We start from the raw sequence: 48,674 nt of genomic DNA, 5'->3' as shown, positions 1-48,674 counted from the left end.
AGCGCCCTGGTCCAGCATCGCCGTGGAGGCATTGAGGAAGACATAGAACCCCTTCGCGGCCGCCTGCGAGACGAAGTGGTCACGCCGCGCCCAGAACGTCGCGTTCGGCGCCTGGGTCGGGTCGAGCGAGCTGGTCCCCCACGGGTAGACCCCGTCGCCGTCAGGACCGTTGTGACCACCGGCCAGGTTGGTCTGGGAGAACATCGAGACCTCGACGCCGTTGTAGCCCTGGGCCGCACGAGTGGCGAAGTAGTGGTCGTAGGAGGCGTTGTAGTCGCCGCTGCCGTCCGCAGTGCCGCCGAGCGAGAGGATGCCCCAGTCCTCGGCGGAGAAGATGAAGACCGGCTTGCCGGTGCCGCCGATGCGGTCAGCGAAGTACGGCGGGTCCGGCGCGGTCGCGGCGACCGAGCCGACCGAGGCGCTGGCGCTCCCCGCCCCCGCTCCGAGCTGGACCGAGGTCAGCAGAACGGTGGCCGCGACAAGCATGGCGACGATGACGACAGCGATCCGTGGCCGCATTGGTTCGAACCCCCAAGAGAGCTGCAAGTGCGTCGTCCCCTTGCTCAGGACGATCCGGCTGCGAGGCCCGAACCTCACCAGCAGTCTCAACACACATCGCCGGCTTTGTCACCCCTCGGGCTGGCCATCGTGCAAATGCGACCGAGAGTTTCCCTTGTTTTGATGGTGCCAACCCGACGTCGCCGTGCGTAGCGTGCCGGTCATTGCGGCTGGGAGCGGTCGCACAGCCGACAGATCGAGGCGAGCGGCGATGCAGGTGCGTAGGCGGCGCGTGTGGAGCGGGTTGATCGCCTTCGCCATCGTGGCAGTGGGCCTGGTGGTGTCGGTCGGCGCCACAGTGCTCGAAGCGTCGCCCGCCGCCGCCGACACGTTCACCGATCCGGGGTTCGCGTCCGAGACGGTCGCGACGGTGTCGCCGTACACCCTGGTCGGGCTGACGTTCGCGCCTGACGGCCGGATGTTCGTGTGGCAGAAGAACGGCGTCGTACGGATCATCAAGAACGGCGTGCTCCTGCCGACGCCGTTCATCGACCTCAGCAGCCACGTCAACACCTTCGACGACCGCGGGTTCTGGGGTCTCGCCCTCGATCCCAACTTCGCCTCGAACGGCTACGTGTACATGAGCTACACGTACGAGAACGCCGGGGATCCCAACGACACGAATGCGAAGACAGCCCGGCTCACCCGAGTGACGGCCAACCCGTCCAACCCCGACGTCGCACTGCCCGGGGAGACCGTGATCATGGGCAGTGTCGGCACACCGCCCTGCAGTGCGCAACCGGCCGGCGCGGACTGCCTGGCGGCCGATGCCGGCAGCCACTCGATCGGCAACCTGCGCTTCCTCGACGACGGCACGTTGCTCGTCGGCATGGGCGACGGGGCTGACGGAGGGGCCACCGATCCGCTGCCCCTGCGCGCCCAGGACCTCACGAGCGCCAACGGCAAGATCATGCGGATCAACAAGGACGGCACCGCGCCGACCGACAACCCGTTCTACGACGGGACCAACGACGTGCGGTCCAAGGTGTGGCTCTACGGCGTACGCAACCCGTTCCGCTTCGACGTGCAGCCAGGCACGGGCGACATCTGGTTCGGTGACGTCGGCTGGAACACGTGGGAGGAGGTCAACCACGGCACCAAGGGCTCCAACCACGGCTGGCCGTGCTGGGAGGGCAACTCCGTCAACACGACCTACAGCACCACCTCCGTCTGCGCGAACCTCGCGCAGAGCTCGGTCACGATGCCCTACGACACCTACAACCACTCGACAGGCTCGACGGCCGTGATCGGCGGACCGTTCTACGAGGGGACCGCCTATCCGCAGCAGTACCGCGACAACTGGTTCTACGCCGACTACACGGGCAACTGGATCAAGCGGGTCACCTTCGACAGCGCGCACAACCCAACGGGCATCCAGACGTTCGCCACCAACGTGCAAGCACCCGTCTCGCTGGCGGTGGGCCCCGACGGCTTGCTCTACTACTTGTCGTTCACGACCGGTCAGATCAACCGCATCCGCTCCAACGGCCCCGCTGCCTCCGCGACAGCGACGCCGACCTACGGCGCCTCGCCGCTCGCCGTCTCGTTCTCGAGCGCCGGCACGACCAACCCGGCCGGCGGCTCGCTGACCTACAGCTGGGACTTCGGCGACGGGACCACCTCGACCCAGGCCAACCCCGCGCACACCTACACGGTCAGTGGCGTCCACGCCTATACGGCGAGCCTGAAGGTCACCGACAGCGCCGGCAGCTCCTCGACGGCCACGGTGAGGGTCACGGTGAACAGCACCCCGCCGGTGCCCACCATCTCCACGCCGACGGACGGGACCTCGGTGCAACCGGGCCAGACCGTGACGTTCTCCGGCTCGGCGAACGATCCCGAGGAGGGTGCGCTGCCTGCGAGCGCGCTCAGCTGGACGGTCCTCCTGCACCACAACCAGCACGTCCACACGTTCGTCGGCGGCACGGGTTCCTCGGGCAGCTTCGTCGCCGAGAACCACGGCGCGATCGGGACCTACAGCTACGAGATCATCCTGACGGCCACCGACAGCAGCGGCCTGTCGGCCTCGCGCAGCGTCAACCTGCCGGTGATCGCCGACACGGTGCCACCCAGCGCGCCGGCGGGCCTCATCGCGGCGGCGTCCAGCGGCTTCAGCAGCATCGACCTGGGGTGGCAGGCGTCCACGGACGACAACGCCGTCGCCGGCTACCAGGTCGAGCGGTGCCAGGGGGCCGGATGCACGAACTTCGTCCAGCTGGCGACGGCGCCGACGGGCACGAGCATGACCGACACGGGTCTCCAGCCGTCGACGACCTACCAGTACCGCGTCCGTGCGGCTGACGTGATGGGCAACGTCGGCGACTACTCGAATGTTGCCACAGCGACGACGAACGCCGCCCCGCCGCCGGTGCCGGGTCTGGTAGCCGGCTACACCTTCGACGCGACGTCGGGATCCACGGTGACGGACATGTCGGGGAACGGGAACGCCGGCACGATCAACGGTGGGGCGTCCTGGTCGACGGGCAAGTACGGCGGCGCCTTGCGGTTCGACGGGGTGAGCAACCGGGTCAGCGTGCCTGCCTCGTCGTCGCTCAACGTCTCCGCGGCGATGACGCTGATGGCGTGGATCGAGCCGACGGTCAGCCAGAGCGGGTGGCGCACCATCATGCAGAAGGAGTCCGACGCCTACTTCCTCAACGCCAGCAACAGCACCGGGGCGCTGCGCCCCTCCGGCGGCGCAACCGTCGGCGGCAGCACCTCCTGGCTGAGCGGCCCCACGGCCAGCCCCGTCAATGCGTGGACCCATGTCGCCATGACCTATGACGGCACGACGATGCGCCTCTACGTCAACGGCGTCCAGGTCACCAGCATCGCCGCCTCCGGCACCATCCAGAACACCACGAACCCACTCTCGATCGGCGCCAACACCCCCTACGGCGAGTACTTCGCCGGCCTCATCGACGAAGCAAGGGTTTACAACCGCGCACTGACCGCCACCGAGATCCAATCGGCGATGAACAACCCGCTGGTGCCTCCGGCACCCGACATCACCGCGCCAACCGCCCCGAGCGCCCTCACCGCCACCGCCAGCAACGCATCCCAGGTCAACCTGTCCTGGAGCGCCTCCACCGACAACGTCGCCGTCACCGGCTATCGGGTGGAGCGCTGCCAGGGCGCCGGCTGCACCGGCTTCACCCAGGTCGGCACTGCGACCGGACTCAGCTTCAGCGACACCGGCCTGAGCGCCAACACCACTTATCTGTACCGCGTGCGGGCCGTCGACGCAGCGGGCAATGCGAGCGCGTACTCAGGGACGGCGACGGCGACCACACCCGCCCCTGATACGACCCCTCCGACGGCACCGTCGGGCCTCACCGCGACCGCGACGGGACCGACTGCGGTGTCCCTGACCTGGGCCGCCGCGACCGACGACGTCGCGGCCACGGGCTACCGGGTGGAGCGCTGCGCGGGCGCCGGCTGCACCGGGTTCACCCAGGTCGGCACCCCCACCGGCCTCGGCTACAGCGACACCGGGCTGAGCGCCAACACCACCTACGTGTACCGCGTGCGGGCCGTGGACGCCGCTGGCAACCTGAGCCCGTACTCGGCGACGGCGACGGCGACCACACCGACGGCACCTGACACCACCGCTCCAACGGCACCGACGGGTCTGACCGCGACCCCGGCCGGGACCAGCCAGATCAACCTGGCCTGGACCGCGTCGACCGACAACGTCGGCGTCACGCAGTACCGCGTCGAGCGCTGTAGCGGCACCAGCTGCACCACCTGGGCCCAGGTCGATGCGACGACGTCATTGACGTCGTCCTCCACCGGCCTCGCCGCCAACACGGTCTACCGCTTCCGCGTGCGGGCCGCCGACGCCGCCGGCAACCTCAGCGCGTACTCGGCGATCGTCTCGGCCCGGACCGCGGCCGCCGACACCACTCGACCGACCGCGCCGACCGGGCTGACCGCCGCGGCGGCCGGCCCGACGCGGGTGAACCTGGCGTGGACGGCGTCGACAGACAACGTCGGCGTGACCGGCTATCGCGTGGAGCGCTGCCAGGGCTCCGGATGCACCGGCTTCGCGGAGATCGCTCAGCCGACGACGACGTCGTACGCCGACACCACCACAGCAGCGTCGACGGTGTATCGCTACCGCGTGCGGGCGACGGATGCTGCCGGCAACCTCAGCACCTACTCCTCGGTCGTGACGGTCACGACCCCGTCGGTGCCCGACACCACCCCGCCGACGGTGCCCAGCGGGCTCACCGTCAGCGCTGGCGCCAGCACGCTGATGAACGTGGCGTGGACGGCATCGACCGACAACGTCGGCGTCACGTCGTACGTCGTGGAGCGCTGCCAGGGCACCGGGTGCACGACGTTCTCGTCCGTGGGCACACCGACCACCCCGTCGTACGCCGACGGTGCCGTCCTCCCGGCGACGAGCTACAGCTACCGGGTCAAGGCGCTCGACGCTGCGGGCAACGCCAGCGCCTACTCGACGATCGTGTCGGCGACGACCCCCGCGGGTCCCGCGGTGCCGGCGGGTCTCGTCGCCGGCTGGACCTTCGACGCTGGTTCCGGCTCGACCGTCGCCGACGTCTCCGGAAACGGCAACACCGGGACGATCACCGGCGCCACCTGGGTCGGCGGGAAGTACGGCGGCGCGCTGAGCTTCAACGGCACCAACGCGCGGGTCAACGTCCCTGCCTCTGCCTCGCTCAACCTCACCTCGGCGATGACGCTGATGGCGTGGATCGAGCCGACGCTCAGCCAGAGCGGGTGGCGCACCATCATGCAGAAGGAGTCCGACGCCTACTTCCTCAACGCCAGCAACAGCACCGGGGCCCTACGTCCCTCCGGCGGCGCGACCGTCGGCGGCAGCACCTCCTGGCTGAGCGGCCCCACGGCCAGCCCGGTCAACGCATGGACCCACGTCGCGATGACCTACGACGGCACGACGATGCGCCTCTACGTCAACGGCGTCCAGGTCACCAGCATCGCCGCCTCCGGCACCATCCAGAACACCTCGAACCCACTCTCGATCGGCGGCAACACCCCCTACGGCGAGTACTTCGCCGGCCTCATCGACGAGGCAAGGGTCTACAACCGTGTTCTGAGTCCCACTGACATCCAGGCAGCGATGAACACGCCCCTCAATTGAACCCAGGCCGGTCAGGAAGACACACGGGCCGCCCGCCCCGTCACCAGTATGTCCTCTTCAGATACCTCGTGGCCGGCAGCGCACCGCGCGACGAGGTCGACCTGCTCACCGCAACCCACATGGGTCAACTGCGGTCCACCACCAGGGATGTGCTTGGCACCCCAGCGGCCGAGCGCCAGCACCAACGGAAGCAGCTCATGGCCGGAATCGGTCAAGACGTACTCGAACCGGATCCTTTGGCCGGGCTCACGATATGGCTGCTTGGCGAGCACTCCGGCGCTCACGAGTTCCCGAAGCCGCTGGGACGCGACAGCTTCGCTGACGCCGACTCTGCGCACAAGATCGTCGAAGCTCCCAGAACTCCAACCTCGTCATGGAAACCTTTGCGCTGCCAGAGCAGCATTCGCTGGTCGTTGCCGATTGGAGTTCCTCTAGGCACGGGTGCGACGCCATCGGTTCAGCGCATGGTCGAGATCTTGGGTCACTTCCTCGAGCGCGGCGAGCAGGGCCGCCGGCTGGTCGAACATCACGTGGTGGTGTGCACATCGAATCTCGATCTCCCGGACGTGAGGACCCAAGATCTGTGCGATCGAGCGACTCATGGAGGGCGACATGGAGCCGTGCTCGGCACGGATCACGGTGACCGGAACACTGACCGGCTCGAGGCAGGCGGGATCAAACTGCGGCCGGTCGAAGACCTTGGGGTCGAACTTCCAGCTCCATCCTCCGGCGACCGCTCGAACCGACTCCTCCGCAACGTGCCGGAGCAGGTCATCGCAGACGGGCTGTGCGGGGACCGTATGGAAGGCACGAAGCGCATCGACGCGTCTCGGATAGACCTTCAGCGGGCGGAGCGATCGGTCTCGCTTCTGTTGCCAGCTTGGAACGGACATGACCCGAAGCGGCGAGTCGACGGTAGTGAGCGACACGAACAGATCGGGGAACCGCTGTAGCGTGCGCAGGGCCACTCCCCCGCCGAAGCTGTGACCGACGATCGCCGGGCGGAGCTCGAAACGCGCGTGCCTCACCACGGCGGCGACTTCGCGCGACCACATCTCGTAGCCGTAGCGGTTGCGCCGGTCGCTGTCCCCGTGGCCCGAGAGGTCGAGCGCGACGACGCGCCTCTCGATGGCGAGGATCGGGGCGAGATGGTCCCACCAGGCGGAGTTCGCCCCGCTCCCGTGGAGAAGCACCAGCGGCGTGCGTCGGCCCGTGCCCCAACTGCGATAGCTGATGGTCGTCCCACTGACCTCCACCTGGTGCCGCGCGGGCGGAAAGGTGTGAGCCCCCTCGGCCCACGATGCCGCAGGAGGGCACAGGTCAGATCGACGCATCAAGGAACTCGATCCAGTTCCCGTCCGGGTCCTCGACGATTGCCACGCGGATGCCCTGTCCGATCTCCTTGCTCGGAACGACGACGTCACGTCCGGCGGCCACACACGCCGCCACCGTCTCCTCGAGGTTGTCGATCGTGATCGTCCAGTACCGATAGCCCGTTGCGGCGTACACAGGCCCTCGCGCCGGCGACGCTGCCGGGGCCTCGGCGTACTCGATCAGCTTGATCGTCGACTCTCCGCAGCGGAGGGTGTGGACCTTGCCACCGGCGGTCGAGCGTGTCCGGGCCGACCCGAGGTCCTCGAGGCCGACGACGTCCCTGTAGAAGCAGACCAGCGCCTTGAGGTCGCGGGTGACGATGCCGAGGTCGATGCCCGCCTTGGTCACCCCGATCGTCATGACCTCGCCGAGCTCCCTACGGCGACGTTGTCGTTGTCATCCGCCGTGACGTAGTGCGCGAGGTCGGGCGTTCGGGTGATCAGCCAGTACTCGGTGTTGGAGTACGGGTTCTGGACCACGACGCGTCCCTTGGAGTTGCGGTAGTAGGTGTTAACCCCGTCGAAGGTGTAGATGAGCCCGTCGTGGATCTCGGCCGCCTTCGCGGCGTACGCCTCGTAGACATCGGGACGTACGTCGACCGATGCGGCGCCGGCCGAGACCATAGCGCGCAGGAGCTCGATGACGTAGTGCGTCTGCGCCTCGAGGTGGCCGAGGACACTGCCGCCACCGCCGTTGATGTTGGGGCCGTACATCATGAAGAAGTTCGGGAACCCGGGAACCGCAAGCCCGAGGTAGGCTCGTGCGTCGTCGCCGTCCCACGCCTCCTCCAGCGTCTGACCATCGGCACCGACGACGTCGAAGGTCGAGACGAACCTGGTCACGCCGAAGCCCGTCGCGAAGACGATCACGTCGAGGTCATACTCGGTGCCGTCCTCCGTCCGGATTCCGTTCGGCAGGATCTCTGCGATCCGTGAAACCTCGAGGGTGACGTTCTCCCTCTTGAGTGCGTCGTACCAGCCGTTGTCGAGCAGCATGCGCTTTGCGTACGGCGGGAAGCCGGGGAGGCTCTTCTCGAGGAGGTCCGGGCGGTCGCCGAGCTTGCTCTGGAGGTACTTCTCGTAGAACCTGCGGTGTGCGGCGTTCTGGGTGTTGATCGTTCGACCACCGTCGTCCCACGTCGGGTCCTTGTGGATCGACGCGAAGTTGCGGTCGCCGAAGATCCACCCGAGTCGCTCGCGGAACCACGCTCGGTACATCGGGACCGTGCGAAGCAAGTAGGCGCTGTTCTCCGGAATGGCCTGCTTGAACTTCGGGAAGGGCGCTACCCAGTGAGGTGACCGTGCGAACACTGTCAGCTGCTTCACGGCCGGAGCGATCGCCGGAACGGCCTGCATTGCGCTGGCGCCATTGCCGACAACGCCCACCTTCTTTCCGGTGAGGTCGATCTCGGCGGGCCACTCAGCGGTGTGGAAGGCCCGACCGGCGAACGTCTCGCGCCCCTTGATCTCTGGGATCGTCGGAGGGTTGAAGATGCCAACGCCGCTCACCAGGGCGTTGAAGGTCCCGCTGCCGGGCGTGCCGTCGGCGTTACAGTAGTCGACCATCCAGCGTTGCCCGTCTGGGTCGAACGCCGCACGCACCACTTCGGTCCCGAGCTGGATGTGCCTGCGAACATCGAAGCGGTCAGCGATATGGCACAGATACTCGTGGACCTCGGCGCGACCTGCGTAGTAGTGCTTCCATTCGAACGGCGCGAAAGACAGTGAATACAGGTAGCTCGGGGTGTCGACACCAGCACCCGGGTAGGTGTTCGACCACCACACGCCGCCGACGTCTTCAGCCTTCTCGAAGATGGTGAACGGGATTCCGGCCTGGCTGAGCCTCACCGCCATGCACAGCCCCGAGAATCCCGCGCCCACGATGGCCACCCGGAAGCCGGCAGGCACGTCGACCCGTGGAACCTTGTCCGCCTCAGGGTCGATGGCCGCGCGGAGCGCAGCGGAGATCCGCGCGCCGGACAGACCCTGAAGCGGCTCCCCCATGCAGACGCTGAGCATGTGGATGAGCAGGTCGTCGTCCGGCACCTTGAGTACGATGTCGCCGTCCCGCGACCACTTCACGAGTGCTTCGGCAGCGGCCGAGCGCACCTCTTCCTGAAGCTCGGGACTGAGCCCACCGTCGTCATTTTCTTCCATGCCGACGGTGCGGCTCGGGGTGTACGGCGCCTCGAGCCATCGCAGGTCGCCCGTCAGCTGCACCAGCAGCATGAGCAGGATCGGGACGTTGGCGTCGGCGACGGCCGCACGAAGCTGCTGCTCGTCGATGGCAGTGGTCGGCATGTGAGGTGCTCCTCGTGTCTTCAAACTAGGAAGTGCTGTGCAGGTGATGTATCGGGTCAGAATGCGTTCGCCGCGTCGAGCTCCTTGATGTCGACGTCGGTGAGGCCCAACTCCTGAAGTACGGCGCTCGTGTGCTGGCCAAGAGCCGGCGCAGTCGCCGGACTGGGTACGCGTCGGCTTGCGTACGTGACGGGGTGACCAACAAGCTCGACCCTCCGGCCTTCGCCTCCCCAGACGGGAACCATGGCGTCGATGGCGCGGGTTTGTTCGTGCTCCAGCACCTCGCGGACGGTGTTGACGGGTGAGACGGGTACACGCGCCGGTTCCAGGATCGCGACGACTTCTTCGACCGCGTGGCCGCTGAGGAAGGCCTGGATGGCAGAAACGATCTCGTCACGGTGATCGATCCGGCCGCGCGCTGTCGCGTATGCAGGATTCTCGGCAAGACCCCGGAGGTCTGTTGCTGCACAGAATCGCTGCCACGCGGCATCATTGGTGACGCCCACCAAGACCCAGCCGTCGGACGCCTTGAAGGCCTGGTAAGGAACGAGCGACCACAATCCGGAGCCCTGCCTGCGAGGCTCTGCTCCCCCGATCGCGAGGTTTGCGACGTGAGTGCTCATCAGAGCGAGACCGCTCTGCAGAAGCGACGACTGCACATGCTCGCCTCGCCGTGCCCCCGTTGCTCGCGCGTACAGTGCGGTCACTGCTGCTCCGAAGGCGAGCATCCCCGTCGAGAGGTCGACGACTGACACGCCAGCTCGGTTCGGAGGCCCATCAACCTCGCCCGTGATCTGCATGATGCCGGTGAAGGCCTGGAGCAGGAGGTCATAGCCGGGATGGTTGGCCATGGGGCCGCTGCTCCCGTAGGCGCTCACCGAGACGTGGATCAGATCCGGGTTCATCGCGATCAGCGCCTCGTGAGAGAGTCCGAGCGCTTCGGCATCAGCCGGCAGATAGCTCTCGATCAGGACGTCAGCGCTCGCGACCAGCTTCTGCAGAAGGCCCTGGCCGGCGTCACTCTTCAGGTTCAGGGTGATGCCGCGCTTGCCGCGATTCATGCACACGAACCCGGCGCTCGTGCCGTCGAGGGCCGGCTCCCACTTGCGATTCTCGTCTCCTCCTGGCGCCTCGACTTTGACGACGTCTGCCCCGAGCTCAGCAAAGTAGAGCCCGCAGAGGGGGCCGGCCACGACTCGGCTGAAGTCGAGAACCTTGACACCCGCCAGGGGTTCCGAATTGCCGTTCACGTTCATGACGGTCCTGCCTCTGGGCTCATCGCTGCACTCGCGCGACGTTGCGCGGAGCTGGTCTTGTAGGTGGCGATCCACTCGGACGTCTCGGGATGTGCAACGGTGACTGCGTACTCGAGAATGCTCATCCGTGCCGCATCGCGATGTGGGAGCTGCAGCCATGCCTCGAAAATGCGCTTCTGTGCCGCGAGTGTGCGCGGCGGCAACGCTCGGAACTCCTCGACGTAGGTCGACGCCTCGGTCTCCGCGCAGTCAGGTTCCGTGAGCTGGTTCAGGTAGCCCCAGTGCCACATGTCGCGAGCAGGATAGAACCGTCCTGTCAGCAGCATTTCCTTCGCACGAGTCAGTCCCATGTAGCGCTCGAAGAGCGCGGCGTCGCCGACGACGGGGAGCCCGATCTTGACCTCCGGCATCGAGAACAAGGCTGTCGTCGACGCGACACGCAAATCGCACACCGCCGTGATGTCCATGGCGATGCCGACGCAATAGCCCTCGATCGCAGCGATCGTGGGGACCTGACACGTCCGTAGCTCGGTGAGCATCTGCTGACCTACGCTCGATGCCGCGACCTCCAGCCGCCCGGCACCTGACTCACCCTGGAAGGCGGCGACATCAGCCCCGGCGGAGAAGTGACCACCGGACCCTGCGAACACGATGCAGCGGACATCTCGAGGCAGGTCAACGATCGCGCCGCGGATGGTCGCGACGTCGTCGAGCGTCAGGGCGTTGCGCTTCTCCGGACGGTTGAACCTGATCCACCGCGCTCCGTCGACATCGACGACCGTTGTCGTACTCATGCGCTGGCTCCGGCATCCGCCCTCGTCGCTCGTTCCTCGGCGAGCTTCGTCTCGACAAATCCCAGCGAGAGGCTCCGAGTGAGCGAGTTGCCTGCCCGCCAGTCAGGGACCGACTCGGTGAGGTTGAGCGCAGTCTTCATCGCCAGTAGCGCGTCTCGCCCGTGCCTGGCCAGATCCGTTGCCCACTCCAGGCTCGCCTGAGCGAAGTCCTCGTCGGGCAGGACGTGGTCAATCAGGCCCTCCCGAGCCGCGACCGCCGTGTCGATCTTGTGCCCGTTCAGGATCAGATCGCGGATGAAGCCTTCCCGAAGTCCGAGCCGCCGCATCTGAGCACCACCACCGGCGACGGAGATACCGACCGCGATCTCCGGCATCGAGAACATGCAACTCTGCGAAGCGAGCCTGATGTCGCACATGGAGGCCAGGACGAGGCCAGCGCCAACGGCGAACCCATGCATCGCGGCGACCACCGGGATCTGGATGTCGTACACCGACTCCCAGAAGCGTTGGCCGTTGCTGAGCGAGTCGCTCGTCCGGGCCGTGTCTCCACGCCGCCCCGCGAACTCCTTGAGGTCAGCGCCCGCACAAAAACCCTTGCCCTCGCCGCGCAACAGCACGACAGCGGCATCGCTGGTGACCAGCGAGTTGAACACCGCCGTGAGCCCTGCACGGAGTTGAGAGCTCATGGCATTGACGGGTGCATGGCGCAGCGTGATGACACAGACGGGTCCGTCCTGCTCAATAGTGAGCAGGGCGTTGTCGGAGGTTCGAGATGTCACTTGATTTCTCACAATCGATCGGAGAACGGTTTCTCAGCCCAGTCCGGGAGCGCTGGTGTATTCGTCGCCGGTACCGTTCTCGAGAATCAGCGGGAAGCCAGCCTCGTCGAGGCGCTTCGCGAGGTCAGGGATCACGTGCCGAGAGAACGTGTCGACGTCCTCGATGCAGTTGTAGAAGAGGAGCGTCACGGCGCTCGGCTTGTATTCAACTGCCCATTCCGCGAGTGTCTCAGCTACTGTCGCGGGGCTGCCGATCAAGGCGTCCTGCAGGAAGTACTTGTCGTAGTCGGCCTGGGTCTTCAGCAGGTCGTCGACGGTCTCCGCGGTCGCGGCGCCAGCGGCGATGTAATGTTGCCGAAGCGCGGACTTGTCCGCCTTTGCGCAGATGTCTGCGGCGATGGCGTGTGCGTGCTCGTCGGTGTCTCCTAGGATGACTCGCAAGGTGCCGATGAACCCGACTTCCCGCCCGACTTCAGCGCAGATCTGATCGAGCTTGGCTCGGTTCGCGGGGAAGGTGAACGCGTAGTCGACCTGCTCCACGGAGAACTTCATCCCCGTGTACGACTGACCGGCGTTGACCAGGAGTGGACGCGGGGACTGAACCGGACGGGGCCAGGCCGTCGCTTCCTCGATCGTGAAGTACTTGCCACGGTAGGTGAAGACGCCGTGCTCCCACAGTCCGCGGACCACGTCGAGCCACTCGCGGGTGTACGCGTAGCGCTCCTGATGATCGAGAAGCTCGATGCCCATGGGCGCGAACTCGTGGACACCCCAGCCGCTGACGATGTTCATCCCCCAGCGGCCGCGACCGATCTGGTCCATGTCGGCGCCGAACTTGGCCGCGACCACGGGGTTGAAGACGTTCGTGTGGATGGTCGTGAGGACCGAGATGCGGCTCGTCGCCTGCAGGAGGGCGGCGCTGAGTGTGATGGTGTCGAAACTTGCCCCGCGCCAGTTCAGGTCGTCGCCCTGAAGGCCCTTCCATCGACCGGCGGGCAGGCAGAACGAGAAGCCCGCCGACTCGGCGAGTAGCGCTGCTTCGCAGATGTATTCGTACGTCCACTCCGTCGAGGTCGGCGCGAGGGTGGGGAACTCCGCCCATGACTCGTTGGGAAGGAACAGCCCGAGCCGGAGGCCTTCGACCAGCGGCATCGTCCGGTCCTTGTACTGCTCGAGGGCCCGGGTGGCGGGGTCGGCGTGGGGCGGATATACGCCGTGGATATCGGTCATCTGCTGTCCAGAGCCTTTCTTTCTTTCGTACTTCGATGGAATGGCTGTGCTCACCGAGAACAGGCAGGCAACTCATTCGCGCGGAGCCGTCGCACGGTGCGCAGGCGGGTTGCGTCCTCCGACACCCATCCGCGTGACGGAGCAGCCGGCGATGGTGGGCCAGCGCACCCGGCCGGTCCGCTAGCAGTCGGATGCCAGGCGCGAATAGCGGCCTCGGTAGAACAGCAGGGGATCCGGATGCGCCGCTGGCTCGTCGGACATCCCGGATCGGGCCTCGAGGTGACGCACTTCCGCGATCACCAGCGTGTGGTCCCCTGCATCGATGACGTCCCGGATGTCGCACTCCAAATGGGCAACGACCCCGTTGATGACGGGGTGGCCGGCCACCTTGCCAGGACGCCACTCGACGCCGGCCCACTTGTCGAAGCCTGAACGGGCAAACCCGTTGCTCATCTCCTCCTGATCAGCACCGAGGATGTTGATGACAAGGGAACCGACCTCGCGGATTGCCGGGAAGGTCGTCGACGTCCGGCTGACTGAGAACGCCACGAGAGCCGGATCCAGCGAAAGGCTGAAGAACGACTGGCAGGTCAGTCCGACGGGCTCGTCACCCTGCAGAGCCGCGACAACGGTGACGCCCGAGCAGAAGTGGCCCAGGACCGATCGGAAGGTCCCGGCGTCGACGTCCGCGTTCACGACTGAGCTCCCAGTCATGACGTCGACCCCGGGAAACCGAAGGAGCTTGGAAAGTTGATCACGTCAGCCAGTGTGGTGAGCGACACATCAGCGGGCGCGGGGCAAAGTACCCCCTCATATACCCGATTGCTCTCGAGCCTCTGGGCGGCACGGTTACCCGTTCCTACGATGCAAAGCATGCACCGAGCTCCGGCTGTCGATCCCGAGTTCCTTGAGACCCTCTCAAGGGGACCCGCTCGTCTTCTCGGCGTCACCAGTGCCGATCTTCCCGGACTGCGCGACGGTCTCGTTCGCGCATCACGAAGTGCACGGCCATCCCCCAACGTCGAGCGCTTCGACGTTGAGGTGCCAGGCTGTCGGAATGAGCCGTCTGTGCTCCTCCGGGTGCACCGACCGACGAACTTGGAAGGCGCCGTGCCCTGCCTGTTCGCCATCCACGGCGGTGGCTTCATCCTGGGGACCTACGAAGTCGAGGACCAGCGCCTCGATGCGTGGTGCCAGAAGCTGGGCGTCGTCGGCCTGTCCGTGGATTATCGCCTCGCCCCCGAGTCCCCTTACCCAGCGGCTCTCGGCGACTGTCTCGCCGCCTTTCGATGGGTCACCGAAAATGCGTCATCGCTCGGGGTGCTCCGGCAAAGCGTCGGCCTGCTCGGGACGAGCGCCGGCGCAGGGCTCGCTCTGGCCATGGGCCTGTACCTGCGCGATTCCGGTGCTGCCATCTCGCCCGCGTTCCAGCTGCTCAGTTATCCGATGATCGACGACCGACAGATCACACCATCCAGTTCCTGGACAGACGTGCCAGTCTGGGACCCGGCGAGCAACGATCTCGGATGGCGAAGCTACCTGGGCGACCTCTATGGCGGCGATGACGTCCCCGAGTATGCGGCGCCAGCCCGAGGCGAAGACCTTCGCGGCCTGGCACCGACGTTCATCTCCGTCGGATCGGCGGACATCGTGCACGACGAGGCAGTGGAGCTCGCACGTCGTCTGGTCCACGCGGGCGTTCCCACGGACCTACGCGTGTACGCCGGTGCCCCCCACGGAATGGACCGCCGCGCAACCGACACCTACCTCAGCCGAAGTAGTCGCCGGGACATGTTGGCCTGGCTGACTCGATGCCTGACCAACCTGCGGTGACCCTCCATGGCTGGTAACAGCCCCCCATACCTTCAACTCCAGCCAACCAACCAGGCCGCCATTCGCTGCTCGTCAGGCATCGCGGACGCCACTTCTTCCGAACGAGGCCCATCATGACATTCGACGTTGTCCGCCACGACACCACTGTCCTTCTCACCATCAACCGTCCCGAGAAGCGCAACGCACTCACCCTCCCGCAACTCGGGGAGCTGGCCGAGGTCATCCGCGGTCTCTCCGCCGACCCAGCGATGACCGGCCTCGTCCTCACCGGTCGCGGCGCCTTCTGCGCCGGCGCCGACCTGATGAGCGTGGTGGCCCAGGGCCAAGCCGGCCCTGACGGCATCCAAGACACAATCGAAGAGGTGCCGCAGCAGATCATCCGTGCGCTGCTCGACCTCCCGGTCCCGACGGTCGCCGCTCTGGACGGGCCGGCGATCGGCCTCGGGATGGACATCGCACTTGCCTGCGACAGCCGGATGCTCGGTCCCGCGGGCTGGATGATGCAGGGCTGGGGCCGTGTCGGCCTGATCCCAGGCACTGGCGGTGAGCTGCTCCTGCACGAGCGAAACCCGGCGATCCTCTGGCATCTGCTCACCGAGCAACCGCAGATCGACGCAGCGCTCGCGGAGCGGTGGGGCCTCGGTGAGGGCAGCGGGAACCATGACACCGCTCTCGCCGCCGCCCTTGACCGGATTGGACGACTCGCGTCGATGCCGAAGCCGGCGCTGGCGACGTATGTTGCTCTGTTCCGCAGCCATCTCAAGTCGCAGCTCGACGACCACCTCGCAAGGTGCGCGCGGGCCCAGGTTGCCCTGCTGACCGACGCGCGATTCGCCAACAGGGTGGTGGGCGTCATCCGCGCCTGACCTTCCGAGGCACGCCTGAGTACCTGGCTCGATCGGGTACCCAAGGGGGTACTTTTCCCCAAGCCCGCCCCATGTGGCGCTCACCACACTGACGGCGTGATCAAGAAGAACACGGTTCCTCGGCTCGCGGTTCTGGTGGGCAACCCGAGGCGCCACTCGCGGACCCTCGCCCTGGCGCACCTTGTCGCCCAAGCGGTCTCGCACCGAACCGGCGCGCGGCACCTCGGAACGCTCGACCTCTGCGAGCACGCGGACGCAATCTTCCGGCCGTCCGACCAAGCGCTCGACGCGGCTACTAAGAACCTGGCCACTGCCGACCTACTGGTGGTGGCCAGCCCGACCTACAAGGGCTCGTACACCGGCCTCCTGAAAGCGTTCCTCGACCGCTACGCCACGAACGCCCTCAGCGATACGACGGCGCTGCCGGTCATGACCGGCGCCGGGCCCCGCCACGCCATGGCCGTCGACTACACGCTCACACCGCTCCTCTCGGAGCTCGGCGCGTCGGTCCCCATCCGGGGCCTCTTCGTGGACATCGAGAGATTCGAGTCGGTTCCCACCACCGTCACCGCATGGGCTGACGCGAACCTCCACACCCTCGAGCGCTCCATGGCGCTCCCTCACGACAAGGAACTTGCGCCATGAAGATCGCAGTTGACCTCAAGACGTGCGAGAACCACGGTCAGTGCGCGTTCGTCGCCCCCGACGTGTTCTCGCTCGACTCAAACGGGCTGCTTTCCTTCCGGTCCGAGGCTCAGGACGAGTACACCTCCAACGTCCTGCCAGCCCAGGTCCACGACGACGTCGAAGACGCGATCGGTATGTGCCCTGTACAGGCGATCCGCGCTGTGAAAGGCCCCCACCAGTGACCAGCCTGTCCGACGACACGGCGATCACCGCCCCACGTCGCGTCGTTGTCGTCGGCGCCTCCCTAGCCGGGCTGCGGGCCGCGGAATCGCTGCGAAGGGCCGGGTATGAAGGCGAGCTTGTCCTGGTCGGCGAAGAGCCCCACCTCCCCTACAACCGCCCACCTCTCTCGAAGGACATCGCGGCCGACAGGGCGATGCCGGAGTCCCTTGCTCTCGGCCGGCTAGGCGACGACGTGAAGTGGAGACTCGGCACACAAGTCGTGCAGGCGAACCTGAGTCACCGAGCCGTCGAGCTTGGCACGGGCGAGCAGATCGCGTGGAGCGGCCTCGTGATCGCGACCGGACTCCGGCCACGTGCCCTTCGACTTCCCGGCCCGGAAGCCGGCCGGCACAGGCTCCGGACGTTCTACGACTCCGTTGCCATCGCCCAAGCCCTTCGCGGTGCCCGCCGCGTCGTGGTCGTGGGAGCAGGATTCATCGGCTGCGAAATGGTCGCGGCGGCCGCCAGCATGGGCGTAGCAGTCGATCTCATCGCACCGGAGCCAACCCCCCTTGCACACGCGCTCGGCGACCAAGTGGGAACCGAGGTCAAGCGCCGCCTCATCGAGATGGGTGTCCGGTTCCATCCCAACACCTCGCCGATCGCCTACCTCGGCTCCCAACAGGTCAGTGGCGTGATGCTCGCCAACGAATCCGTGCTGCACGCCGACGTCGTCGTCGAAGCCGTGGGCAGTGAGCCAAACGTGGCGTGGCTGGTCGGCAACGATCTCGACCTCACCGACGGCGTCCTCACCGACTCGTGCCTCCGTGTCGACGGGCGGGACGACGTGGTCGCGTGCGGGGATGTCGCGCGTTTCCCGATTCTCGCGCGCGATGAGACAGCTCGTCGACTTGAACACTGGGCGGTGGCCGTCGACACCGGTCGCCTCGCGGGTTCGAACCTCGCCAGGCATCTCCTCGCAAGCGGAGAACGGCCAGACGAGTTCGACGCGATCCCTTCGTTCTGGAGCCACCTTGGCGTGCACAAGATCCAGTCCTTCGGCCTCCCCGGAATCGGACTTCACGACGTCCGGCTGCTCGAAGGCGACCTCACCGGCGACGCCGTCATGGGCTACTACCGCGCCGACGAGCTCGTTGGCGTCGTCCTTCTGGGTGCCGCCTCGCGCTATGCGCACTTCCGACAGCAGCTCACTCGCGCTAGCTCTCTCGTCCCTGGCGGCTGAGCAACATCCGCCATCCCACACGAACTCACCCAAGGAAGATCATGACGTCCAACGACCTCGACACCGTCGATGAGAGCTTCTGGGCCTACCCGGAAGAGTTCTTCCGCGCCTCACAGGCCGGGTGCCCGGTCGCGAAGCTGCCCGGCGAGTCCGGGTACATCCTCACCCGGTACGACGACGTACGCGCCGCCTCCGTCCGGGTCAAGGACTTCTCCAGCCACCGGCCGATCTTCGGCGAAGGCGACCCTGAACTTGAGGCGATCGCCGCGACCGGCTATCCCGAGGTCGCGACGATCACCAGTAGCGACCCGCCGGAGCACACGCGGTTCCGCAAACTGGTCTATCGGGCGTTCACCCCCGAAGTCGTCAATGGCCTCGCACCGAACATTCGAGCGATCGCGGACGATCTCCTCCAGACCGTCGCTACCGCGGGTCGGATGGACTTTGTGAACCAGTTCGCCGAGCTGATGCCGATGTATGTGATGGCCGACGCGCTCGGCATCTCCCGTGCTGATCGGTCCAAGTTCAAGGTGTGGTCGGACAACATCGTCCTGACGATCGCCGGCTACATGGTGCTGACGCCCGAGCTCAAGCGAGAGTGCAAGCTCAGCTACGTCGAGTTCCAGCACTACTTCGCCGAGATCATCGAAGAGCGGCGCGCGAACCCGGGCGACGACATGATCAGCCAACTGGTCCTCGCAAGCATCGACGGGGAGCGACCTCTCAGCGTTCCCGAGATCCTGGACATCATCCGGATCTTCCTGGTGGCAGGCAACGACACCACCAGCAACCTGCTCGCCGGCGGGCTCCTCGCGCTCCTCGACAATCCGTCGCAGCTCGCTGAGGTCCAAGCCAACCGCGACCTGATTCCGAACATGGTCGAGGAAGCCCTGCGGTTCGTCTCGCCGTCCCGATGGACGACCCGTACCGTTCGGAGCGAAGGCGCCGACATCGCGGGCTGTCCCGTCACCGGAGGCGAACGGCTCCGCCTCGGCTGGGGTCCGGCGAACCGTGATGCCACCCGCTTCCCGGATCCAGACACCTTCGACATCCACCGCGATGCCTCGGCGCACATGGCGTTCGGTCACGGCGTGCACTTCTGCATCGGCAAGGACCTTGCCCGCGCCGAAGCTCACATCGCTTTCAACGCACTGTTCGACACCTTCACGGACTTCGAGCTCACTGTCCCGAGGAGCGCGGTCAGGCCCCTACCCGTGCCCGCCGTCAACCGAATCAACCAGCTGCCCATCCGGTTCAGGACCAAGGACGTCGCTCGATGACGAGCTCAACGATGCGCGCGTACCGCATCCTGACTGCCGGCCATGCCGAACTGGTCGAGGTCCCGATTCCCGCACCAGGCCGAGACGAGGTCCTGGTCAAGGTCGCTGCGGTCGGCATCTGCCACAGCGACGTGATGATCCGAACCGCGCCGCCCGTGCTCGCCATGCCGCTGCCTGTCACGCTGGGCCACGAGATCATGGGAACCGTCGTCGAGGTCGGGCCTGACGTGACGCGGTGGATGTCAGGCGACCAAGTCGCCGCCTACGTGATCCGAGGCTGCGGCAACTGCCGCCGGTGCGCTCGCGGCGAGGACAACCTCTGCCAGCGAGGCGAGCCCGGCCGCAACCCCTATCTCGGTCTTGGGACTCACTTCGACGGAGGCATGGCGGACTACGTGGCACTGCGGGCCGACGCCGTTGCGGATGCCGCGGGCCTGGACCTCGTCACGTCCGCCCCTCTCACCGATGCGGGACTGACAGCACTGCACGCGATCAACTCCCTCCACCCTGCTGCCCCCACTCAGAGCTGCATCCTCGTCATCGGCGTCGGAGGTCTGGGCCACCTGGGTCTCCAGATCCTCGCTCACCGCACAGACGCGCAACTCCTCGCGGTCGACCGTAACCCGGCGAGCGTCGAGCTCGCTCTCAAGCTCGGCGCACACCAGGCCATAGCCGCCGACGGCGACGAGACCGCAGCCGTCCTGGACATGGTGGACGGGCGCAATGTCACCGCAGTGCTGGACTTCGTCGGCGTCGACTCGACTCTGAGCCTCGGCGCCGCCGTGACGAACCGAGGCGGCCAGATCGTGGTCGCCGGACTCGGCGGAGGGCAGATCCCGTTCCAAGCCACCTCCGTCTCCGCCGTGTCGCCGGAGGTCTCGCTCAAGAGGGTGTCCGCCGGCACCCGGGCCGAGCTGGTCGAGGTTCTCGACCTCGGCCGGATCGGCGCCGTCCGCGCCGAGACGAAGACCTACCCGCTCGACCAAGCCGCTGAGGCCATCGCCGCGGTCGAGGCGGGGTCACTCACCGGCCGGGCGGTGCTGATTCCGTGAGCCGCCGACCGAAACACCCCATATGCCGACCGCGGCGCCGCACAAGAAGCCCTGATGGAGGAATCATGAAGATCAATCTGCTCGACCCCGGAGCATACGACCAGGGCCAGCCGTTCGACCAGATGTTCTGGCTGCAGGAGCACGACCCAGTTCACTGGCACGCCGAACCGAACGACGGTCCGGGGTTCTGGGCGCTCACTCGCTACGCCGACGTCAAGACAGTCCACTCGAACCCGAAGCTCTTCAGCTCGCACCCGACGATCACAGTGATGGACTCGTTCGCCCCCGGCGACGAGGACCACCCACACCTGATCTGCAGTGACCCTCCGCATCACACCGCACACCGGCGGTTCCTCGGCGAGGAGCTCGCCCCCGCCGTCGTACGCGAGCAGGCCGATCACGTGCAAGAACTCGCCGAGCGCGTCATCGACGAGGTCATCGAGGCAGGCGAATGTGACTTCGTCCACGACGTTGCCGGCGAGCTCGCGTGCTTCGTCGCCGCGGATCTGCTGGGGATCTCCCGCGCTGATGGCGTGGCCCTCTACGAGATCACCGACCGCGTCGCCAACGCCGAGGACACCACCTCCGGAGACGGCCTGGCCGCATCACAGGAGCTCTACGCCTACGCCATGTCCGTGCGCGGCGACCGGATGCAGTGCCCCCGCGCCGATGCAGTCACCCGATACGCCCACGGCGAGGTCGACGGCAAGCCGAGCGACGAGATGCAGTTCTTCCTCGACTTCCTGATGCTCTTCGGCGGCGCGGTGGACACCGCGCGCAACGTTCTGGCCGGCGGGATGGACGCGTTTTTCAAGAACCCCGAGCAGTGGAACCGGCTCGTGGCGCAACCCGAGCTCGTTCCCTCGGCCGTAGAGGAGATGCTCCGCTGGGTCACGCCGATCGTCTATCAGCGCCGTACCGCGACGCAGGACACCGTGATCGGCGACCAGGAGATCAAGGCCGGCCAGAAGGTCGCGTCCTTCCTCGGCGCGGCGAACCGCGACCCTCGCGTCTTCACCGACCCGCTCACGTTCAACATCACCCGCTCACCGAACAACCACCTCGCCTTCGGCTTCGGACCCCACTTCTGCCTCGGCGTCCACCTCGCCCGCCTCGAGCTCAATGTGATGCTCGAGCAGATCGTCCGCCGGATGCCCGATCTCAAGCCCAAGGGGGCAACCCTCTGGACGCGGGCCTCCGAGGCTGACCGGGACGTCGCGTCAATCATTGTCGGCCCTCAGTCGATGCCCGTCACCTTTACCCCCAGCCGGCGCACGATCGGGGTGAGCTCATGACCATGAAGGCCGCACTGCTGCGCGACTTCAGCGGGACCTGGGACATCGAGGACGTCGAGATCGCCGACCCGATCGGCGACGAAGTCCGCATCGAAGTCCGTGCGAGTGGTCTGTGCCACTCCGACTTGCTGACCGCGACCGCTGATCGAGGACTGTCGCTGCCGATCCTGTGCGGCCACGAAGTCGCCGGCGTGGTCACGGATGTCGGCCCACTCGTGCGCGGCGTCGCGGTCGGCGACCACGTCAGCACCTGCGTGGCAGGGGCGTGCGAGGTTTGCGCACTGTGCCGCTCGGGCCGGCCGTGGCTCTGCGCGGCCCGCTCCGAGACCGATCACATCCTTGAGCGCGACCCCGCACTGGCCCCCCGCCTCACCGCTTCGGGTCAGCCCGTGACGGCGGTGGCTTCAATCGGAGGATTCGCCGAGCAGGCGCTCGTCCCGGAACGCGCCCTCGTCCGTATCAACCCCGCCGTCCCGTTCGAGGTCGGGGCCGTCTTGGGCTGTGCCGTGGTCACCGGGATGGGCGCAGCTCTGAACACGGCAGACATCCACCCGGGCCAGGCCGTTGCCGTCATCGGATGCGGCGGCGTCGGTCTCAACGTGATCCAAGGTGCCCGTCTCCGCGGCGCGGGACGCATCATCGGAATCGACCTGAGCAAGGGCCGCCTGGAGCGTGCAACTCTGTTCGGCGCAACGGACACCATCGACGCCAGTGGAGCCGATGCTCTGCAGCAGCTGGCCGCCATCATCCCGGAGGGGGTCGACCACGCGTTCGAGGTCGTCGGCGCCGAGCTGACGACGAACCAGGCGCTGCGGATGCTGGCGCCGGGCGGCAGCGCGTACGTCATCGGTGCTGCGCCGAAGCTCATTCCCTTGGCCATGATCAGCGCACAGGAACTCCTCGCCGGCGGAAAGACGATACGTGGCGTGTACGCCGGCTCGACACGATTCAAGCACGAGGTCCCCGCATACGCCGACATGTACCTCCGGGGGCTGATCCAGGTCGATCCCCTGATCTCCGAGCGCATCAGTCTCACGGACATCACCAACTCCTACCGGCAGCACGACAACTCCGACTCCGCGCGTGCGGTGCTCGTCTTCTGAGCACCTGCGCACTCCACTTCTCTTCCTTCGCACACCCCGAAATGAGGCACCGCCGATGACGGTTCTAGCCGTTTCAACGCTTCTTCACCCTGATCGGTTCTTCATCGACGGCCAGTGGACCACGCCTTCGACGGGATCGATGATCGACGTCATCGATTCGACCACGGAGGAGGTCTTCCTCCGGGTTGCCGAGGCCACTCCCGATGACATGGCCCACGCCATCTCCGCCGCGCGCAACGCGTTCGACCACGGGCCCTGGCCGCAGATGTCCCATGCGGAGCGAGCCTCCTACCTGATCGCCTTCAGTGAGGAGCTCCGGCGCCGCGCCGACGACATCAGCGCCGTCTGGCCGCGTCAGTCGGGCGTCCTTCACTCGCATGCGGCGATGATGGTCGAGGGCGCTGCAGGCGACCTCGACTCGTACGCTGCCCTCGCCGACACGTTCCCGTTCGTGGAACAGGTCGCTCCGACCAGCGGCGGCGACTACGGGCTGGTTGTCCGCGAGCCTGTCGGAGTGGTAGGGGCGATCATCCCGTGGAATGGGCCGATCGGTCTGATCGTGCACAAGGTCGCGCCGGCACTCCTCGCCGGCTGCACCGTCGTCCTCAAGTCAGCGCCCGAGGCGCCGACCGAGGGATACATCGTCGCAGAGATCGCCGAGAAGATCGGGCTTCCAGCCGGCGTACTGAATGTCGTGACAGCCGATCGCGAGGTCTCCGAGATGCTCGTAAGGGACCCGCGGATCGACAAGATCACCTTCACTGGATCGACGGCGGCCGGCCGACGCATCGCCTCAATCTGCGGCGACCGCGTCGCGCGCTACACCCTCGAGCTCGGCGGCAAGTCTGCGGCCATCGTCCTCGACGACGCCGACATCGCCTCGGCGGCTGACGTCCTCGCCAACGCCGAGTGCCTCAACAGCGGCCAGGTCTGCTCATCGTTGACTCGCATCGTCGTCACGCAGTCACGGCATGACGAGATGGTCGCCGCCCTCGCTGAGATCTTCGGCGGGATCCGCGTCGGTGACCCCTTCGACCCAGCTAGCCAGATGGGTCCATTGGTCGCAGCGCGGCAGCGCGAGCGGATTGAGGGGTTTGTCGCGGCCGCGCTCGCGGACGGCGCCGTCCTGGCAGCTGGGGGCCGCCGGCCGACCGACCTGGATCGCGGGTTCTATGTCGAGCCGACGGTCTTCGGCAACGTCGACAACGGCTCTGCCATCGCGCGTAACGAGATCTTCGGTCCGGTCCTGACAGTGATCCCGGCGAAGGACGAGAGCGATGCTGTCGCAATCGCGAACGACAGCATCTATGGCCTCAACGCCTCGGTCTTCACTGCAGATGCCGATCGTGCGCTCGCCGTCGCGCGGCAGCTCCGCACCGGCACGGTCGGCCACAACGCCTTCAGGTCTGACTTCGGCATGGGCTTCGGCGGCTTCAAACAGTCCGGCGTAGGCCGCGAAGGCGGCGCAGAAGGAGTTCGAGCCTTCACGGAGCACAAGGCCGTGATTCTCGACGGACCGCCGACGACAGCACCCTGACCTTCCCGGCTCACCGCATCACCGCACAGCAACCAACTCACCGCCATGGGTCTCGGATGGCACCAATCGAAAGGCAAGATAGTGAAGCTTCCAGTACTGCTGGTCGGCATCGTCGCCGCCACACTCGGGCTTGCAGCCTGCGGCAGCTCCGACGGAAAGGCCAGCAACTCCGCTTCAACAGCCGGCATCAAGCTCATGGTCATCGGTGACCTCGAGACCCCTGTACAAGCTCTTCCCCAACTGGTCGTCGGCGCCAAGGCCGCGGCACATGAGATCGACGCGGCCGGAGGGGTCAACGGTCACAAGATCACCATCATGTCGTGCAACACCCAGGGCGACCCGAACATCTCGGCCTCCTGCGCACGCAAGGCCGTCAGCGAGCGCGTCTCCGCGGTCGTCGGACTGCTCTCGCTCACCAGCACGAGCATCATGCCGATCCTCGAGGCAGCCAAGATTCCAGCGATCGGCACAACGGACATCAACCCTGTCGACCACACGAGCCCCGTCTCGTTTCCGCTCAACAGCTCGACAGTCCAGCTCGTCGCCGAAGTGGTCTCCATGCCCGGCTGGGACGCATGCAAGCACCCTGCCATGCTCTTCGACAGCGACCTCGACTCCGCGAGCCGGGCCGCCAAGACGTTCGAGAACCTCTACAAGTCCCTTCCCATGCCCGTCAACGCCAAGACCGTTCCGGTGACGCTGTCGATGACCGACTTCCGTGCCCAGATCGCCACTCTGCTCGACGGTGGCACCGACTGCGCATGGACGGCCTCGACCGCCGCCCCGGTTCTCGCACTCGTGAAGTCGGTCGCTTCGTCCGGTCGGAACGTCAAGCTGGCCACGAACGCCGCAACCCTGAGCGGTGACGATCTGCGCGGCCTTGGTGTGGCGGCGAAGAACCTCTATGTGGCCAGCGCGTTCAAGCTTCCCGGAACGCCGGACGGCAACAAGTTCGCCACCTCGATGGACGGGATCGACAAGTCCGCCTCCAAGGATCAGAACGCCCAAAGCGCCTACGCATCGGTGCAGATCTTCGCTGCTGTGTCGAAGGGCCTGAGCGACTTCTCAGCCGCGAAGGTGCTCGACGCGCTGAACTCCGCGAAGGACATCAACGTGGGCGTGCTCGCCCCGATCAGCGGGTTCCCTGCCAACGGTGGCGTCTCCTGGATTCCTCGGGTCTCGATCTTCCAGGAGTTCGAGTACCAGTGGGACGGCAGCGCACTCAGCCTCCTGTCCCCCACGCCCCTCGACGTCAAGCCTTTCCTTCTCAAGTACGGCGACCACTAGCAGGCGCGACAACGGCGCTGTCCCCTACTCGCACTACTTCTAAGGAGCTGATGAGCCCCGATGTCTCACTTCGTCGACTTCGCGGTCCTGGGCATTGCGACCGGCAGCTTGTACGCCCTGCTCGGCTTGGGCTTGACCGTCGTCTTCCGTGCCTCGGGAGTTGTCAACTTCTCCCACGGGGGCATCGCCGTTGTCGCGGCATACCTGTACTTCGACACAAGCACTCACGGATGGCCAACCTGGCTAGCGGTCGCCACAGCAACAGCAAGCGGAATGGCTCTCGGACAGATGATCTATCTCGTCGCAGTCCGCCCGCTCCGCTTGGCAAGCACACTCACCAAGGCGATCGCGACCCTTGCCGTCCTCGTCATGTTCCAGTCGATCGTGACGCTGAGGTACGGGTCGGCGCCCCGGACGGTCACCTCATTCCTCCCGTCCCGCCCAGTCCACATGCTGGGAACCACGGTCCCGGCCGAAGACCTCATCATCTTCGGGGCTTGTTTGGCCCTGGTCGCCGGTCTGACGGCGCTTTACCGCCTCACTTTGTTCGGCGTCACCACGACCGCGGTCGCCGAGAGCGAGTTCTCGACTGAGCTTCTGGGCAAGTCGACCACGCTCATCGCCGCCGTCAACTGGACGATCGGATGCGGCCTCGCTGCCCTCGCCGGGGTGACCATCGCACCACTGACCGCCATCGCACCCTCGCAAGCCACCGTCCTGCTCATCCCCGGACTCGCCGTCGCCCTGTGCGGCCGCTTCAACTCCTTCCCCATCATGCTGATCGGATCCCTGGTGGTCGGGATCTGCCAAGCAGAGCTCAGCTTCTACGGGTCGGAGTGGTCGACGCTGAAACACCTGACGGGGCTGAGCGAGGCGTTTCCCTTCGTCCTGATCGTCGCGATCGTGGTGTTCAGAAGCCGCGCCCTCCCGACCCGCGACTTCATCGTGCCGGCGCTGCCACGGGTGGGGTCAGGGACGATCAGCCGTGGATGGATCGCGTTCTGGATCGCGGTCGCCGCGGTGCTGGTCGCCACCCTCGCCGGCACCTGGGTCACCGCGCTGACCGCGGGCCTCATCTCCTCGGTGCTGTTGATGTCGCTGGTCGTTGTCACGGGCTACGCGGGTCAGCTCTCCCTCGCACAGGTCTCAATCGCCGGCGTCGGCGTGCTCGTCGCGTCCTACCTGGTGCACGCCCATGACTGGTCCATGCCGCTCGCAGCCGTCGTGGGCATCACGGCGACCATCCCGATCTCGCTGATGGTCGGGCTGCCGGCCCTTCGGACCCGTGGGGTAATGCTCGGCGTCGTGACGCTCGGCCTGGCCCATGCGATGAATGCCATGGTCTTCCAGAGGGACGACGTCAATGGCCTCGGAGCGGGCATCGACGTCGGCTCCGCAAGGTTCGTCGGGATCTCACTCGACCCGATCCTGCACCCCCGCGCGTATGCGGTCTTCAGCCTGCTCGTGCTTGCCGTGGTGGTGCTGGCGGTGTCCAACCTGCGTCGATCCCAGATCGGCAAGATCTTGCTCGCTGTCCGCTCCAACGAGCGGGCCGCTGCTGCACTCGGCATTCGGGTCGCCGCAGCGAAGCTGTATGCATTCTCGTTCTCGGGGGTGATCGCCGGAATCGCAGGCATCCTCGCCGCGTGGCAGGTCCCGAATGTCCTCCTCAACCGCGGCTATGACCCTCTCCAATCGGTCAACGCGGCGGTCTCGGTAACGCTCGCAGGCGTTGGCTACATCTCCGGTGCGGTCCTCGGCGGTGCTGCAACGAGCCCTGGCGGCATCGGAGGCCAACTCATCACCAACATCGGTTTCGGTGAGTACCTGGCGCTGCTCAGCGGAGGGCTTCTCCTCGTCAACATCATCTTCAACCCGCATGGCCTCGTTGCCAACGCCCTCGCGTTCGCCGAACATCCCCGTCGATGGTTGGCGCAGCGTGCGCCGTTCCGGCACAGCCGCCAGCCGACAACGTCTCGAGAGGCCCGCGCATTCACCGAGGCTCCCCGGGACGCGACGGTGACGGGAGGGCGCGGCAACCGAGACGACCGAGAGCTGGAAGGCACCGAATTGGTCGTGACGGATCTGAGAGTGGTGTTCGGCGCGATCAAGGCTGTCGACGGGATCAGTTTTGACCTCCACGGCGGCGAGGTGGTGAGTATCATCGGGCCGAATGGTTCGGGCAAGACGACCATGATCGACGCGATCTCCGGCTTCGTACCTGCCTCAGGAACCGTCTCTCTCAACGGGACAAACCTCACCTCTCAGCCACCGTTCGCGCGCAACCGGGAAGGCATCTCCCGCTCCTTCCAGTCTCTTGAGCTGTTCGAAGAGCTCTCCGTCGGGGACAACCTGCTCGTGGCCGCCGGCCGCGTCACATGGCTCAGCTGGCTCCGCTGCGTCATCTGGCCTGGGCGCGCCAAAGCGAGCGACGCGGTGCGAGAGGGTGTGACCGAGTTCGGCTTGACGGACTGCCTCGACGCCAGGCCCAGCGAGTTGCCCTATGGCAAGCGCCGACTTCTCGCGATCTGCAGGGCTCTCAGCACTGAGCGACCACCCAAGGTACTTCTCCTCGACGAGCCCGCCGCCGGCCTCGGCGACATCGATCGAGCAGAGCTGCGCCGTCTGATCCGCGACGCCGCAGACAAGCGCGGCATGGCCGTGCTACTCGTCGAGCACGACGTCGAGCTCGTGATGGACATTTCCGACCGGGTCATCGTGCTCGAGTTCGGCAAGAAGATCGCCGAGGGCCTGCCGAGCGACGTCCGGCGTGATCCGGAGGTCGTTCGTTCCTACCTCGGCTCGTTCGAAGAGTCCGACCCCGCCGGTGACAAGCCGATGGAGGACGAGGACCCGAGACTGGTGGTGGAAGCACAATGACGACAACGCTGATCAAGTCTCACGCGGTCAACGCCGGATATGGTGCACTACCCGCGATCACCGGAATTGACCTCCATGTCGACGGCGGCGAGATCGTCGCGCTCATCGGCGCGAACGGAGCCGGGAAGACGACCACTCTGCTCACGCTGGCGGGCGCCATCACCCCGACCGAGGGCGGCATCACGCTGTTCGGGACTCCCACGAAGGCCTCGCTCCAGCGTCGCGCGCGCTCCGGGCTTGCGCTGCTCCCCGAGCAACGCGCCGTGATCATGGGGCTCACGGTCCGCGAGAATCTCCTGCTCGGGCGCGGAGGGGTCGATCGCGCGCTCGAGTACTTCCCCGAGCTCGAGCGCCGCCTCTCCACCCGTGCCGGCCTGACCTCCGGGGGCGAGCAGCAGATGCTCGCGCTGGCCAGAATCCTCGCGAGTGACCCGAAGCTCATCCTCGCTGATGAGCTGTCGCTGGGGCTGGCGCCGCTGATGGTGCGGCGCCTCCTTGAGGCGCTCTCTGATGCGACGAAGCGCGGAGTCGGGGTCATGTTGGTCGAACAGCACCCGCGAACCGCCCTGGCATGGGCTCACCGTGCCTATGTGATGCGCCGCGGGCGCATCGAGCTCGAGCTCCGGGGAGATCACCTCACCGACCGAATGGAAGACGTGATGGCTCTCTACCTGTAGGGACCTGTCGCCGCAGACACGAAAGAGGACCTGATGCACACGACTGACTCCGGACGCCCGAACCTTCGATTCGGCCTGTTCATGCCGCCGTACCACAACCCGCGGCGCAACCCGACCTCGTTCATCGAGCAGGACCTGCGTCATGTGGAGGAACTCGACCGCCTCGGCTACGACGAGGTCTGGTTCGGCGAGCACCACAGCGGAGGCTACGAGACCATCCCCTCGCCCGAGATCATGATCGCGGCCGCATCTCAGCGGACCCGCCAGATCGACCTGTGTAGCGGCGTCATCTCACTTCCGTACCACCACCCGCTCATGGTCGCCGACCGGATCGTCTTCCTCGACCACCTGGCGCGCGGGCGGGTCCGCATCGGCGTGGGCCCCGGAGCACTCGTCGCCGACTCCCAGATGATGGGTATGGACTACAACCTCCTCCGTCCGCGCATGGAGGAGTCGCTCGACGCACTCCTTGAGCTGCTTGACACTCCGGGCCCCGTGAACCGAAAGACCGAGTGGTTCACTTTGGACGACGCCCGTCTCCAACTGTCGAGCTACACGCGGCCCCGTGTTCGCATCTCGGTCGCGGCCGCACTCTCCCCCTCTGGGCCGAAGCTCGCCGGCCGCTACGGTCTCGGCCTGCTGTCCATCGGCGGAACCTCCGAGCAGCAGGTCGACCTGCTCCGGGGAACCTGGGACATCACCACAGCTGAGGCCGAGGAGCACGGCCAGACGGTCGAGCGCGGCCAGTGGGCGATCGTCGGCAACATGTACATAGCCGACTCAGAGGAGCAGGCACTCGAGGACACCCGCTACGGGTTGCGCGAGTTCATGGACTACCGCCACGTCGTCACGCCCATGAAGATGATCGCGCCCGGCGAACATGTCAGCCACGAGGAGCTCGTGCGCCGGGTGAACGAGTCGGGCTACGGCTGTATCGGCGGCCCCGAGCGAGCGATCGCCTATATCCAGCGGATCATCGATCTCACCGGAGGGTTCGGCACGTTCCTGCTGACCGGCCACGACTGGGCCAATGCGCGCGACACCAGCCGGATGTACGAACTTCTCGCCGAGCAGGTCTTCCCGTACTTCAAGGAGGGCAGCGACGCCGGCATGAAGTCGTACCTGTGGACCAAGGAGCGCAAGGACGGGTTCAGTGAGCGATTCCATGCCGGCATCGCGAAGGCCAAGGACGACTACGCCACCCAGAAGCCGCGCTCGACTTTCGACGAGCGGGTGACCCTGTGACTGAGACTCTGGCCTCCAAGGAGGTCAAGCGCATCGAGAGGGCCGTCGTCCGAATCGCCGGCGACTCCGGCGACGGTATGCAACTGACCGGTGACTGGTTCACCCAAGAGAGCGCATCTTTCGGCAACGACCTCTCGACGCTGCCGAACTTCCCGGCTGAGATCCGTGCACCTCAGGGGACGCTTGCCGGCGTGTCCTCGTTCCAGCTCCACTTCGCCGACTACGACATCCTCACTCCAGGTGACCGCCCGGACGTCCTCGTCGCCATGAATCCGGCGGCTCTCAAGGCCAACCTCGGCGACATGCCGGCTGGCGGCACGATCGTGGTCGACACGCACGGGTTCAACGCCCGGGCGCTCGCGAAGATCGGCTGGGCGGCCAACCCGCTGGAAGATGGGACTCTCGAGAACTATCTCGTCCATGCGTACGACATCACCCAGCTGACCTTAAATGCCGTCGAGGGCACCGGTCTGTCCCGCAAGGCAGCATCGCGATCGAAGAACATGTTCGCCCTCGGCCTCCTGTTCTGGATGTACTCACGCCCGACCGAGGGCGCACGCAACCTCATCAGCCGAAAGTTCGCATCGAAGCCCGACGTTCTGGCCGCGAACCTTGCCGCTTTCCAGGCCGGATGGAACTTCGGTGAGACGACCGAGGCCTTCTCGATCAGCTATGAGGTCAAGCCCGCTGCGCTGGCCGCCGGGACGTACAGAAACATCACAGGCAACACGGCACTGGCCTACGGCCTGATCGCTGCCTCCCGGCGGGCTGCCATGCCGCTGTTCCTCGGCGCCTATCCCATCACACCGGCATCCGACATCCTGCACGAGCTGTCCAAGCACAAAGACCTGGGCGTACGCACGTTCCAGGCCGAGGACGAGATCGCAGCGATCGGCGCAGCACTCGGAGCCTCCTTCGGCGGCGCACTCGGTGTCACCACGTCGTCGGGTCCGGGCATCGCCCTCAAGGCTGAGACCATCGGGCTGGCCGTCTCACTCGAACTGCCCCTTGTGATCGTCGACGTGCAGCGCGGTGGACCCTCCACCGGTCTCCCGACGAAGACCGAGCAGTCCGATCTCCTCCAGGCGATGTACGGCCGGAACGGCGAGGCACCTGTGCCCGTCATTGCTGCTCAGTCCCCCGGCGATTGCTTCTACGTTGCGCTCGAGGCAGCCCGGATCGCGGTCACCTACCGGACACCGGTGTTTCTGCTCTCCGACGGATATCTGGCCAACGGCTCAGAGCCGTGGCGTGTGCCCCAGCTCGGCGACCTTCCGCCGATCGAACCCCGGTTCGCGACAGCACCCAACGGCGAAGATGGCAAGTTCCTCCCGTACAAACGCGATGTGGAGACCCTTGCTCGAGCGTGGGCAATCCCCGGTACCGCCGGCCTTGAGCATCGGGTCGGCGGGATCGAGAAGGCAGATCTCACCGGCGAGATCAGCTACGACGCCGACAACCACGAACTAATGACGCGCACCCGTCAGGCGAAGGTCGACGGGGTCGCGGCCTCGATCGGACCCCTCACGGTCGACGACCCCGCCGGCGCTGCCGACGTACTCGTCGTGGGCTGGGGGTCGACCTTTGGTCCGATCGGTGCGGCGTGCCGCCGAGTTCGCGGCACTGGCACGCCGATCGCGCAGCTGCACCTACGACACCTCAATCCCCTCCCCGACGACCTCGGCGAGATCGTGGGGCGCTACCGCCGAGTCGTGGTGCCCGAGATGAACCTGGGCCAGCTGACGCATTTGCTCCGGGCCAGATACCTCATCGATCCGCTGCCGATCACGCAGGTGCGCGGCCAGCCGTTCAAGGCCGAACAGCTCGCCGCAGCCCTGGCCCACGTCGTGCAGCACGACTCGCTTCCGCACCACATCACCAAGGAGAGCTGACCCATGGCGTACGTAGTCGCCGAGCCCTGCATCGATGTTCTGGACCGAGCCTGCGTGGACGAATGTCCCGTCGACTGCCTGTATGAGGGCGAACGAATGATGTACATCCACCCCGACGAGTGCGTCGACTGCGGCGCTTGCGAGCCGGTCTGTCCCGTGGAGGCCATCTTCTACGACGACGACCTCCCGTCAACATGGGCTCCGTTCCGCCAAGCGAACTCGCAGTTCTTCGTACAGATCGGCTCGCCCGGTGGCGCACGATCGGTCGGCGTGACCAACAACGACCCCGAGTTCATCACCGCGCAGGAGAGGGCGTGAGATGACGACCACGGACCTGCAGCTCTCACTGTCGGCGAAGGACCTCAAGACCGATCAGGAGGTGAGGTGGTGCCCCGGGTGCGGAGACTACGCCATTCTCGCCGCGGTCCAGGGTTTCATGCCGGAGATGGGAATCGCGCGAGAGAACATCGTGTTCGTCTCCGGGATCGGGTGCTCGTCTCGGTTCCCTTATTACATGAACACATACGGCATGCACTCGATCCATGGCCGTGCCCCGGCGATCGCGACCGGACTGGCCACGTCTCGACCTGATCTTTCGGTCTGGGTCGTGACAGGCGACGGTGACTCGCTCTCGATCGGCGGCAACCACCTTATTCACGCGCTCCGGCGCAACGTGAATCTCAAGATCCTGCTCTTCAACAACCAGATCTACGGACTGACGAAGGGTCAGTACTCCCCGACCTCCGAGATCGGCAAGGTCACCAAGTCGACCCCGCAGGGGTCACTGGACCGCCCGTTCAACCCGGTCTCGATCGCCTTGGGCGCCGAGGCCACATTCGTCGCACGGACGATCGACTCGGACCGCAGTCATCTGACCTCGGTTCTCCGCGCTGCGGCCCAACATGATGGCACCGCCCTGGTCGAGATCTACCAGAATTGCAACATCTTCAACGACGGCGCATTCGATCTCCTGAAAGACCCCGCCACCCGCGACGAGTACACGATCCGGCTCGAGCACGGGAAGCCGATCAGGTTCGGTCGGGACCACACCTCGGCGGTGGTCCGAGGGGAGATCGGGCTGCCTGAGCTTGCACGCGACGTCGCGCCCGACGATCCGCGGGTCCTGGTCCATGACGCCCGAACCGAGAACTCAGCCCTGCCGTACGCACTGTCGCGCCTGTCGAGCACGGGGCCCGGCTACACCCCGATCGGGGTCTTCAGGTCGGTCACGCACCCCACCTACGACCGACTCATGGCAGCCCAGGTAGACGCTGTCCGGGTGCCGGAGTCAGACATGGACCGTGCGATCAACAGGCTTCTCGCCGGCCCAGAGACGTGGCTCATGAGCTAGTTCATGAGCAAGCGCTGGCGATCCGTCGGCCGGCAGAAGAGTGCCTCCGACGAGGCTCGGGAACACGACCACTTCAATGTTCACACGACCCCCGTGTGAGCGTAAGGTGACGGGACGATGTCTAGGACGCTTCGCAGGGAAAACCTGCCATCAGATGTCACGACGCTGGTTGGTCGACGAAGAGAGCTCGACAGCGCAGCCCGACACCTGTCGGAGTCCCGGCTCGTCACCCTGGTTGGCACGGGTGGCGTCGGCAAGAGTCGGCTGGCATTAGCTGTTGGGCAGCGGCTGAGAAGAGGCTTCGCCGACGGCGTCTGGCTCGTCGAGCTCGCCGAGCTGACGAGATCTGAACTCCTTGCGGTAAGCGTCATGCACGTTCTCGCGCCCGATCACGTGGGCGAGTCCGAGGACGATCTCGTCGGCTATGTAGGTGACAAGCAGTTACTGCTCATCCTCGACAACTGTGAGCACCTGGGCGACTCGCCGGCCAAGCTCGTGGACCAGCTCCTTCGGCACTGCCCCAACGCGCGCGTCCTCGCGACCAGCCGCGAGGCCTTACGGATGCCGGGTGAGACGCTCTACGAAATTCCGCCGCTCAGTGTCCCCCCGGCCGACGAAGTGACCACCCGCGAGCGAGCGCGGTCGTTCGAGTCGGTCGAGCTGTTCTGCGAACGCGCGGCGGCAGCCGCGCCGTGGTTCGTGCTCACCGACGAGAATCTCCCTCAGATCCTCGCGATCTGCCGCCTGCTGGACGGCCTCCCACTTGCCGTGGAGCTCGCTGCGATGGGCATGCGCACGCTGACGCCTGAGCAGTTGCTCGAGCGCTATGACCGTATCTATCGGGTGCTCACACACGGGAGCCGAGCGGTTGCGCCACGACACCAGACGCTCCTGGCCGCGGTCAGTTGGAGCCATGACCTCTGCAGCCCAGAGGCGCGCGAGCTGTGGGCTCGGCTTTCCTGCTTCTCCGGGGGAATCGATCTCGAGGCCGCCGAACGTGTCTGCGGCTTCGAGCCGCTGACCGAGGACGAGGTGCTGCCGTACCTGACCGAGCTGGTCGAGAAGTCGGTCGTCACGTTCGATGGCACGCAGTACAAGATGCTGGAGACCCTCAGGCAGTTCGGCCGGCAGCGCCTCAACGACGGCGGTTCCGCTCCTCAGCTCGACGACAAACACTTCGAGTACGTCCTGGACTTGGCCCGGCGACTGGAAGCGTCGTGGTTCGGCTCCCATCAGCGAGTCATCCTCGATGAAGTCCGAAGAAATCTGGCGAACCTCCGCAAGGCGCTGAGCCACGCTGAGAGCTCTCCCGAGCTCCACAGCGCCGCTCTCGAGGTCCTGATCTCCCTGTGGTCCTACTGGATCCCCTGTGGGCAGCAGCGCGAGGGGCGCCACTGGTTCAACGTCTTCCTCGCTTCTGCGACCGACAGCACGCCGGGCCTCGTCGCCGCTCGGTGGGTGAATGGCTACCTCGCGACGATCGAGGGCGCACCCCGGGAATGCTTCGACCAGGTTGACGCCGGTATCGCGCTGGCAGAGCGCCTCGGGGATCGAACCGGACTCGCTCGAAACCTCCACGTCCGCGGCCTGATGAAGCTCCTGATCATCGACGTCCACGCTGCGCTCGACGACCTGCGCACTGCTGTCGAGCTGGAACGAGAACTCGGCCCGCACAACCCGTACCTCGCCCCACCACTGAACAGCCTCGGCGCCGCGCTGTGCTACGAGGAACAGGTGGACGAAGCGGTCGCGGTACTCACCGAGGAAGTGGAGCTCAGCACCCTTCACGGCGAACAGTGGATGGGCTCGTGGGCCACCCTGTTCCTCGGCCTGGCGGATTGGATCCGGGGCCGTCCCGACGACGCGACGACACGACTGCGCGCCGCATTGTCCGCCAAATGGCCGCTGGGCGACCTCGTCGGATCTGCGAACGCGATCGAAATGCTCGGTTGGACCGCTTTAGAACGCGGAGACGCACCCTCTGCGGCACGGCTTCTCGGCGGCAGCCGACGCCTCTTCGAGCCTCTGGGTCTACACCTCCTGGGCTTCACCCGCCTGAAGGACTGGAGCGAGGATTGTGCTCGCCGCGTCGAGGACCAGCTGGGAACGGCAAAGTTCCGTAAGGAGTTCGACGCGGGACTCCACATGGACACAGAGGATCTCATCGCCTTCGCGCTCGGCAAGGCCCTCACCGTCGTCGCACGGCCGAAGGACGACGGACCTTTTCCTCTGACTCCTCGAGAGAAGGAGATCGCGGCCCGCGTCGCCGAAGGGAAGACGAATCGCGAGATCGCCGCGGAGCTGGTCATCTCCCAGCGCACGGTCGACGGGCATGTCGAGCGCATCCTGACGAAGCTCGGCGTCGGATCGCGTACGAAACTGGCCCTGATCTTCAGCCAGTCCAACAACAGCGCCACGGCCACGCCAGAAGCCGCAGACTCGGCCTGAGCCCTCACCCGTCAGAGGAGCGCCGCGAGCCTGGTGCCTTGGCGGATCGCACGCTTGGCGTCCAACTCGACGGCAAGCTCGGCGCCACCGATCAAGTGGGTGGTGGCACCGGGGCCGAGCGCGTCGTACACCGCACGGACGGACTCCTGGCCGGCGCAGATGATGACGTGGTCGACCACCAGCACCTGTTGTGCGAGCGTGCCGTCGGGGTCGGTCACGGTGATGTGGAGGCCGTCGTCATCGATGAGGTTGTAGGACGCCCCGATGATTTCGTGTACGCCCGCCTGCTTGAGCACCGCGCGGTGCGCCCAGCCCGAAGTCTTGCCGAGGCCGACGCCGATCGGGGTGGTCTTGCGCTGGAGCAGCCAGACCTCGCGGGGCGAGCTGCGCGAGGTTGGCTCACCCAGACCGCCGCGGTGGACCGCCTGGTCTGCGACTCCCCAGAACCCCTTCCACTCATCCGTTGTAGCTTCCTGGTGGGTGAGGAAATGACATATGTCGACGCCGATCCCGCCCGCTCCGATGACGGCGACGCGCTCGCCGGGAACGACCGTGCCGTCAAGGACGTCGGCGTATGAGACGACCGTGTGGTGGTCGATTCCTGGGATGGCCGGGATACGCGGCTCGACGCCAGTCGACACCACGACCTCATCGAAGTCGGCAAGGTCGGCCGGCCTGACCTCGGTCCTGAGTCGTACGTCGACCCCAAGCACCTCGAGCCGGCGGCCGTAGTAGCGGACTGTGTCCTTGAAGTCCTCCTTGCCGGGGACCTGCATGGCGAGCCGGAACTGGCCCCCAATCGCCGGAAGCTTGTCGAACAGCGTGACGTCGTGGCCGCGCTCGGCGGTCGAGACTGCGGCGGCCAGGCCGGCAGGGCCGGCGCCGACGACCGCAACGCGCTTCTTGGTCCGGGTCGGGGTCAGCACGAGCTCGGTCTCGTAGCAGGCCCGCGGGTTGACCAGGCAGGTGTTCCGCTTGCCGGCGAAGACGTGGTCGAGGCAGGCCTGGTTGCAGGCGATGCAGGTGTTGATCTCGTCGACGCGCCCCTCTGCGACCTTCCTCATGAACTCGGGGTCGGCCAGCATCGGGCGCGCCATCGAGATCAGATCGGCGTGTCCGTCGGCGAGGATCTGTTCGGCGACATCGGGGGTATTGATGCGGTTTGACGCGACGACCGGCACCGTGACGATCGCCTTGAGGCGCGCGGTGCTGTCGACCCAGGCTGCCCGCGGGACCTGCGTGATGATCGTCGGGACCTGGGTCTCGTGCCAGCCGATGCCGGTGTTGAGAATGTCGATACCCGCCTCCTCCAGCGCCAGCGCCAGCGTTGCGACCTCATCCCAGGTCTGGCCGCCCTCGACCAGGTCGAGCAGCGAGATCCGATACTGCAGCAGGAAGTGGGGACCGACGAGGTCGCGGGTGCGGCGTACGACCTCAAGCGGGAAGCGCATGCGGCGCTCGACCGTGCCGCCCCACGCGTCATCGCGCTGGTTGGTGCGCGCGGCGAGGAACTGGTTGATCAGGTAGCCCTCCGAGCCCATGATCTCAACGCCGTCGTAGCCGGCGTCCTTCGCCAGCCGCGCGCATTCCGCGAACGCCGTTGCCGTGCGGTCGACCGCGGCCTCCGTGAGCGCCGCCGGCTTGAACCGGGTGATCGGCGATCGGACCGCCGACGGAGCGACGTTGTCCCGGTGGGCGCTGTAGCGGCCCCCGTGCAGCACTTGGAGCAGAATCTTGACGTCGTGCTCGTGGACGGCCTCGGTGATCGTACGGTGGGCCTTCGCCTGATCTGCGGTGCGGAACGTGGCGTCACCGTGGGCGAAGAGCGCGCCCGCACGGTCCGGCGAGAAGCCACCTGTGACGATGAGTCCGACGCCTCCCGCGGCACGTGCGGCGAAGAAGGCAGCCAGGGCCGGCACGTCGTCGAGGGACTCCTCCATGCCGGTGTGCATGGACCCCATGACGAGGCGATTGCGCAGCCTGTGCGTACCGACGATGAACGGTGAGAGCAGATGGTCGAAGCCCACAATAGGAGCATACCACTCGGAATACCATCTGGAATAGGGGAATATGTGGCGGTGCCCACCGCCGCCGATGTTGTCCGGACGCAGCTTCTCGACGCTGCTGCACGCCTGCTTGCGGAAGGCGGCCCCCAGACGTTCTCCACGCGCAACGTCGCGGCCCTCTCCGGCGTCTCCAAGATGGGCATCTACACGCACTTCGGATCCCTCGGTGCCCTGGCGCATGCGGTCGTCGACGAAGGGTTCCGGCGCCTCGCGGAGCGCATCGCCGCGGTGGTCCGCTCCGGCGACGTTCGTGCTGACCTCGTGGCGATCTCGCTCGCCTTCGTCGACCACGCCCGGGAGAACCCGAACCTGTACCGCGTGATGTTCGGCAGTGCGCCCCTCGGCCGGTTCGGTGCGGTCACACAGGACGAGATGACCCAGGGGAGCCGCGGCACCCTCGACGAGGTCGTGGTGGTGATCCAACATGGCATCGACAGCGGCGACTTCTCCCCTGGCTCGGCATGGAGGCGAGCGAATCAATGGTTCTGCGCCGTTCACGGCTACGCGATGCTGGAGCTGAGCGGCTTCATCACTGGGGGTGGCGGGCCCACCAAGGTCCTCCTACCTCTGCTGAACGGCATGTTCGCCGGCTTCGCAACCCGCGATCCCGACAGTGGCGCGAGATGACGATGCAGAATTGGCGGGTTGGACGTGCTCCAAACCCTCCGGATGTCGCGGGACGGGTGTTGCTCACGTCGCTCAGCCCTTGCAGGGCGCCGAGCCCCGTTGCCGGCCCGGAATCAGCGTGGCGCGATCTGCACAGTGGCCGCCTGGGCGTGCGGAGTCGCGATGAGGCCTGCGGCCTCGCCGTACTTCGACCTGTACTCGGCTTCGATCCCGCTGGTCTGGCTGCTCGGCGCAGAGAAGGTGACCGAACGGGTCCACATACCACACGCGATCTGACCGATACCGAGCTCGATAGCCCTGCGATACCAGCCGGACGAGGGGCCGCGGAACGAGCGAACGTACAGCTCGCCGTCGACAACGACCATGCCGAGCTCAACCGACTCTGTGGTGCAGGCGCCCGCGGTCAAGAAGAGGGAATGGGAGGTGGTCAGTTCGTTCAGCTCCTCCGCTCCCCAGCTCATGCCTCGCTCCGCTGCGCAGGTGCCTGCTGGGAAGTAGAGCGATGGACAGCGCTCCATGACGACAGAATGCGAAGGGCGTCGTCCGATGGCGTGCCTGCGGGTGCCGTGAGGATCATCAGCCGCTGCCCGTTGCCGTCCGGGCTCTGCCAGGTGTCACAGTCGAGGGTGAGGTCGCCGACGACCGGATGTCGATACCTCTTGGTCCCGTAGCTGGCCGAGTTGACCCGGTGCTCGGCCCACCATGATCGGAAGTCGTCGTCGCGCACCGACATCTCCCCCACGAGGACTGCCAGCTCCGGATCGTCAGGATCTGTGGCGGCCTCCATGCGAAGCGCTGCGACGGCATCGCGGGCGTCGTGCTCCCACTCGAGGTGCATCGCGCGGATCGCGGGATGGATGAACATCAGCCGCACGTAGTTGCGTTCCGCGGGAGGAATCGCCGCGAAGTCGGTGAACAGGGCAGCGGCAGACCTGTTCCAGTCGAGCACGTGAAGTCGCTTTCCGAGCACGATTGCCGGCGTCGAGCCGAGCTGGTCAAGGAGACGCCGGACGGCTGGTCGGACCTTCTGGGCTGTCCGGCGTCGCCGCGGCATCGAGTCCACCTTGCCGGCGATCTCATAGAGGTACGCCTGCTGGTCCTCGGTAAGGCGAAGGGCGCGCACGAGGGTCGACAACACCGTGGCCGAGGCCTTGACGCGTCCCTGCTCGAGCCGGGTGTAGTAGTCGACGCTGATAGCCGCCAATAACGCGACCTCCTCTCGTCGCAGGCCAGCGACCTTGCGGCGCTCGACGGGCTCGGGGAGGCCAGCGTCGCGCGGGCTCAACCGTGCTCGGCAGGCTTTGAGGAAGTCTCCGAGGTCGCGGGGATCGGGTGATCGGTCCATGTGCAGATTCTCGACCTTGCACCGGCTCCGGTTGGAGGGGAGAGATCCTTCCCAGGCAAACACTCGCCTCTTTCTTGGCTCGTTGTCCGAGGGGAAGTTGGTCTCACGCCGCGGCGATCGCCCGGCTCGGGCCCCCTGGATCACGGGGTTCCTTTCGAAACGTGAACGGAGCAACTGAATGACGACCAAGCTTGATGTCACCTTCGAGAGCTCAGGCATCTCGATCGCGGCCCATCTCTTCCTGCCGGACATCGCAGAGCTGGGAGGTCTCCCGGGCATCGTCGTCGGGCATCCGGGAGCGTCGGTCAAGGAGCAATCGTCCGGACTGTACGCCGAGCGCCTGGCACAGCGGGGCCTCGTGACCGTCGCTTTCGACGCGGCGTACCAGGGGGCCAGCGGCGGCATGCCGCGCGGCTTGGAGGACCCGGCGCAGCGCATCGAGGACATCAAGTCGGCGGTCTCCTTCCTGACGACGCGACCCGAGGTCGACGCTGCTCGGATCGGCGTGCTCGGCGTATGTGCGTCGGGCGGCTACTCGCTGCCAGCGACGGCGAGCGACCACCGGATCAAGGCGGTTGCGACGGTGAGCGCCGCTGATGTCGCCCGGCAGTTCCGACTGGGCGCGGATGGATCTCAGGATCCGGCCGTCTTCCAGGGCATGCTCGACGCTGCCGCGGAGGCGCGAACGGCTGCGGCGCGCCGAGAGGGTCCAGGCGTCCTGCCGCTGTTCCCTAGGGACGCCGAGCAGGCCCGCGCCATGGGTGGCGAGCACGGGGTCGAGGGATACGAGTACTACTGCACCCCCCGTGGTCAGCACGAGCGCGGCGCCACGTTCTTCGACTGGACGAGCGTCGACAAGATGGCGACCTTCGACGCCTTCTCGCAGATCGCGCTGATCGGCCAGCGGCCGCTGCTGATGGTCGTGGGGACGCGTGCCGTCACAGGGTGGATGAGTATCGCGGCGTTCCAGCTGGCCACCGGCCCGAAGGAGCTGTTCTGGATCGACGGTGCCAGCCACGTCGACCTCTACGACCGCGAGCCCCACGTCACCGCAGCCGTGGACCGGATAGTGCCATTCTTCCAGGACGGCCTCCAGGCAGGTCACGCCTGACGGCGCGGGCCGCGGGTGGGTACGCACGCGCACCTCCCCCGGCTCCGCGGACAGGACACCACGAGGTCCCGAAGCACCACGCCTTCACGCCACGGCCCAGCGTCACAAGGCCGCACCAGCCCAAGTCGGAGCCGAAGCCGGGTGCTGCACGGCGAGCTTCCTGAGCGAGAGGGCGGGCTCGAACCCACCGTGCACGACGACCGCACCCGTCGAGCGGCGAGGCGCCCGTCGACGTGCCGGTCGACATCAGGGGCGTGGCCCGGGTCGGGATGAGGGTGGTCTCGGAGGGGACAGAAGGGCGGTCGATGTGCTCCATACGGGCAAGGTGCGCGAGGTGCGCCGAGACCCTCCGAAGGGCGCAGAGCCGGCTGTTCAGCCATACCCGTGTGAACGGATAAGTGCCCCATCAATGCCCACAGGCCATGTCTTTCTCCTCGTGTGAGGATCCGGAACATGGCCCTGACCTGGTGTTTCGGTGGAGCTGAGGGGACTCGAACCCCTGACCCTCTGAAGCGATCGACTTTGTGTACTTTTTTCGGCGAATCTGGATGCTTCTCGGCGAACCCCACTCTGACCTGGGCCGATGCCCCGAATCGGAACAGCGACGACCTCGATGCTATCCCTCGATCTCGGCCTCTTTCGACCCAGTTCGGGCAGTTCCTGCCTTCAAAGTGCCCAATATCCGGCGACCCCCTCTCCGCGAGCAGCGGCCGTATCGGTGTCCGCCACTCGGCGCCGATGGGGCCATCCACAACGCGCCGAGGACCTGCACCCGCGAGGACGCCGGGGCCTGGTTCTCCGACGAGCACCGGCTCATCAGCTCCGGACTCTGGACATCGCCCGCCACGCGTAAGTCAGCAACGCTCGAAGACCAGCAAGCTGAGCGTCTTCCGGCATTCCAAAGCCACTCGCCACCCGCACCAAGGACCACCACCGCGACCTGCTGCGCGACTATCTCGGCCCGAGCTTCGGCCCACTCCCCCGGCGGGAGACACCGGCGGGTCAGGCTCGCGTCTCCTGACCCGCCGCCGGCATGCCAGTCAGATCAGCCGCGAGCGCAGCTCCTCCAGCTGCGTGATCAGGCTCGCGGGAACCCGGTCGGCGCCGACCTTCGCGAACCACTCCTGGATATCGGTGACCTCGTTGCGCCACTCATCCGCATCGACCGCCAAAACGCGCTCGAGCTGTTCGTGGGTGAGGTCCAGTCCTTCGGTATCGATCGACTCCGGGGTGGGGACGAGCCCGATCGGAGTTTCCACTGCGCCCGCGGTGCCGTCGACACGTTCGATGACCCACTTGAGCACTCGGCTGTTGTCGCCGAAGCCCGGCCACAGGAAGCTGCCGTCCTCATCGCGGCGGAACCAGTTGACCTGAAAGATCTTGGGCAGCTTGAGCTCGTCGCCCCCGTTGCCCATCGTGACCCAGTGGTCAAAGTAGTCGCCGGCGTGGTAGCCGATGAAGGGCAGCATGGCCATCGGGTCGCGGCGCACAACGCCGACGGCCCCGGTCGCGGCGGCCGTCGTCTCCGACGACAGTGTCGCACCGATGAAGACGCCGTGGACCCAGTCGCGGGCCTCGTAGACCAACGGGATCGTCGTCTTGCGCCGGCCACCGAAGAGGATCGCAGAGATCGGTACGCCGCGCGGGTCGTCGTACTCGGGCGCAACGATGGGGCACTGCTGGATCGGGGTGCAGAAGCGGCTGTTCGGGTGGCTGGACAGCTCACCGCTGCCCGCGGTCCAGTCGCGCCCTCGCCAGTCCGTCAGGTGGGCCGGCGCTTCCTCGGTCATGCCCTCCCACCAGATGTCGCCGTCGTCTGTGAGGGCGACGTTGGTGAAGATCGAGTTGCCCTCGGCGATGGTGCGCATCGCGTTGGGGTTGGTGTCCCATCCGGTGCCGGGTGCAACGCCAAAGAGCCCAGCCTCGGGGTTTACGGCGTACAGGCGGCCGTCCTCGCCGAACCGCATCCAAGCGATGTCGTCGCCGATCGTCTCGACGGTCCACCCGTCCACGCTGGGCTCGAGCATGGCGAGGTTGGTCTTGCCACAGGCGCTGGGGAAGGCGGCGGCGACGTAGTGGGTCTTCTTCTCGGGTGAGGTCAGCTTGAGGATCAGCATGTGCTCGGCGAGCCAGCCCTCGTCCCGACCCATGACAGAAGCGATCCGAAGGGAGAAGCACTTCTTGCCGAGGAGGGCGTTGCCGCCGTAGCCGGAGCCGAAGCTCCAGATGGTCCGGTCCTCGGGGAACTGGACGATGTACTTGGTGTCGTTGCACGGCCATGCGACATCGGTCGCGTCGTCCTCGAGAGGCGCGCCGACCGAGTGGAGACACGGGACGAAGTCCGCGTCATCGCCCATCCGGTCGAGCACGTCGGCGCCCATGCGGGCCATGATGCGCATCGACACGACGACGTACGCGGAGTCCGTGATCTCGACCCCGAACATGGGCGAGTCCGCCTCGAGGGAGCCCATGCAGAAGGGAATGACATACATCGTGCGACCGCGCATGCTTCCGCGATAGAGCTCCGACATCAGAGCCTTCATCTCGCCCGGGTCCATCCAGTTGTTGGTGGGCCCCGCATCGGACTCGCTACGTGAGCAGATGAAGGTCCGGTCTTCGACGCGCGCGACGTCGGTCGGGTCCGATGCGCACCAGAAGGAGTTCGGCTTCTTCGACTCATTGAGCCTGACCAGCGTGCCGGCTTCTACCAGTTCGTCGGTGAGCCGGGTCCATTCGTCTTCAGAGCCGTCGCACCAGACCACCGTGTCCGGCTGGGTCAGGGCAGCGACTTCGTAGACCCAACTCAAGAGGCGCTCGTTCTTCGTCGGGGCGTGGCCCAGGTCAATCTGGTCGTTCATGTCGTGCCTTTCACGGTTCGGGGTTGTGAAACAACAACTGCCCATCGATCCGACGGGCCTTCCGAGCCAACCCACATATCCGCGCCGTTGCGTCGTGTGTTCTCAGAGGCTGGGTTGGGCCACCGCGCCGTCTCGGGCGACGCGGTGGCCCAGCTTTGTTGCGGCTACGCAGACAGCTGCGCGGTCAGCCCGTCGATCTCAGTCTTGAACGACTTGCGGAGATCGGCCTTCTCGGCGTCGGTGAGCCAGCTGCCCTCAATGGCCGCGAGACTGGCGTCGACCGCCTGCTTCGGCTCGAAGCCAAGTTCGTTGCAGAACTTGACGTACTCAAGCCCTTGGTCGGTGTGGAACATCGTCGGGTCGTCGGAACCCAACGTCACGTTGACCCCGCGCTCGACCATCAGTCGAATCGGATTGGTGAGCGGGGCATCTGGCTCGTCGCTCTCCGGGATCTGCCAGAACGCCCCAGCGGTCGTCGGTGCGCAGGTGAACGGCACCTGCTCGTCGACAACCCGTCGCAGCACCTCAGGATCCTGAGTGACGCGATAGCCGTGGTCGATGCGCTCGCAGCCGAGCTCGTCGAGGCACGTCGTGATCCAGCTGGCCGGTGCATCGTGACTCGTGTGCGCCGTGCGGCGGAAGCCCGCCCGGCCGGCCTGCTGGTAGACACCGGCAAACATCTCAGGCGGGAACGGCAGCTCGTGGTGGTCGATGCCAAGGCCGATCACCTCGTCCTGCCGGTAGGCGATCATCTCGTCGAGCATCGCCTGGGCGACCGCGACCGGCTCCTCACGGTTGATCGAGGGGACGAGCCGGGCGCGGACGCCCAGCTCGGCCTCGGCGCGACGAATCCCGTCTACGAACCCATCCATGATCGTCCGGTATGGAATCCCATTGGCCAGATGGTTCGTCGGGTTGCAGAAGACCTCCGAGTATTTCACGTTGCCCATGACGTACGCATCTTCGAGACACTCGAACGCGATCCGCGCGAAGTCCTCCCGGTCACGAACCGTCTCGCACACGAATGTGTGGCTCACCAGGAACTCGACGAGGGTGTCGTACTCGTAGAGCTTCTGCGGGTCCTCCACCGGCACGTTGAGGTCGTGCTTCTTGGCCAGGTCCAGTGCCGTTTCCAGGCGCATCGCGCCGACGATGTGGTTGTGCAGCTCGACCTTGGGGATCTTGCGCAGATACTCGTCTGAGTTCATTCAAATCACCATCCCTGTTGGATTGACTGAAGTCGGACGCTCGGCGGTCACCCGAGGCCCCAGAGCTTGAGGTATTCCGCAGCGAAGTCCACGTCGCCGTAGACCGCACCGGTGTCAGGGTTCGCGTCTTCAAGGTTCGCCGACGTGAAGGCGCGATTCTCGACCTTAGAGTCCACGGCAGCCGGCTGACCGGTCATCACGCGGAGCACCTGGTCCATCGTGGCCCAGCCCATCCAGACCTCGGGAGACCCCACGATGCCGGTGATGAGCTCCTTGTTCCTGAGGTCAGCCATCGTGGTCTTCGACGCGTTGACCGTGACGATCGAGAGGCGCTTCTCAGCACCCGCCGCCAAGAGGGACGGCTTCATGAGATCGCCCAAGATGGCGAAGACGGGAACAACGAAGTTGAAGCTCGGGTCTTGCCCGATCGCCGTGCCGATGGACGGAACCTCGGTCCCCCACTGCGCGGTCGACGATCCGTACTCCTTGACCTTGCAGCTGGGACAGAGTCGCTTGAGCTCAGACTTGAACCCTTCCGACTCGAGCACCGCAGCTGGCGTATCAGGCACGCCCACGAGTGCCGCGTTGACCTTGCCCTTGCTCTGCGCCACCGCCATGGCGGCCAACTGCTTCCCGAAACAGGTGTAGCAGTACGACGCCTTGCCAACGACACCGATCTCGGCCTGTTTTGCGGTCGGAAGGCCCGGGTCTCCGTCGAAGACGTCGACGACCGGAATGCCCGCAGCCTTGGCGTCCCTGAGGGGCGCAGCCAAGGATTCTGCGGAAAAGCTCATGATCGCGATGGCAGCGGCGTCCTGAGAGATCGCCTGCTGAATCTGACGCGAAGCGGTCGACGTGTCACCCTTGGCGTCGAGCGCGACGATCGTCATGCCGACCTTGTCCGCGGCCGCTTGCATGCCCTTGAGAACGTTCTGCGTGAACTCGTAGCCCAGTGCGGCCGAGATGAAGTAGAGCTTCTTGCCCTGCGCCTTCGTGCCGACGTCGAAGGCCGGCCCTGGGGCGTGGAACTCCAGCGGCTTGATTAGCTGGTCGAGGATCGATTGAGCCTCCGCCACTTTCGCGGCGCTCGCCGATTTGTCGTTCCCGTTGGCGGGACCGCCGGCACAAGCGGTCAGCAGGAGAGCCGTCGCAAGACCGGCAGCAACGGCTGCGGCCCATCGACTCGAGGGCCCGGATGTAATTCGCATCATTCTCCCTGTGTTTCGGATAGGTACTCGGGCCACGACTTAGTCGACAGGTTCAAGTACACGGTGCGGTCAGGCTTCTACCATGACGTATTAGTTATACGAGATACGTATACACGACGTCAATGCTCCGTAGCCCGGAACAAATGGACATCGCCCGCGAGCCATAGGCTCACGGGCGATGAACGGGGCGCTGCTTGCGCGTGCTCAGCGGAAGAAGGGCTCGATGGTGTCGCGCTGACGTTGGTCGGCGATGTAGCGCTCGATCGCGTGGGTGACGATCTCCTCGTCAGTCACGCTAGCGGCCTCCCGCAGGTAACCCATGGCAGATGCCAGGTCAGGTGGTAGTTGGATCTCGATCGCGTTCATCACTGCTCCTTTGGGCTTGCCCCCTTGCGGGAGTCACTCCAGGACAGCCCTCGGGCGAGGCCCTGCCCCTACGACTTCTTGGTGCGCCGACCCTTGGACGCCGTCGGCGCGGCGGGTTCTTCGACCAGCGAGTGCCGGCTCGCGTGACGACGAGCCAGGTCAGCTGCCTTCTGGGCGTCGCCCTTCTCGATGGCATCCACGATGGCTTCGTGCTCGTCAATCGAGGCCTCGACGACCTGGGGCTGGACGACCCAGAGGACCCGCCTGATCCGCTTGTCCAGCATGGAGAGAATCTCCTCGAAGACCGGGTTGCGGGAGCACGCGGCCAACATCATGTGGAACTCCGAGTTGAGCTCTACGAACTTCGGCCGGTCATTGCGCTCGAAGGCCGCTCGGGACTTCCTGACGTTGGACCGCATGGCAGCGATCTCCTTCTCGGTGTGCCTCGACGTCGCCAGGAACGCGCACTCCCCCTCCAGTGGACCTCGCACCTCGCTGAGCACCACCAGCTCATCTTCGGACAGATCCTTGACATGCGCGCCCTGCCGGCCACCCGTCTTCTCGATCCAGCCGGCGGCCTCGAGGGCACTGAGCGCCTCGCGCAATGGGATACGGCTGACGCCGAAGTGATCTGCCAGTCCTTGCTCGTCGAGGCGCTGGCCAGCTGCGAGCTCTCCGCGGATGATCGCGTCCTCGAGAAGGCGGTAGATCTCCCCGCCCAGCGAGGATCGGGGTGCCGGCTTTCCGAGCCCCCCGAGCGCCTTGGGTCGGCTTCCGCCCCGTGATGCTGTCGTCAGTTCGGACATAAGAGTCTCGGCTCCTTGTTGCGCCATGCGGACGTGGTTGCTCTCATCTGGACGAATCCCAGCAACGCGTATTCAGGCTACAGAACACGCGCCACGGTGCAACCATAGACGGCCTGCCCGGCGTAACGCCCTCCTCTCGCGTCCTTCACGCCAACTTTTCGCGGGCAGTCAGATCGTTCGACCAGTGACCGGAGCGCGACATCTTCGCGTACAGGTAGCCCTCGTTCTGCGGCGTCATGAAGTAGCCAGTGTTCCGGACGCCCACGACCCTGATTCCGAAGTCGCTGATCTGCTGCACCTTGGCCGGGTTGTTCGTCAGGAGAGCAACGCTTGTGACGTCCAGGGCTTGGAGCATCTGGCCGACGACGTCATACCGCCGGTCGTCCTCACCGAATCCGAGGAAGCTGTTGGCGGCGTAGGTGTCGAGCCCGCGGTCCTGCACAGCGTAGGCATCGAGCTTGTTGTAGAGACCGATGCCCCGGCCCTCCTGCCGGAGGTAGATCAGGTAGCCACCGACCTCGTGAAGAGTCCGCAGCGCTTCGCGCAACTGCGGACCGCAGTCGCACCTGGTAGAGCCAAAGACGTCCCCGGTCATGCACTCCGAGTGCGGCCGGACCAGGGGCGCCGTCGCTGCGCGGTAGCTGCCCAGCCCGATGGCAAGATGCTCCGCCCCGTCGTTAAGGCCCGTGAACGTCCACACGTCCGAGTCAACGACGGCATCACCGAGGTCGATCGGCATCCTGATGTGCGTGCGCACAGCAGGATCTGCGCGAAGTTCACGGTTGACGACGGGACGGTACATCTCACTGTCCTAGACCGTGG

General features: G+C 66.1%; 40 protein-coding genes. 21 read left to right on the top strand and 19 right to left on the bottom strand.

Annotated features, from left to right (window positions below; genetic code table 11):
- Positions 1-519 (bottom strand): apiosidase-like domain-containing protein (locus ACYQ1K_RS24920; RefSeq protein WP_459986179.1); only part of this gene is annotated, 519 nt, incomplete at its 3' end.
- Between the two features lie 250 nt (positions 520-769).
- Here ACYQ1K_RS24920 and ACYQ1K_RS24915 point away from each other — a divergent pair.
- Positions 770-5,686, top strand: a complete 4,917-nt coding sequence (locus ACYQ1K_RS24915; protein WP_459986177.1) for a LamG-like jellyroll fold domain-containing protein — start codon at positions 770-772, stop codon at positions 5,684-5,686.
- Positions 5,687-5,697: 11 nt separating this feature from the next.
- Here the strand turns inward: ACYQ1K_RS24915 and ACYQ1K_RS24910 are convergent, their stop codons facing one another.
- The 9 genes from ACYQ1K_RS24910 to ACYQ1K_RS24870 form a co-directional block, all read right to left on the bottom strand.
- Positions 5,698-6,024 (bottom strand): winged helix-turn-helix transcriptional regulator, encoded by a 327-nt coding sequence (locus ACYQ1K_RS24910; RefSeq protein ID WP_459986176.1) that lies wholly within the window; start codon positions 6,022-6,024, stop codon positions 5,698-5,700.
- A gap of 93 nt (positions 6,025-6,117) precedes the next feature.
- Positions 6,118-7,020, bottom strand: coding sequence for an alpha/beta fold hydrolase (locus ACYQ1K_RS24905; RefSeq protein ID WP_459986174.1), 903 nt, complete (start codon positions 7,018-7,020; stop codon positions 6,118-6,120).
- Positions 7,007-7,420, bottom strand: coding sequence for a VOC family protein (locus ACYQ1K_RS24900; RefSeq protein WP_459986171.1), 414 nt, complete (start codon positions 7,418-7,420; stop codon positions 7,007-7,009). The genes ACYQ1K_RS24905 and ACYQ1K_RS24900 overlap by 14 nt, the downstream gene beginning before the upstream one ends.
- Positions 7,417-9,360: a flavin-containing monooxygenase gene (locus tag ACYQ1K_RS24895; protein WP_459986170.1), complete on the bottom strand. Its 1,944-nt coding sequence runs from the start codon at positions 9,358-9,360 to the stop codon at positions 7,417-7,419. Before ACYQ1K_RS24895 ends, ACYQ1K_RS24900 begins: the two co-directional genes overlap by 4 nt.
- A 56-nt stretch (positions 9,361-9,416) precedes the next feature.
- Positions 9,417-10,616: a CaiB/BaiF CoA transferase family protein gene (locus tag ACYQ1K_RS24890; RefSeq protein ID WP_459986169.1), complete on the bottom strand. Its 1,200-nt coding sequence runs from the start codon at positions 10,614-10,616 to the stop codon at positions 9,417-9,419.
- Positions 10,613-11,410, bottom strand: coding sequence for an enoyl-CoA hydratase/isomerase family protein (locus ACYQ1K_RS24885; RefSeq protein ID WP_459986167.1), 798 nt, complete (start codon positions 11,408-11,410; stop codon positions 10,613-10,615). Before ACYQ1K_RS24885 ends, ACYQ1K_RS24890 begins: the two co-directional genes overlap by 4 nt.
- Positions 11,407-12,189, bottom strand: a complete 783-nt coding sequence (locus tag ACYQ1K_RS24880) for an enoyl-CoA hydratase/isomerase family protein (RefSeq protein ID WP_459986165.1) — start codon at positions 12,187-12,189, stop codon at positions 11,407-11,409. The genes ACYQ1K_RS24885 and ACYQ1K_RS24880 overlap by 4 nt, the downstream gene beginning before the upstream one ends.
- A 33-nt stretch (positions 12,190-12,222) precedes the next feature.
- On the bottom strand, positions 12,223-13,419 hold the full coding sequence (locus ACYQ1K_RS24875) for an LLM class flavin-dependent oxidoreductase (RefSeq protein WP_459986164.1): 1,197 nt from the start codon (positions 13,417-13,419) through the stop codon (positions 12,223-12,225).
- A 180-nt stretch (positions 13,420-13,599) separates the two neighbouring features.
- On the bottom strand, positions 13,600-14,133 hold the full coding sequence (locus ACYQ1K_RS24870; protein ID WP_459986163.1) for a flavin reductase family protein: 534 nt from the start codon (positions 14,131-14,133) through the stop codon (positions 13,600-13,602).
- A 354-nt stretch (positions 14,134-14,487) separates the two neighbouring features.
- On the opposite strand from ACYQ1K_RS24870, the gene ACYQ1K_RS24865 reads away from it, so the two are divergent.
- The 18 genes from ACYQ1K_RS24865 to ACYQ1K_RS24780 all read left to right on the top strand — a co-directional run bounded on the left by ACYQ1K_RS24865 (position 14,488) and on the right by ACYQ1K_RS24780 (position 36,257).
- A complete protein-coding gene (locus tag ACYQ1K_RS24865; RefSeq protein WP_459986162.1) occupies positions 14,488-15,252 on the top strand; it encodes an alpha/beta hydrolase in 765 nt (254 codons plus the stop codon).
- Between the two features lie 113 nt (positions 15,253-15,365).
- Positions 15,366-16,118, top strand: coding sequence for an enoyl-CoA hydratase/isomerase family protein (locus ACYQ1K_RS24860; protein WP_459986160.1), 753 nt, complete (start codon positions 15,366-15,368; stop codon positions 16,116-16,118).
- Positions 16,119-16,214: 96 nt separating this feature from the next.
- Positions 16,215-16,763 (top strand): NADPH-dependent FMN reductase, encoded by a 549-nt coding sequence (locus ACYQ1K_RS24855; RefSeq protein ID WP_459986159.1) that lies wholly within the window; start codon positions 16,215-16,217, stop codon positions 16,761-16,763.
- On the top strand, positions 16,760-16,987 hold the full coding sequence (locus ACYQ1K_RS24850; RefSeq protein ID WP_459986158.1) for a ferredoxin: 228 nt from the start codon (positions 16,760-16,762) through the stop codon (positions 16,985-16,987). The genes ACYQ1K_RS24855 and ACYQ1K_RS24850 overlap by 4 nt, the downstream gene beginning before the upstream one ends.
- Positions 16,984-18,210, top strand: a complete 1,227-nt coding sequence (locus ACYQ1K_RS24845; RefSeq protein WP_459986157.1) for an NAD(P)/FAD-dependent oxidoreductase — start codon at positions 16,984-16,986, stop codon at positions 18,208-18,210. Before ACYQ1K_RS24850 ends, ACYQ1K_RS24845 begins: the two co-directional genes overlap by 4 nt.
- Positions 18,211-18,251: 41 nt before the next feature.
- On the top strand, positions 18,252-19,490 hold the full coding sequence (locus ACYQ1K_RS24840) for a cytochrome P450 (RefSeq protein ID WP_459986156.1): 1,239 nt from the start codon (positions 18,252-18,254) through the stop codon (positions 19,488-19,490).
- The gene (locus ACYQ1K_RS24835; RefSeq protein ID WP_459986154.1) at positions 19,487-20,542 is read left to right on the top strand and encodes an alcohol dehydrogenase catalytic domain-containing protein; all 1,056 of its coding nucleotides are present in this window, start codon (positions 19,487-19,489) and stop codon (positions 20,540-20,542) included. Before ACYQ1K_RS24840 ends, ACYQ1K_RS24835 begins: the two co-directional genes overlap by 4 nt.
- Positions 20,543-20,607: 65 nt before the next feature.
- Positions 20,608-21,837, top strand: a complete 1,230-nt coding sequence (locus tag ACYQ1K_RS24830; RefSeq protein ID WP_459986152.1) for a cytochrome P450 — start codon at positions 20,608-20,610, stop codon at positions 21,835-21,837.
- A complete protein-coding gene (locus tag ACYQ1K_RS24825; protein WP_459986151.1) occupies positions 21,834-22,940 on the top strand; it encodes a zinc-binding dehydrogenase in 1,107 nt (368 codons plus the stop codon). The genes ACYQ1K_RS24830 and ACYQ1K_RS24825 overlap by 4 nt, the downstream gene beginning before the upstream one ends.
- Before the next feature lie 55 nt (positions 22,941-22,995).
- Positions 22,996-24,477, top strand: a complete 1,482-nt coding sequence (locus ACYQ1K_RS24820; protein WP_459986150.1) for an aldehyde dehydrogenase — start codon at positions 22,996-22,998, stop codon at positions 24,475-24,477.
- An 81-nt stretch (positions 24,478-24,558) separates the two neighbouring features.
- Positions 24,559-25,764: an ABC transporter substrate-binding protein gene (locus ACYQ1K_RS24815; RefSeq protein ID WP_459986149.1), complete on the top strand. Its 1,206-nt coding sequence runs from the start codon at positions 24,559-24,561 to the stop codon at positions 25,762-25,764.
- Between the two features lie 60 nt (positions 25,765-25,824).
- Positions 25,825-28,644 (top strand): ABC transporter permease subunit, encoded by a 2,820-nt coding sequence (locus tag ACYQ1K_RS24810; RefSeq protein WP_459986148.1) that lies wholly within the window; start codon positions 25,825-25,827, stop codon positions 28,642-28,644.
- Entirely contained in the window at positions 28,641-29,321 is a 681-nt protein-coding gene (locus ACYQ1K_RS24805) for an ABC transporter ATP-binding protein (protein WP_459986147.1), read from the top strand. The genes ACYQ1K_RS24810 and ACYQ1K_RS24805 overlap by 4 nt, the downstream gene beginning before the upstream one ends.
- Before the next feature lie 33 nt (positions 29,322-29,354).
- A complete protein-coding gene (locus ACYQ1K_RS24800) occupies positions 29,355-30,566 on the top strand; it encodes an LLM class flavin-dependent oxidoreductase (RefSeq protein ID WP_459986146.1) in 1,212 nt (403 codons plus the stop codon).
- Entirely contained in the window at positions 30,563-32,458 is a 1,896-nt protein-coding gene (locus tag ACYQ1K_RS24795) for a 2-oxoacid:acceptor oxidoreductase subunit alpha (RefSeq protein ID WP_459986144.1), read from the top strand. The genes ACYQ1K_RS24800 and ACYQ1K_RS24795 overlap by 4 nt, the downstream gene beginning before the upstream one ends.
- A 3-nt stretch (positions 32,459-32,461) precedes the next feature.
- Positions 32,462-32,776, top strand: coding sequence for a ferredoxin (fdxA, locus tag ACYQ1K_RS24790; RefSeq protein WP_459986141.1), 315 nt, complete (start codon positions 32,462-32,464; stop codon positions 32,774-32,776).
- A gap of 1 nt (position 32,777) precedes the next feature.
- Positions 32,778-33,809, top strand: a complete 1,032-nt coding sequence (locus ACYQ1K_RS24785) for a 2-oxoacid:ferredoxin oxidoreductase subunit beta (RefSeq protein WP_459986139.1) — start codon at positions 32,778-32,780, stop codon at positions 33,807-33,809.
- A gap of 369 nt (positions 33,810-34,178) precedes the next feature.
- Positions 34,179-36,257: an ATP-binding protein gene (locus ACYQ1K_RS24780; RefSeq protein ID WP_459986138.1), complete on the top strand. Its 2,079-nt coding sequence runs from the start codon at positions 34,179-34,181 to the stop codon at positions 36,255-36,257.
- Positions 36,258-36,268: 11 nt separating this feature from the next.
- Here the strand turns inward: ACYQ1K_RS24780 and ACYQ1K_RS24775 are convergent, their stop codons facing one another.
- The gene (locus ACYQ1K_RS24775; RefSeq protein WP_459986137.1) at positions 36,269-38,284 is read right to left on the bottom strand and encodes an oxidoreductase; all 2,016 of its coding nucleotides are present in this window, start codon (positions 38,282-38,284) and stop codon (positions 36,269-36,271) included.
- Here ACYQ1K_RS24775 and ACYQ1K_RS24770 point away from each other — a divergent pair.
- On the top strand, positions 38,270-38,950 hold the full coding sequence (locus tag ACYQ1K_RS24770; RefSeq protein WP_459986136.1) for a TetR/AcrR family transcriptional regulator: 681 nt from the start codon (positions 38,270-38,272) through the stop codon (positions 38,948-38,950). The two genes, ACYQ1K_RS24775 and ACYQ1K_RS24770, sit on opposite strands and share 15 nt — an antisense overlap.
- Before the next feature lie 113 nt (positions 38,951-39,063).
- Here ACYQ1K_RS24770 and ACYQ1K_RS24765 read toward each other — a convergent pair whose 3' ends face one another.
- Together ACYQ1K_RS24765 and ACYQ1K_RS24760 are read right to left on the bottom strand one after the other, a co-directional pair.
- Complete coding sequence (locus ACYQ1K_RS24765) at positions 39,064-39,411, bottom strand: DUF2255 family protein (RefSeq protein ID WP_459986135.1); 348 nt, start codon at positions 39,409-39,411, stop codon at positions 39,064-39,066.
- On the bottom strand, positions 39,408-40,295 hold the full coding sequence (locus ACYQ1K_RS24760) for a helix-turn-helix domain-containing protein (protein ID WP_459986133.1): 888 nt from the start codon (positions 40,293-40,295) through the stop codon (positions 39,408-39,410). Before ACYQ1K_RS24760 ends, ACYQ1K_RS24765 begins: the two co-directional genes overlap by 4 nt.
- Before the next feature lie 178 nt (positions 40,296-40,473).
- Between ACYQ1K_RS24760 and ACYQ1K_RS24755 the strand changes: the two genes are divergently transcribed.
- The gene (locus ACYQ1K_RS24755; RefSeq protein ID WP_459986132.1) at positions 40,474-41,406 is read left to right on the top strand and encodes an alpha/beta hydrolase; all 933 of its coding nucleotides are present in this window, start codon (positions 40,474-40,476) and stop codon (positions 41,404-41,406) included.
- 1,040 nt (positions 41,407-42,446) lie between these two features.
- Here ACYQ1K_RS24755 and ACYQ1K_RS24750 read toward each other — a convergent pair.
- The 6 genes from ACYQ1K_RS24750 to ACYQ1K_RS24725 all read right to left on the bottom strand — a co-directional run bounded on the left by ACYQ1K_RS24750 (position 42,447) and on the right by ACYQ1K_RS24725 (position 48,654).
- Positions 42,447-44,264: a phosphoenolpyruvate carboxykinase (GTP) gene (locus tag ACYQ1K_RS24750; RefSeq protein ID WP_459986131.1), complete on the bottom strand. Its 1,818-nt coding sequence runs from the start codon at positions 44,262-44,264 to the stop codon at positions 42,447-42,449.
- A 164-nt stretch (positions 44,265-44,428) separates the two neighbouring features.
- Complete coding sequence (gene add, locus ACYQ1K_RS24745) at positions 44,429-45,472, bottom strand: adenosine deaminase (RefSeq protein WP_459986129.1); 1,044 nt, start codon at positions 45,470-45,472, stop codon at positions 44,429-44,431.
- A 47-nt stretch (positions 45,473-45,519) separates the two neighbouring features.
- Complete coding sequence (locus tag ACYQ1K_RS24740; RefSeq protein ID WP_459986128.1) at positions 45,520-46,548, bottom strand: sugar ABC transporter substrate-binding protein; 1,029 nt, start codon at positions 46,546-46,548, stop codon at positions 45,520-45,522.
- 336 nt (positions 46,549-46,884) lie between these two features.
- Complete coding sequence (locus ACYQ1K_RS24735; protein ID WP_459986126.1) at positions 46,885-47,046, bottom strand: hypothetical protein; 162 nt, start codon at positions 47,044-47,046, stop codon at positions 46,885-46,887.
- A gap of 68 nt (positions 47,047-47,114) precedes the next feature.
- Positions 47,115-47,852, bottom strand: a complete 738-nt coding sequence (locus ACYQ1K_RS24730) for a GntR family transcriptional regulator (RefSeq protein ID WP_459986124.1) — start codon at positions 47,850-47,852, stop codon at positions 47,115-47,117.
- Positions 47,853-47,997: 145 nt separating this feature from the next.
- Complete coding sequence (locus ACYQ1K_RS24725) at positions 47,998-48,654, bottom strand: GTP cyclohydrolase II (RefSeq protein WP_459986122.1); 657 nt, start codon at positions 48,652-48,654, stop codon at positions 47,998-48,000.
- Positions 48,655-48,674: the final 20 nt, after the last annotated feature.

The sequence above is a fragment of the Nocardioides sp. AN3 genome, from assembly GCF_054653495.1.
The sequence above is the reverse complement of the archived record's forward strand: the minus strand, read 5'-3'. Positions and strand labels throughout refer to the sequence as shown.

Bases quoted from the DNA above. Each gene is read 5' to 3' on its own strand.
- ACYQ1K_RS24915 (WP_459986177.1), top strand. From the start codon at position 770: ATGCAGGTGCGTAGGCGGCGCGTGTGGAGCGGGTTGATCGCCTTCGCC.
- ACYQ1K_RS24905 (WP_459986174.1), bottom strand. From the start codon at position 7,020: ATGCGTCGATCTGACCTGTGCCCTCCTGCGGCATCGTGGGCCGAGGGG.
- ACYQ1K_RS24900 (WP_459986171.1), bottom strand. From the start codon at position 7,420: ATGACGATCGGGGTGACCAAGGCGGGCATCGACCTCGGCATCGTCACC.
- ACYQ1K_RS24895 (WP_459986170.1), bottom strand. From the start codon at position 9,360: ATGCCGACCACTGCCATCGACGAGCAGCAGCTTCGTGCGGCCGTCGCC.
- ACYQ1K_RS24890 (WP_459986169.1), bottom strand. From the start codon at position 10,616: ATGAACGTGAACGGCAATTCGGAACCCCTGGCGGGTGTCAAGGTTCTC.
- ACYQ1K_RS24885 (WP_459986167.1), bottom strand. From the start codon at position 11,410: ATGAGTACGACAACGGTCGTCGATGTCGACGGAGCGCGGTGGATCAGG.
- ACYQ1K_RS24875 (WP_459986164.1), bottom strand. From the start codon at position 13,419: ATGACCGATATCCACGGCGTATATCCGCCCCACGCCGACCCCGCCACC.
- ACYQ1K_RS24870 (WP_459986163.1), bottom strand. From the start codon at position 14,133: ATGACTGGGAGCTCAGTCGTGAACGCGGACGTCGACGCCGGGACCTTC.
- ACYQ1K_RS24860 (WP_459986160.1), top strand. From the start codon at position 15,366: ATGACATTCGACGTTGTCCGCCACGACACCACTGTCCTTCTCACCATC.
- ACYQ1K_RS24850 (WP_459986158.1), top strand. From the start codon at position 16,760: ATGAAGATCGCAGTTGACCTCAAGACGTGCGAGAACCACGGTCAGTGC.
- ACYQ1K_RS24840 (WP_459986156.1), top strand. From the start codon at position 18,252: ATGACGTCCAACGACCTCGACACCGTCGATGAGAGCTTCTGGGCCTAC.
- ACYQ1K_RS24835 (WP_459986154.1), top strand. From the start codon at position 19,487: ATGACGAGCTCAACGATGCGCGCGTACCGCATCCTGACTGCCGGCCAT.
- ACYQ1K_RS24830 (WP_459986152.1), top strand. From the start codon at position 20,608: ATGAAGATCAATCTGCTCGACCCCGGAGCATACGACCAGGGCCAGCCG.
- ACYQ1K_RS24825 (WP_459986151.1), top strand. From the start codon at position 21,834: ATGACCATGAAGGCCGCACTGCTGCGCGACTTCAGCGGGACCTGGGAC.
- ACYQ1K_RS24820 (WP_459986150.1), top strand. From the start codon at position 22,996: ATGACGGTTCTAGCCGTTTCAACGCTTCTTCACCCTGATCGGTTCTTC.
- ACYQ1K_RS24810 (WP_459986148.1), top strand. From the start codon at position 25,825: ATGTCTCACTTCGTCGACTTCGCGGTCCTGGGCATTGCGACCGGCAGC.
- ACYQ1K_RS24805 (WP_459986147.1), top strand. From the start codon at position 28,641: ATGACGACAACGCTGATCAAGTCTCACGCGGTCAACGCCGGATATGGT.
- ACYQ1K_RS24800 (WP_459986146.1), top strand. From the start codon at position 29,355: ATGCACACGACTGACTCCGGACGCCCGAACCTTCGATTCGGCCTGTTC.
- fdxA (WP_459986141.1), top strand. From the start codon at position 32,462: ATGGCGTACGTAGTCGCCGAGCCCTGCATCGATGTTCTGGACCGAGCC.
- ACYQ1K_RS24785 (WP_459986139.1), top strand. From the start codon at position 32,778: ATGACGACCACGGACCTGCAGCTCTCACTGTCGGCGAAGGACCTCAAG.
- ACYQ1K_RS24780 (WP_459986138.1), top strand. From the start codon at position 34,179: ATGCACGTTCTCGCGCCCGATCACGTGGGCGAGTCCGAGGACGATCTC.
- ACYQ1K_RS24770 (WP_459986136.1), top strand. From the start codon at position 38,270: ATGGTCGAAGCCCACAATAGGAGCATACCACTCGGAATACCATCTGGA.
- ACYQ1K_RS24765 (WP_459986135.1), bottom strand. From the start codon at position 39,411: ATGAGCTGGGGAGCGGAGGAGCTGAACGAACTGACCACCTCCCATTCC.
- ACYQ1K_RS24760 (WP_459986133.1), bottom strand. From the start codon at position 40,295: ATGGACCGATCACCCGATCCCCGCGACCTCGGAGACTTCCTCAAAGCC.
- ACYQ1K_RS24755 (WP_459986132.1), top strand. From the start codon at position 40,474: ATGACGACCAAGCTTGATGTCACCTTCGAGAGCTCAGGCATCTCGATC.
- ACYQ1K_RS24750 (WP_459986131.1), bottom strand. From the start codon at position 44,264: ATGAACGACCAGATTGACCTGGGCCACGCCCCGACGAAGAACGAGCGC.
- add (WP_459986129.1), bottom strand. From the start codon at position 45,472: ATGAACTCAGACGAGTATCTGCGCAAGATCCCCAAGGTCGAGCTGCAC.
- ACYQ1K_RS24735 (WP_459986126.1), bottom strand. From the start codon at position 47,046: ATGAACGCGATCGAGATCCAACTACCACCTGACCTGGCATCTGCCATG.
- ACYQ1K_RS24730 (WP_459986124.1), bottom strand. From the start codon at position 47,852: ATGTCCGAACTGACGACAGCATCACGGGGCGGAAGCCGACCCAAGGCG.
- ACYQ1K_RS24725 (WP_459986122.1), bottom strand. From the start codon at position 48,654: ATGTACCGTCCCGTCGTCAACCGTGAACTTCGCGCAGATCCTGCTGTG.